At 72.3% G+C, this 57671-nt stretch carries 48 protein-coding genes (2 of these 48 only partly in view); 23 read left to right on the top strand and 25 right to left on the bottom strand.

Going from position 1 to position 57671, the window contains the following annotated elements:
• Nucleotides 1–922 carry the 3' portion of an ABC transporter permease gene (locus tag FY030_RS10730; RefSeq protein ID WP_158061500.1) on the top strand. It extends 377 nt beyond the left edge of the window, so the window shows 922 of its 1299 coding nt (coding positions 378–1299); the start codon falls outside the window, past its left edge; it ends in the stop codon at nucleotides 920–922.
• Nucleotides 923–937: 15 nt separating this feature from the next.
• Nucleotides 938–1333 carry a cytidine deaminase gene (locus tag FY030_RS10725; RefSeq protein ID WP_158061499.1) on the top strand — a complete coding sequence of 132 codons (396 nt, stop codon included), beginning with the start codon at nucleotides 938–940 and terminating at the stop codon, nucleotides 1331–1333.
• 41 nt (nucleotides 1334–1374) lie between these two features.
• On the opposite strand, the gene FY030_RS10720 is transcribed toward FY030_RS10725, so the two are convergent.
• Entirely contained in the window at nucleotides 1375–2064 is a 690-nt protein-coding gene (locus tag FY030_RS10720; RefSeq protein ID WP_158061498.1) for a hypothetical protein, read from the bottom strand.
• Nucleotides 2065–2101: 37 nt separating this feature from the next.
• Between FY030_RS10720 and FY030_RS10715 the strand changes: the two genes are divergently transcribed.
• Nucleotides 2102–2899 carry a hypothetical protein gene (locus FY030_RS10715; RefSeq protein ID WP_158061497.1) on the top strand — a complete coding sequence of 266 codons (798 nt, stop codon included), beginning with the start codon at nucleotides 2102–2104 and terminating at the stop codon, nucleotides 2897–2899.
• Nucleotides 2892–4181, top strand: coding sequence for a thymidine phosphorylase (locus tag FY030_RS10710; RefSeq protein ID WP_158061496.1), 1290 nt, complete (start codon nucleotides 2892–2894; stop codon nucleotides 4179–4181). The genes FY030_RS10715 and FY030_RS10710 overlap by 8 nt, the downstream gene beginning before the upstream one ends.
• Nucleotides 4182–4403: 222 nt before the next feature.
• Here the strand turns inward: FY030_RS10710 and deoC are convergent, their stop codons facing one another.
• Nucleotides 4404–5183: a deoxyribose-phosphate aldolase gene (gene deoC, locus FY030_RS10705; protein WP_158061495.1), complete on the bottom strand. Its 780-nt coding sequence runs from the start codon at nucleotides 5181–5183 to the stop codon at nucleotides 4404–4406.
• A gap of 12 nt (nucleotides 5184–5195) precedes the next feature.
• Here deoC and FY030_RS10700 point away from each other — a divergent pair, with 12 nt between their 5' ends.
• Together FY030_RS10700 and FY030_RS10695 are read left to right on the top strand one after the other, a co-directional pair.
• Nucleotides 5196–5564, top strand: coding sequence for a cupin domain-containing protein (locus tag FY030_RS10700; protein WP_238348235.1), 369 nt, complete (start codon nucleotides 5196–5198; stop codon nucleotides 5562–5564).
• Nucleotides 5557–6735 carry an adenosine deaminase gene (locus tag FY030_RS10695; RefSeq protein ID WP_158061494.1) on the top strand — a complete coding sequence of 393 codons (1179 nt, stop codon included), beginning with the start codon at nucleotides 5557–5559 and terminating at the stop codon, nucleotides 6733–6735. Before FY030_RS10700 ends, FY030_RS10695 begins: the two co-directional genes overlap by 8 nt.
• Before the next feature lie 45 nt (nucleotides 6736–6780).
• On the opposite strand, the gene FY030_RS10690 is transcribed toward FY030_RS10695, so the two are convergent.
• Nucleotides 6781–7584: an RDD family protein gene (locus tag FY030_RS10690; RefSeq protein ID WP_158061493.1), complete on the bottom strand. Its 804-nt coding sequence runs from the start codon at nucleotides 7582–7584 to the stop codon at nucleotides 6781–6783.
• A gap of 56 nt (nucleotides 7585–7640) precedes the next feature.
• On the opposite strand from FY030_RS10690, the gene FY030_RS10685 reads away from it, so the two are divergent.
• On the top strand, nucleotides 7641–8636 hold the full coding sequence (locus FY030_RS10685; RefSeq protein ID WP_158061492.1) for a stage II sporulation protein M: 996 nt from the start codon (nucleotides 7641–7643) through the stop codon (nucleotides 8634–8636).
• Between the two features lie 30 nt (nucleotides 8637–8666).
• On the opposite strand, the gene FY030_RS10680 is transcribed toward FY030_RS10685, so the two are convergent.
• The 9 genes from FY030_RS10680 to FY030_RS10640 are packed head-to-tail and all read right to left on the bottom strand — an operon-like array spanning nucleotide 8667 to nucleotide 17996.
• On the bottom strand, nucleotides 8667–9989 hold the full coding sequence (locus tag FY030_RS10680; RefSeq protein WP_158061491.1) for a DUF58 domain-containing protein: 1323 nt from the start codon (nucleotides 9987–9989) through the stop codon (nucleotides 8667–8669).
• A gap of 32 nt (nucleotides 9990–10021) precedes the next feature.
• On the bottom strand, nucleotides 10022–11050 hold the full coding sequence (locus FY030_RS10675; protein ID WP_158061490.1) for an AAA family ATPase: 1029 nt from the start codon (nucleotides 11048–11050) through the stop codon (nucleotides 10022–10024).
• Between the two features lie 31 nt (nucleotides 11051–11081).
• The gene (locus tag FY030_RS10670; RefSeq protein ID WP_158061489.1) at nucleotides 11082–12308 is read right to left on the bottom strand and encodes a DUF4350 domain-containing protein; all 1227 of its coding nucleotides are present in this window, start codon (nucleotides 12306–12308) and stop codon (nucleotides 11082–11084) included.
• On the bottom strand, nucleotides 12305–12982 hold the full coding sequence (locus FY030_RS10665) for a DUF4129 domain-containing protein (RefSeq protein ID WP_158061488.1): 678 nt from the start codon (nucleotides 12980–12982) through the stop codon (nucleotides 12305–12307). The genes FY030_RS10670 and FY030_RS10665 overlap by 4 nt, the downstream gene beginning before the upstream one ends.
• Entirely contained in the window at nucleotides 12945–14120 is a 1176-nt protein-coding gene (locus FY030_RS10660; protein ID WP_158061487.1) for a DUF7847 domain-containing protein, read from the bottom strand. The genes FY030_RS10665 and FY030_RS10660 overlap by 38 nt, the downstream gene beginning before the upstream one ends.
• Nucleotides 14117–14755, bottom strand: a complete 639-nt coding sequence (locus tag FY030_RS10655; RefSeq protein WP_158061486.1) for a uridine kinase family protein — start codon at nucleotides 14753–14755, stop codon at nucleotides 14117–14119. Before FY030_RS10655 ends, FY030_RS10660 begins: the two co-directional genes overlap by 4 nt.
• Nucleotides 14752–15444, bottom strand: a complete 693-nt coding sequence (locus tag FY030_RS10650; protein WP_158061485.1) for a hypothetical protein — start codon at nucleotides 15442–15444, stop codon at nucleotides 14752–14754. Before FY030_RS10650 ends, FY030_RS10655 begins: the two co-directional genes overlap by 4 nt.
• Nucleotides 15441–17135 (bottom strand): phospho-sugar mutase, encoded by a 1695-nt coding sequence (locus tag FY030_RS10645; RefSeq protein WP_158061484.1) that lies wholly within the window; start codon nucleotides 17133–17135, stop codon nucleotides 15441–15443. The genes FY030_RS10650 and FY030_RS10645 overlap by 4 nt, the downstream gene beginning before the upstream one ends.
• A 12-nt stretch (nucleotides 17136–17147) precedes the next feature.
• Nucleotides 17148–17996, bottom strand: coding sequence for a purine-nucleoside phosphorylase (locus FY030_RS10640; protein WP_158061483.1), 849 nt, complete (start codon nucleotides 17994–17996; stop codon nucleotides 17148–17150).
• Between the two features lie 32 nt (nucleotides 17997–18028).
• Between FY030_RS10640 and FY030_RS10635 the strand changes: the two genes are divergently transcribed.
• The gene (locus FY030_RS10635) at nucleotides 18029–19495 is read left to right on the top strand and encodes an NAD(P)H-quinone dehydrogenase (protein ID WP_192498573.1); all 1467 of its coding nucleotides are present in this window, start codon (nucleotides 18029–18031) and stop codon (nucleotides 19493–19495) included.
• A gap of 128 nt (nucleotides 19496–19623) precedes the next feature.
• On the opposite strand, the gene FY030_RS10630 is transcribed toward FY030_RS10635, so the two are convergent.
• Complete coding sequence (locus tag FY030_RS10630; protein WP_158061481.1) at nucleotides 19624–21399, bottom strand: acetyl/propionyl/methylcrotonyl-CoA carboxylase subunit alpha; 1776 nt, start codon at nucleotides 21397–21399, stop codon at nucleotides 19624–19626.
• A 69-nt stretch (nucleotides 21400–21468) separates the two neighbouring features.
• Nucleotides 21469–21888, bottom strand: coding sequence for a MerR family transcriptional regulator (locus FY030_RS10625; protein ID WP_192498572.1), 420 nt, complete (start codon nucleotides 21886–21888; stop codon nucleotides 21469–21471).
• A gap of 99 nt (nucleotides 21889–21987) precedes the next feature.
• Between FY030_RS10625 and FY030_RS10620 the strand changes: the two genes are divergently transcribed.
• Together FY030_RS10620 and FY030_RS10615 are read left to right on the top strand one after the other, a co-directional pair.
• Complete coding sequence (locus tag FY030_RS10620; RefSeq protein ID WP_158061479.1) at nucleotides 21988–23169, top strand: acyl-CoA dehydrogenase family protein; 1182 nt, start codon at nucleotides 21988–21990, stop codon at nucleotides 23167–23169.
• A gap of 21 nt (nucleotides 23170–23190) precedes the next feature.
• Nucleotides 23191–24771 (top strand): acyl-CoA carboxylase subunit beta, encoded by a 1581-nt coding sequence (locus FY030_RS10615; RefSeq protein ID WP_158061478.1) that lies wholly within the window; start codon nucleotides 23191–23193, stop codon nucleotides 24769–24771.
• A gap of 204 nt (nucleotides 24772–24975) precedes the next feature.
• On the opposite strand, the gene FY030_RS10610 is transcribed toward FY030_RS10615, so the two are convergent.
• Genes FY030_RS10610 through FY030_RS10595 form a run of 4 tightly spaced genes read right to left on the bottom strand, consistent with a single transcriptional unit; the run spans nucleotide 24976 to nucleotide 30040 of the window.
• A complete protein-coding gene (locus FY030_RS10610; protein WP_238348660.1) occupies nucleotides 24976–26262 on the bottom strand; it encodes a threonine/serine exporter family protein in 1287 nt (428 codons plus the stop codon).
• A gap of 28 nt (nucleotides 26263–26290) precedes the next feature.
• The gene (locus tag FY030_RS10605; protein WP_158061476.1) at nucleotides 26291–28252 is read right to left on the bottom strand and encodes a S9 family peptidase; all 1962 of its coding nucleotides are present in this window, start codon (nucleotides 28250–28252) and stop codon (nucleotides 26291–26293) included.
• A gap of 19 nt (nucleotides 28253–28271) precedes the next feature.
• Nucleotides 28272–29222 carry a dihydrofolate reductase gene (locus FY030_RS10600; protein WP_158061475.1) on the bottom strand — a complete coding sequence of 317 codons (951 nt, stop codon included), beginning with the start codon at nucleotides 29220–29222 and terminating at the stop codon, nucleotides 28272–28274.
• Entirely contained in the window at nucleotides 29219–30040 is an 822-nt protein-coding gene (locus FY030_RS10595) for a thymidylate synthase (RefSeq protein WP_158061474.1), read from the bottom strand. Before FY030_RS10595 ends, FY030_RS10600 begins: the two co-directional genes overlap by 4 nt.
• Before the next feature lie 105 nt (nucleotides 30041–30145).
• Between FY030_RS10595 and FY030_RS10590 the strand changes: the two genes are divergently transcribed.
• Complete coding sequence (locus FY030_RS10590; protein WP_158061473.1) at nucleotides 30146–31831, top strand: ribonuclease J; 1686 nt, start codon at nucleotides 30146–30148, stop codon at nucleotides 31829–31831.
• Between the two features lie 15 nt (nucleotides 31832–31846).
• On the opposite strand, the gene FY030_RS10585 is transcribed toward FY030_RS10590, so the two are convergent.
• Nucleotides 31847–32287: a 2TM domain-containing protein gene (locus tag FY030_RS10585; RefSeq protein WP_158061472.1), complete on the bottom strand. Its 441-nt coding sequence runs from the start codon at nucleotides 32285–32287 to the stop codon at nucleotides 31847–31849.
• 404 nt (nucleotides 32288–32691) lie between these two features.
• Between FY030_RS10585 and FY030_RS10580 the strand changes: the two genes are divergently transcribed.
• The 5 genes from FY030_RS10580 to FY030_RS10560 are packed head-to-tail and all read left to right on the top strand — an operon-like array spanning nucleotide 32692 to nucleotide 38561.
• Nucleotides 32692–35418, top strand: a complete 2727-nt coding sequence (locus tag FY030_RS10580) for a DNA translocase FtsK 4TM domain-containing protein (protein WP_192498794.1) — start codon at nucleotides 32692–32694, stop codon at nucleotides 35416–35418.
• A 34-nt stretch (nucleotides 35419–35452) separates the two neighbouring features.
• Nucleotides 35453–37051 carry a 30S ribosomal protein S12 methylthiotransferase RimO gene (rimO, locus tag FY030_RS10575; protein ID WP_158061471.1) on the top strand — a complete coding sequence of 533 codons (1599 nt, stop codon included), beginning with the start codon at nucleotides 35453–35455 and terminating at the stop codon, nucleotides 37049–37051.
• Complete coding sequence (pgsA, locus tag FY030_RS10570) at nucleotides 37048–37650, top strand: CDP-diacylglycerol--glycerol-3-phosphate 3-phosphatidyltransferase (RefSeq protein WP_158061470.1); 603 nt, start codon at nucleotides 37048–37050, stop codon at nucleotides 37648–37650. The genes rimO and pgsA overlap by 4 nt, the downstream gene beginning before the upstream one ends.
• A gap of 13 nt (nucleotides 37651–37663) precedes the next feature.
• A complete protein-coding gene (locus tag FY030_RS10565; RefSeq protein ID WP_158061469.1) occupies nucleotides 37664–38200 on the top strand; it encodes a CinA family protein in 537 nt (178 codons plus the stop codon).
• A 19-nt stretch (nucleotides 38201–38219) separates the two neighbouring features.
• Nucleotides 38220–38561: a helix-turn-helix domain-containing protein gene (locus FY030_RS10560; RefSeq protein WP_158061468.1), complete on the top strand. Its 342-nt coding sequence runs from the start codon at nucleotides 38220–38222 to the stop codon at nucleotides 38559–38561.
• A gap of 40 nt (nucleotides 38562–38601) precedes the next feature.
• Here FY030_RS10560 and FY030_RS10555 read toward each other — a convergent pair whose 3' ends face one another.
• Genes FY030_RS10555 through FY030_RS10545 form a run of 3 tightly spaced genes read right to left on the bottom strand, consistent with a single transcriptional unit; the run spans nucleotide 38602 to nucleotide 40924 of the window.
• Nucleotides 38602–39405: a DNA-formamidopyrimidine glycosylase family protein gene (locus tag FY030_RS10555; protein WP_158061467.1), complete on the bottom strand. Its 804-nt coding sequence runs from the start codon at nucleotides 39403–39405 to the stop codon at nucleotides 38602–38604.
• Nucleotides 39406–39409: 4 nt separating this feature from the next.
• Nucleotides 39410–40012 (bottom strand): peroxidase-related enzyme, encoded by a 603-nt coding sequence (locus tag FY030_RS10550; RefSeq protein ID WP_158061466.1) that lies wholly within the window; start codon nucleotides 40010–40012, stop codon nucleotides 39410–39412.
• 9 nt (nucleotides 40013–40021) lie between these two features.
• The gene (locus FY030_RS10545) at nucleotides 40022–40924 is read right to left on the bottom strand and encodes an ROK family protein (protein WP_158061465.1); all 903 of its coding nucleotides are present in this window, start codon (nucleotides 40922–40924) and stop codon (nucleotides 40022–40024) included.
• Between the two features lie 119 nt (nucleotides 40925–41043).
• Between FY030_RS10545 and FY030_RS10540 the strand changes: the two genes are divergently transcribed.
• The 4 genes from FY030_RS10540 to FY030_RS10525 all read left to right on the top strand — a co-directional run bounded on the left by FY030_RS10540 (nucleotide 41044) and on the right by FY030_RS10525 (nucleotide 45381).
• Nucleotides 41044–41940, top strand: coding sequence for a carbohydrate ABC transporter permease (locus FY030_RS10540; protein WP_238348234.1), 897 nt, complete (start codon nucleotides 41044–41046; stop codon nucleotides 41938–41940).
• Nucleotides 41937–42788: a carbohydrate ABC transporter permease gene (locus tag FY030_RS10535; protein ID WP_238348233.1), complete on the top strand. Its 852-nt coding sequence runs from the start codon at nucleotides 41937–41939 to the stop codon at nucleotides 42786–42788. The genes FY030_RS10540 and FY030_RS10535 overlap by 4 nt, the downstream gene beginning before the upstream one ends.
• 169 nt (nucleotides 42789–42957) lie before the next feature.
• The gene (locus FY030_RS10530; protein ID WP_158061464.1) at nucleotides 42958–44274 is read left to right on the top strand and encodes an ABC transporter substrate-binding protein; all 1317 of its coding nucleotides are present in this window, start codon (nucleotides 42958–42960) and stop codon (nucleotides 44272–44274) included.
• 3 nt (nucleotides 44275–44277) lie between these two features.
• A complete protein-coding gene (locus FY030_RS10525; RefSeq protein WP_158061463.1) occupies nucleotides 44278–45381 on the top strand; it encodes an ABC transporter ATP-binding protein in 1104 nt (367 codons plus the stop codon).
• 62 nt (nucleotides 45382–45443) lie between these two features.
• Here FY030_RS10525 and FY030_RS10520 read toward each other — a convergent pair whose 3' ends face one another.
• Both FY030_RS10520 and FY030_RS10515 read right to left on the bottom strand, forming a co-directional pair.
• Entirely contained in the window at nucleotides 45444–50336 is a 4893-nt protein-coding gene (locus FY030_RS10520) for an Lhr family ATP-dependent helicase (RefSeq protein ID WP_192498570.1), read from the bottom strand.
• Nucleotides 50337–50470: 134 nt separating this feature from the next.
• Entirely contained in the window at nucleotides 50471–50668 is a 198-nt protein-coding gene (locus FY030_RS10515) for a hypothetical protein (protein ID WP_158061461.1), read from the bottom strand.
• 128 nt (nucleotides 50669–50796) lie between these two features.
• Between FY030_RS10515 and FY030_RS10510 the strand changes: the two genes are divergently transcribed.
• Complete coding sequence (locus FY030_RS10510; RefSeq protein WP_158061460.1) at nucleotides 50797–52800, top strand: ABC transporter transmembrane domain-containing protein; 2004 nt, start codon at nucleotides 50797–50799, stop codon at nucleotides 52798–52800.
• A complete protein-coding gene (locus tag FY030_RS10505) occupies nucleotides 52797–54746 on the top strand; it encodes an ABC transporter ATP-binding protein (protein WP_158061459.1) in 1950 nt (649 codons plus the stop codon). Before FY030_RS10510 ends, FY030_RS10505 begins: the two co-directional genes overlap by 4 nt.
• A 47-nt stretch (nucleotides 54747–54793) precedes the next feature.
• Here FY030_RS10505 and FY030_RS10500 read toward each other — a convergent pair whose 3' ends face one another.
• The gene (locus FY030_RS10500; protein WP_158061458.1) at nucleotides 54794–56686 is read right to left on the bottom strand and encodes a carboxyl transferase domain-containing protein; all 1893 of its coding nucleotides are present in this window, start codon (nucleotides 56684–56686) and stop codon (nucleotides 54794–54796) included.
• A gap of 115 nt (nucleotides 56687–56801) precedes the next feature.
• Between FY030_RS10500 and FY030_RS10495 the strand changes: the two genes are divergently transcribed.
• Nucleotides 56802–57671 carry the 5' portion of an AEC family transporter gene (locus tag FY030_RS10495; protein ID WP_238348232.1) on the top strand. It continues 51 nt past the right edge of the window, so only the first 870 of its 921 coding nucleotides appear in the window; the start codon lies at nucleotides 56802–56804; its stop codon lies off the right edge, out of view.

The following is a 57671-nucleotide window of genomic DNA, read 5'->3' as shown; positions in this document are numbered from 1 at the left end:
GGTCATCCCGATGGTCTCGTTGCTCGGGGGTGCGCTGGCACTGTCGGTGCCGCTGGTCTTCGGGGCAATGTCCGGTGTCATCTGCGAACGCTCGGGCATCATCAACATCGCGATCGAAGGCCAGCTGCTCTTCGGTGCCTTCGCCGCCGCCGTGGTCGCCTCGATGACGGGCACCGGGTATGCCGGCCTGCTCGCCGCCCCGATCGCCGGCGGCCTGGTCGGAGCGGCGCTGGCCTGGTTCGCAGTGATGTACCGCGTCAACCAGATCATCGTCGGCGTCGTCTTGAACACGCTCGTCATCGGTCTCACCGGCTTCTTTTTCTCCACCGTCCTGGCGGACAACCGCGCCCTGTTCAACACCCGGATGCCGCTGGACCGTCTCCGGGTGCCGGTGCTGGCGGAGATCCCCATCCTGGGCCCGGTGCTGTTCAACCAGACCATCCTGGTCTACCTGATGTACGCCCTGGTGGTCATCCTGAACATCATGCTCTTCCGCAGTCGCTGGGGCCTGCGCACCCGCGCGGTAGGTGAGCACCCCAAGGCGGCGGACACGGTCGGCATCAAGGTCAACCCGCGGCGGGTGTGGAACACCATCCTGGGTGGCGCGGTCGCCGGCCTGGGCGGCGCCTTCTTCACCGTCGGCTCCGGCCTGGCCTTCGGCCGGGAGATGTCGGCCGGCAACGGCTTCATCGCCTTGGCCGCGATGATCCTGGGCAGATGGAGCCCCTGGGGCGCTGTGGCCGCTGCCGTGCTCTTCGGCTTCTCCAAGAACCTGGGCAACATGATGTCCAGCATCGGCAGCACCATCCCCTCCGAGCTGCTGCTCATGCTGCCCTACATCATCACCATCCTGGCCGTGGCCGGGTTCGTCGGCCGGGTCCGCCCGCCGGCAGCCTCGGGCACCGCCTACACCAAGAGCTGACGAGAAAGGTAGGCCATGAACGCCGCCATCGACTGGGACCGCCTCCGCGACGCTGCCCGCGAGATCATGCGCCGGGCCTACGTGCCCTACTCGCGCTACCCGGTCGGCGTGGCCGGCCTGGTCGACGACGGCCGCGTCGTCGCCGGCTGCAACGTGGAGAACGCCTCCTACGGGCTAGGCCTGTGCGCCGAGTGCGGGATGGTCTCCGAGCTGGCGGCGACCGGTGGTGGGCGGCTGGTCGCGGTGTGGTGCGTGGACGGCAAGGGCGCCACGCTCATGCCGTGCGGCCGCTGCCGCCAGCTGTTGTGGGAGCACGGCGGTCCGGGGTGCCTGCTGCAGACCCCCGAGGGCATCCTGCCGATGGAGCAGGTCCTGCCGCAGGCGTTCGGGGCCGAGCACCTGGAGCCCTGAGAACCGAAGGGACCGCTCGGGTCCCGGTCAGGTGCCGCCGATCAGTCGTCGCCCTCGGTGGCCATGACCTCCGGCGACTCTGACGTGAGCAGGCTGGTCCGGGGCAGGCCGGCCTTCAGTGCGAGCCTGCCGGCCTCGGGGCTGCGGGCGACGTAGAGCGCCCGGCCCCGCACACCCTTGACCCGCTGCTGCAGATTCTTCACGGTGCCCGCGTCGACCACCACCTGTCCCTGCTCAGGCGGCAGGAAGGTGTCCTCACCGAAGGTCCCGCCCATGTCCTTGCGGGCCACCCTGGTCACGTCCACGGGCCGCTGGCCCATCGCCTCCGCCAGGGTCTGCAGGATATGCGGGTCCGCGGGCTCCCCACCGTCGGCGGGCCGGCCGACCACCAGCTGTCCGTCACGCTCGGCGACCGTTTGCAGAACGAACTTGGCTGTGCGGTCCCGCGTCATGACCGAGTACGCCAGGGCCAGGTGACCCTCGACGTGGGCTTGGGCGGCGACGACCAGGGCCTGCGGGTCCAGCCCGACCGCCATGGGCAGGGCGCAGTTGAGGGTGATCGACATCCGGGGCGTGCTGACGCTGGCCACTACACGCTGGTGGCGCACCGCGATGAGGGTGGGAAACATCGGCTCGGGCTCCTGCGGGCGCTCCCCCTCGGCCGCGCGGGCACGGCGCAGCAGCTCGACGGTGGGTGGGACGACGAGAGCCATGATGTCTGCGATCTGCACGGGCCACAGGATGTCACAACCTGGGTAGGGTGGTCCGGTGCGCACCGTTCCTTCGCTGCCCTGGTGGGGCTGGGCCCTCATCGCGTTCTTCGTGCTGAACGTGTTGCTGGACATGAACGTGGGCATCTTCGTGCCGATCATTCTGGGGTGGGTGGCTGCGGGGGTGCTGGGTCAGCGCCGCAGCAGCGAGCAGAACACCAGCATGCAGAACAGACCGGACCATCCGCTGCCACCGCCCACTCAGTCGGACGAGCCCATCCCCGGGTGGACGGGCGGGTCCGGTCTGGATGCCACGGCCCCGCCGCCGATCGGCCCGGCGGGCGAGGCCCCCATGGACTCCCCGTCGCAGCACCGTCCTGGCCACTCGCCCTGGGTGCACCGCCCAGGGGAGGCGCCCGGAGCAGGGGCGACGCCGGCGACAGGGACGCCCGGGCCGGGAATGCCCAAGATCGAGGTGCCCCAGTACCCCGACGCAAACACTCCGCCCCCTGCATACCCCTCCGCGGGCACTAGCACGTCCACCGACCCTGTTGTCTCACTCGGCCAGCTGCACCTGAGCCGGTGCGCACGCGACCTGCACACCGCCGCCACCGCCGGATCAGCTCAGGACGTCAGCCGGGTGCTTGAGGAGGTCAAAGAGCAGGCCGAGCGGCTGCTGGGCCAGCTCAGCGGGGCCGGGGCGCTGCCCGGGTCGGGCCGGCGCGAGTTCGAGTCGGGGCTGCGGCGCCTGCAGCGGGACGTCGCTGCCGCGCGCGGGGAGGACCCGCCGGGGCCCAAGGCCGCCCGGGTTGTACGGGCAGCCGGGGCCATGGGCCAGACTGGGCGCTATGAGTGAGTCCTTCGACGCTGTCGACATCATCCGCACCAAGCGGGACAAGGGGGAGTTGCCCAGCGCGGAGATCGCCTGGGTCATCGACGCCTACACCCGAGAGCAGGTGGCCGACGAGCAGATGTCCGCCCTGGCGATGGCGATCCTGCTCAACGGCATGACCCGACGGGAGATCAGCGACTGGACCGGGGCGATGATCGACTCCGGCGAGCGGATGGACTTCTCCTCGTTGTCCCGGCCCACCGCGGACAAGCACTCGACCGGGGGCGTAGGCGACAAGATCACCCTGCCGCTGGCCCCCCTCGTCGCGGCCTGCGGGGTGGCCGTGCCGCAGCTGAGCGGACGGGGGCTCGGCCACACCGGGGGCACCCTGGACAAGCTGGAGGCCATCCCCGGCTGGCGGGCCGACCTGTCGAATGCCGACATGCTGCGCCAGCTCGAGGACATCGGCGCGGTGATCTGCGCCGCCGGTGCCGGCCTGGCTCCGGCGGACAAGCGGCTCTACGCCCTGCGCGACGTCACTGGCACGGTCGAGGCCATCCCGCTGATCGCCTCCTCGATCATGAGCAAGAAGATCGCCGAGGGCACCGGCGCGCTGGTGCTGGACGTCAAGGTCGGCTCCGGTGCGTTCATGAAGACTCTGGAGGACGCCCGCGAGCTGGCCGAGACGATGGTCGCGCTCGGGCAGGACGCCGGGGTGCACACCGTGGCGCTGTTGACCGACATGTCCACCCCGTTGGGGCTGACCGCAGGCAACGGGCTGGAGGTCCGGGAGTCGGTCGAGGTGCTGGCCGGCGGCGGCCCGCAGGACGTCGTCGAGCTCACGCTCGCACTGGCCAGGGAGATGCTCGAGGGTGCCGGCGTGACGGACGTCGACCCCGCCGAGGCGCTGCAGGACGGGCGCGCAATGGACGTGTGGCGCCGGATGATCGCCGCCCAGGGCGGTGACCCCGACGCCGATCTGCCCACAGCGAAGGAGACCCACCAGGTGCTCGCCGACACCGATGGGGTCCTGGGCCGGCTGGATGCGATGGCGGTCGGTGTCTCCGCGTGGCGCCTGGGCGCCGGCCGGGCCCGCAAGGAGGATCCCGTTCAGGCTGCCGCGGGCATCGAGCTGCACGCCAAGCCGGGTGACGAGGTCACCCAGGGGCAGCCGCTGATGACCCTGCACACCAACACCCCGGAGCGCTTCGACCGGGCGGTCGCCGCTCTTGAGGGCGCCTGGGACATCGGCGGGGCCGACCAGGTGCAGGCCGCCGGGTCGATCGTCATCGACCGGATCGCCTGACCCGCCACGTCCCGCGGGCGACACGGTCTGTCCCCCACCGGCGACACGGTCTGTCCCCTACCGGCGACACGGTCTGTCCCCTACCGGCGACACGGTCTGTTCCCTACCGGCGACACGGTCTGTCCCCTACCGGCGACACGGTCTGTTCCCTACCGGCGACACGGTCTGCACCCAGGTGCAGGGCGTGTCGCCGGTTGCGGGTGTCGGGAGGGGAGGGCCGCGTCAGTAGCCCTGGGCGCCGGTGTCGGCGTCGGTGTCGGCGCCGGCGCCGCCCGGCTGAGGGACGACCAGGGTGCCGGCCTGCTCGCGCTCGCGGGCGCCGGCCAGCAGAGCCTGCGTTGAGGAGGTGCCGATGCGGGTGACTCCCTCGGCCACCATCGCCAGCAGGGTGTCGATGTCGCGGACGCCTCCGGAGGCCTTGACCTGCACGGCGTCGGAGATAGTGGCCCGCATCAGGCGCACGTCCGGCAGGGTGGCCCCGCCGCCGGCGAAGCCGGTGGAGGTCTTGACGAAGTCGGCGCCGGCCTCCTCACTGACCCGGCACGCGGCGGCCTTCTGCTCCTCGTCCAGCAGCGCGGTCTCGAGGATCACCTTGACCAGAGCACCGGCGGCGTGCCCTACCTGGACCACGGCGGCGATGTCCTGCTTGACCGCCTCAAGGTCGCCGCCGCGCAGGCGGCCGATGTTGAGCACCATGTCCAGCTCGGTCGCGCCGTCGGCGATCGCCTGGTTCGACTCGGCGATCTTGGCGGCCGTCGACGTGGTGCCGTGCGGGAAGCCGATGACCGTGCACACCCGGGTCGGGGACCCGTCGACCGCGGCCAGCGCCAGCCGGACGTCGGAGGGGCGCACGCAGACCGACCAGATCCGGTCCTGAGCGAGCTCCCGGCCCGCGGCCTCCACCTCGGCTGGGGTGAGCTCAGGCTTGAGCAGGGCGTGGTCGATGAGGTCGGCGACGTCCTGGACGGTCAGTGCGGTCCCGGGGGTGAGCGTGTGCGGCATACCCCCCACTCTATGATCAGCACCATGCCGACGATGCTGCAGCCGGTCCGCGTGCCCGGCGCCGGTGAGAAGCTCATCCAGGAGTATGCCGGGGCGGCCAGCACCGGCCACGGGGCGGTGTCGGTCGCGCGGATGACCGCCCCCCCGGGGTGGGACGAGCCGGGGCAACGTCCGGAGTTCGACGAGGTCACCTACGTCCTGGCAGGGGAGATGCTGGTCCAGGACGAGCACGATGAGGTCACCCGCATCGGGGCCGGCGAGTGTGTGCTGGTCCGCGCGGGGGAGTGGGTGCGCTATTTCGTGGGCGACACGGGCGCCGACTACCTGGCCGTCTGCTCGCCCGCCTTCACCTCCGAGAGCGCCCGGCGCGACCATGCCTGAGACCCCGCCCCGGGCCCGCGCCCTCGAGACGGACACGATCCGCCGGTTGCCCAAGGTCTTGCTGCACGACCACCTCGACGGCGGCGTGCGGCCAGGGACGGTCCTGGAGCTGTCGCACGAGCAGGGGTATGCCGCGCTGCCCGCCGAGGATGTCGACGCCCTGTCGGCCTGGTTCGCCCAGGCCGCCGACAGTGGGTCGCTGGCCCGCTACCTGGAGACGTTCGCGCACACGGTCGGCGTCACCCAGACCGCGGCGGCCCTGACGCGGGTCGCGCGCGAGTGCGTGCTGGACCTGGCCGCCGACGGCGTCGTGTATGCCGAGGTACGCTACGCGCCCGAGCAGCACCTGGAGGGTGGGCTGAGCCTGGACGAGGTGGTTCGGGCGGTCAACCAGGGCTTGCGCGAGGGCGAGGAGGAGATGACCGCCCTGGCCGGCCCGGACCGGGGTCAGGCGGCGCCGGCCGGACCGATCCGGGTGCGCGCGATTCTCACCGCCATGCGGCACGCCGCCCGCAGTCGGGAGATCGCCGAGCTCGCCGTCCGTCACCGGGAGGCGGAGGTCTGTGGCTTCGACATCGCCGGGGCCGAGGACGGCTTCCCGCCCACGCGGCACCTGGCCGCGTTCGAGTTCCTGCGCCAGGAGAACTCCCACTTCACCATTCACGCCGGTGAGGCCTTCGGCCTGCCGAGCATCTGGGAGGCCGTGCAGCTGTGCGGGGCAGAGCGGCTCGGGCACGGGATCCGCATCGTCGATGACATCACGGTCGACGGGCGCCCGGTCACCGACGACCTCGCCTCGGCGATCGCCCGCTCCCGCACCGAGCCCGAGGCGTTCGCGCTCGGTCCGCTCGCGGGCTACGTGCGCGACCGGCGCATCGCGCTGGAGATGTGCCCCAGCAGCAACGTCCAGACCGGCGCGGCGCCCTCGATCGAGAAGCACGCGATCACCCTGCTCACCCAGCTGATGTTCCGGGTCACCCTCAACACCGACAACCGGCTGATGAGCGCCACCTCGATGAGCCGCGAGGCCCAGCTGCTCGTGGACCGGGCCGGCTGGACCTGGACCGACCTGCGCCGGGTCACGGTCAACGCGATGAAGTCAGCCTTCCTGCCCTTCGACGAGCGGCTGCGGATCATCGAGGACGTGCTCAAGCCCGCCTACGACGACTGACCGACGAGGTGGCCCGGAGGAAGCGCGACCTCTGCCTCAGGAGGATCAGGCTGGCGGGAGCACCCTGTCCCGGAGGGCGTCGGCGCGGGCCAGCCGCTCCTCGTCGCGGCGGCGGCGCTCGGCCAGCACGCTGGCCATGACCTCCTCCGGGTGCGCGCTCGGGGGCGGTGCGGGGGCCACCCGCTCCAGCAGCGCGGCATACAGCTCCGAGCCGGTCTGGGCCCGGGCCTGCGGCGACAGGGATGCAGCCCGGCCCACGAACTGCCGGGTGGCGACCACGAGGGCGTCGGGCAGCACCCCGATGTCCGCGCCGACGACCCAGTCGGCGAGGCGTGGGGAGACCTGGGGTGGCTCGGTCATCTGGAGCCGCACCCGGTCCCGCACGACGTAGGTGCCGGCGAGCAGGTCACCCAGGCGGCGGGCCTTCTCGTTGGTCATCGCGACGATGAGGGCCAGGCTGCCCAGGGTCAGCCAGAGCTCGACGGTGCCGACCAGGGCACGGATCGTGGCGTGCCGCAGGCCGATCGGGCCGGTGTCGTCGCGGACGGTGCGCAGCCCCAGGACCAGCTTGCCGACGGTCCGGCCGCGGGTGAGCGTCTCCAACGCGAGGGGGATCCCGGCCATCACCAGGACCATCACCACGATGAGGAAGGCCTGGCCCAGCGCCGCATCGGCGAGGAAAATGTCGAGCGGGACCAGGAAGACGACCGCAAGGACCAGCAACGCGATCACCAGTAGGTCCAGCAGCCCGGAGGCGACGCGCAGCGGCAGGCCGGCCGGCGGCAGCTCGACCTCGACCGCCTCGCCGGTGACGAAGCGCTCGGCCTCGAAGATGCCCCGGGTCGCCATAGGTCCAGCCTACGGCGAGGGCCGGGCTGGACCGACGCACCGCATACAGTGTCCCCGTGGACCTGGACGCGCTGGTGGGACGGCGACAGGGCGCGTGGGCCCGGCTCGACGCTCTGTCCCGGCGGCGTCGGCTGACGGGGGCCGAGGCCGATGAGCTGCTGGATGGTTACCAGCGTGCGGCGACCGACCTGTCCGTGGTGCGCTCCAGCGCCCCGGACGCCACCGTCGTCTCCCACCTGTCCGCGCTGGTGGCCCGTGCCCGGGCGCGGGCCGCGCGGGTGCCGACCGCGAGCTGGGCCGGGGTCGGCCGGTTCTTCGCCGAGGACTTCCCTGCGGCGCTGTACCGGCTGCGCTGGTGGTGGGGGATCACCGCCGTCGTCAACGTCGTGGTCGGCCTGGTGCTGGGCTGGTGGCTGGTGCGCAACCCGGTCGTGGAGCAGTCACTGCTGTCGATGGAGGAGGTGCAGACGCTGGTCAACGTCGAGTTCGAGAGCTACTACTCCGAGCACGCCGCGAGCAGCTTCTCCACGCTGGTGTGGGTGAACAACGCCTGGGTCGCAGCGCGGTGCATCGGGATGGGCGTGCTGGGCTTCCCGGTGGTCTGGGTCCTCTGGCAGAACATCGCCAACGTGGCGGTCGTCGGTGCGCTGATGCACCGGCACGGCCGGGCCGAGGTGTTCTGGGGGATGATCACCCCGCACGGGCTGCTGGAGCTGATGGCGATCTTCGTCGCCGCCGGGGTGGGGCTGCGGCTGTTCTGGGCCTGGGTGGCGCCTGGCCCCCGGACCCGGCTGGCCAACCTGGCCCGGGAGGGCCGGACCGCGGCAGGGGTGGCGATCGGGCTGGTCTTCGTGTTGCTCCTGTCCGGCGTGATCGAGGGCTTCGTCACCCCCTCCCCGCTGCCGACGTGGGCGCGCGTGGGGATCGGCGTGGTCGCGCTGCTCGCGTTCTTCGCCTACGTCTTCACTCTGGGCCGGAGGGCCGTGCTGCGCGGCGCTACCGGCGACGTGGGGGAGGACCTGCAGGCAGCCTCCGCGCCGACGGCGGGGTGAGTTGCCGGCGTCTCGGATCAGCTCTGTGGCTCAGAGCAGGCCCTGGGCCTTGAGCGCCAGGTAGTGGTCGACCAACCCCACGGGCAGCTCCTCGGGCGGCTCGTGCACGACGGTGACCCCGAGCCGGGCCAGGCCGGTGGCCGTCCGCTGGCGGAGGGAGTCGGTGCGCTCGGCCGCGGCCGCGTCATAGACCGCCTCCACGCCGGAGAGGTCCTCCCGTAGCGACCGCAGGCCGGGGTCGGCGACCGATGCCAGCACCACCCGGTGATGGGCGGTCAACGAGGGCAGCACCGGCAGCAGACCCTCCTCGACCGCGGCCGGCTCCAGGCTGGTCAGCAGCACGACCAGCGCCCGGCGGCGGGTGGTGCCGGTGATCGCACCGGCCAGCATGGGCCAGTCCGCCTCGAGCAGCACCGGCTCCAGCGGCGCCATCGCGGTGACCATCCGGTGCAGGAGCGAGCTCGTCCCGGTGCTCGAGCCGGTGCCTGCGCCGCCGGCGCCGACGCGGGCGCGGACCACTCGGTCGCCAGCGATGAGGTCCACCCGGTCACCGGCTCGGGAGGCCACGGCGGTGAGCAGCAGGGCCGCGTCCATCGCCGCGTCCAGCCGCGGCTCGTCGCCCACGCGCGCCGCGCTGGTCCGCGAGGTGTCCAGCACGAGGATGACCCGCCGGTCTCGCTCGGGCTGCCAGGTCCGCACCACCGCGTGCTGCCGCCGCGCCGTCGCCCGCCAGTCGATCGAGCGCACGTCGTCGCCGTCGACGTAGTCCCGCAGCGAGTCGAACTCCGTGCCCTGCCCTCGCGTGCGCACTGCGGAGCGGCCGTCGAGCTGGCGCAACTGGGCCAGCTTGCTCTCCAGGTGCCGCCTGGAGCGGAAGGGCGGCAGGGAGCGCACCGCGCCGGGAATCTGGACGGTCACCTGCCGTCCGGCCAGCCCCAGCGGCCCGTGGGTCCGGACCGTCACCCCGGTCGCGGGGCGGTCGCCGCGGCGGATCGGGCGCAGCGACGTCGTGACCCTGCGCCGTTCCCCGGCGGGCAGGTCGAGGGTATGCCGTGCCCCTTCCGCCCCCGCGGAGGGCACCCAGGCGTCGCGCACCCGCCCCCGCAGCCGGCGCGCCCCGGTGTTGGTCAGGCTCAGGACGGTCTGCGTCTGCTCCTGCAGCCGGACCTGGGGGACCGGGTCGCGGGTCAGCTGGATCGCCCGGGGCGAGGGTGCGGCCAGGATGTCCACCAGCACCAGGACCGCCACCCCGAGCAGCCACAGCGCTGCCACGCTGCCGGCCCGGCCGGGCAGCAGCGCGGTGGGCACCAGCCCCACCAGGATCAGGCCGGCGACGGGTCCGCGGATGATCATGGACGTCGGGGTCGTCTGGGTCGGTGCGGCGGTCAGCGGGGGACCGGGACGGAGGCCAGCACCGAGTCCAGCACCGCGTCGGTGCTGACCCCCTCAAGCTCGGCCTCGGGCCGCAGCTGGACGCGGTGGGCCAGGGTGGGCCGGGCCAGCGCCTTGACGTCGTCGGGGGTGACGAAGTCGCGGCCGGCCAGCCACGCCCAGGCCCGCGCGCTGTTCATCAGCGCGGTGGCGCCGCGAGGGCTGACGCCCAGCTGCAGGGAGGGGGCTGAGCGGGTCGCGCGGGCGAGGTCGACGACATACCCGATCACCTCGGGGGCGAGCTGCACCTGCCGGACCGCGGCGCTGCCCGCAGCCAGGTGCGCCGGCGAGGCGACGGCCCGCACCCCGGCGGCGGCCAGGTCGCGCGGGTCGAAGCCGTGCGCGTGCCGCTGCAGCACCTCGACCTCGTCCTCGCGGGGCGGCAGCGGCAGCGTCAGCTTGAGCAGGAAGCGGTCCAGCTGGGCCTCGGGCAGGGGGTAGGTGCCCTCGTACTCGACCGGGTTCTGGGTCGCGGCGACCAGGAAGGGCGTGGGCAGGGGGCGCGTGCTGCCGTCCACGGTGACCTGCCGCTCCTCCATCGCCTCCAGCAGCGCGGACTGGGTCTTGGGCGGGGTGCGGTTGATCTCGTCGGCCAGCAGCAGGTGGGTGAAGACCGGGCCGGGTCGGAAGGTGAAGTCGCTGCGGCCGCTGTCGAAGACCATGGAGCCGGTGACGTCACCGGGCATGAGGTCGGGGGTGAACTGCACGCGCTTGGTGTCGACGGACAGCGCTGCGGCGAGGGCCCGGACGAGCAGGGTCTTGGCCACGCCCGGCACGCCCTCGAGGAGCACGTGCCCGCGGGCGAGGAGGGCGACCACCAGGCCCGAGACGGCCTGCTCCTGCCCCACGACGGCCTTGCCGACCTCCTCGCGCACCGCGTGCAGGGCCACCCTGGCCTCCTCGGGGGACACCGAGGCCCCGCCGTGCCGTGCTGTGCCCTCCTGGGCCTGCTGGTCGCGCTGGGCCTGCTGGTCGTCCGTCATCTGCGTCCTCTCACCCGGTATGTCGCCGCTGTCACCCTAATGTCCCCCGCGTGGCGGTCCTGACCTGCTCCTCCAGCTCGTGCAGCGCCCGGGCCCCGGTAACGAGGGCGTCGTCGGTGGTGACGGGCCCGGCCTGCGCCAGGAGCGCGGCGACCTCGGTGGCGGAGCGACCGGTCGCCTCCGCGACGGCGGCGACGAGCCGGTCCTGGTCGCTGGCCGGCGGCAGCCCCAACAACGGGGCGAGCCGCCGCCGCGTCCCGGCCCGGATGGCCGCGAGGGCGTGCTCCCGGTCGCGGGCCTGGCGGTAGAGCCGGCCCCGGCTGCGGGTGGTCTCCCCGGCGGGGACCACGGCGGGCAGCGGTTCGACGACAACCGGTCCCAGGCGCCGGCCCTGCCACAGGGCCAGGGCCAGCACCGCCGCGCCCAGCAGCCACACCCACGAGGTGAGGTGGCGCGGCAGCACGTCCCACAACCCGGCGGGGGCGTCGAGCCCGGCGTCACCGGGCTGGGGCAGCACCCACACCAGGCGCTCGCTGCCGCCCAGCAGCCGCAGGGCCAGGGCGGCGTTGGACTCCTCGGTGATCCGGGCGTTGGTCCAGGCGGTGCTCGTCGTCGCCACCACGGTCTCGGGCCGCTGCGCCGTCGCCGGCCAGGTGAGGAGGGCACCCTCCCGGGCACCGCCCAGATTGTGCCCGGCCCCCGGGGGGAAGCACGCCTCGACCTGGCCCCGCTCGGCACCGCCGGCCGCCAGCTGGGCATCGGTGGTGGACAGGACGTCCTCCCTGTGCACCTCGTCGGTCGTGCAGTCCGCGGCCAGCGGGCCGCGGGCGATCCAGTCGACGTCGACGTCCAGCCCCAGCTGAGGGGCCTGCTCGGGTGAGGGCACGAGCACGACGAGGCGGTCGACCGGTGCCAGCGTCTCAAGCAGCGCTGCCCCACCGTCCGGGCCGAGGTATGCCGTGTGCGGCAGCAGGACCGTGGTCTCGGGACCCACGGGTGCCGAACCCTCCATCAGGCGGGAGGAGCCCTCGACGACATCCACCTGCACACCCTGGGTCTGCAGGACCTGCGCCAGAGCGGCTCCGCCGTCCCGGCCGCGGTTCGCCGGCTCCAGCAGCCCGGTTGAGGTGGGCGTGGACAGCAGCCCACCCACCACCGCGGCCAGGATCAGCAGCAGGACCCATGGCCCCCACCGGCGCAACCCCCGCAGGGCCCTCCTCGGCGGGGCCGATGCCCGGGTCTCTACCGTCTGCGTCACGTCGTCGCCGCCAGGGCCGGACGGGCGGAGTGCAGCCGGGCGTCGAGGTCGACGACCTGGCGGGCCTGCTCCGCGGTGGCGCGCTGGTCGCCGTACCGGACCGCGTCGAAGGCGTCGGCCGCGGCGAGCAGCTCGGCACGGGCGTCGGGGAAGACTGGGGCGAGCCCGGTCGCGAGCTCGTGGGCCGTGCGGCCGGGACGGTCGTCCAGCAGGGTGCGCTCGACGGCGCCCGCGGCGACGGCTCGGTAGGCCTCCAGGACGGCCCGGTCAAGGTGACCGGCCGTCAGAGCCGCGGCGGCTTCCTTCCGGTGCTCCGCCGCCGCACGCAGCGGGCCCTCCAGGACCGCACCCGGGGTGCCGTGACGAGTCAGGCGGGCGGTGCGCCACCGGTCCCGTGTGGCGAAGGCGAGCACGGCCAGCACGGCGACCAGCACCAGTGCCAGCAGCACCCAGGTCACCCAACCGGGCAAGGGGCCGACGCCGCCGAGCCCGGAGAACAGGTCGGTGAACCAGCGCCAGGCCCGGGCCACCCAGGACTCCTGCAGCTGGTAGTCCCCGCGCGCCAGCTCTTCCTGGAGCAGTCGGCGCGCCTCGTCGCCGTCGGGAAGCAGGGGTGGTCCGGTGCGCACGTGGACCTCAGCGGGCCCGGCGAGCGGCGCGGTCGTGCGCTGCACGCACCAGGACGACGTCGAGGCCCTCGCGGCGCATCCGCTGGTCGAGGTAGAGCAGGGCCGCCACGCCTGCGGTGAACGGGGTGACCAGCGCGCCGACCACCAGCTGGAAGGTGTGGTCCAGGACCAGTGCCGAGGTGGACAGCGGCGACAGGTCGATGCCGCCGGTGGCCAGCGCCCACAGACTCGCCCCCAGCAGCGGCAACTGCACCAGGAAGGTGACCAGGCTGGTGACCAGCCCGGCCAGCAGGCTGATCCCCACCACCCGCCAGCCCTGCCGGCCCCGGGTCAGGGACCAGGCGCGGACGATCGCGCGCCAGGGGCCCAGCCGCTCGAGCACCACGGCCGCGGGGGCCAGGGTGAGCCGGCCGGACACCCAGACGCCTAGGACGATGGCACCCAGGATGACCAGGATCACCAGGATGATCCCGAGCACCGCCATGCCGCCTCCCGTCTGGGCGATCGCCATGACCAGCAGGACCACGGCGAGGACGAGCGCGGCGGTGCCGATGAGCACCAGCAGGCCCATGAGCAGCATCGCGCCGATCAGGGCGGGCAGCCGACCGCGCACCGCACGCCAGGTTGCTCCTAGCCCGGCCCGGTCGCCCAGCACGGCCTCGCCGACGACGTGCACGATCATCCCGGTCAGCGCGTAGGACGCCAGCAGGCTGAAGCCGAGGTTGACGGTGAGGGTGAGCAGCTCGACATCCGCGGGCGCCACCGAGGTCAGCAGCCGGACCATCGCCAGCGAGCCGAGCAGGGAGGGGACCAGGAGCGCGGTCATCACGACCAGGCCCATGCCGATGGTCGCCTCGGGGTTGCGCCGCATCGTCTGCAGCGCGCCACCGAAGATGTCGCTCAGCAGCAGCGGCCGCAGGGGGACCACTCCGGGCCGGTGCAGGCGCGCCACCTCCTCGGGCGGGAGCTGCTGCCATCCCGGGCCGCCGGCTGCGGGCGGCTGCTGCCAGCCACCCGGCGGGCCCTGGCCGGGGGTATGCGGCGGCTGCCACGGCGGGGCCGGGTGCGGGGGCTGCTGCGGCTCCGGCGCCTGCGGTGCACCTGCGGCGGGCGGGGACGACATACCTCCGGGCGCTGTCCAGGGCCGCGGTGACTGCTCGGAGCCGTGCTCGGGGTTGCTCATCGTTCGGCCTCCGGCCGGTCGGGGGTCGTCAGGCCAGCCTCGGCCAGCAGGGCCAGGATCCTGCGTTCGGCCTCCCGGGCGGTCATCGGCTCGGCGCCCAGCGCCTGCTGCGCGGCGATGATCTGGGGCTCGGCACGGCGCAGCCGGTTGCCGCGTCGCCACAGGGTCAGCGGTGGCTTGCGTCGCTCGGCCAGGTCGCGCACCAGGCGGCGGCCGAAAGTGAGCCAGGGCCGGTTGCGCACGCAGGCCGCGGCCGCGAGCAGTCCGCGCTCGCGCAGACCGGCAACGGTGTGCGCTGCGAAGATGCCCTCGGCGACGACGAAGGGGTGGCCGTCCAGGAGCGCCTGCTGCCGGCCCACGACGGAGGAGGTGCTGATGTCATAGACGGGCACCTCGGCGCGGCCCTCGCGACACAGCCGGGTCATCGCGTCCAGGGCCGCCTCCAGGTCCCAGGAGCGCACGTCGTCCCAGTCGACCAGCGCCGGCTGGCTCATCGGCAGACCGGGGTCGACGGCCTCGCGGTAGAAGTCGTCCAGCTGCAGCACCGGCCAGGAGTGGTGCTCGTGCAGGCGGCGGGCCAACCGGGACTTGCCGGCACCGCTGGGCCCCGTGAGCACGATGACGCGGGCGCTCACCCCAGCACCGCCAGGACGATGAGCAGGAGCGAGACGCCCAGCACGATGATCGCCGCCCACGCCGGTCGCTTTTCGGCCTGCACCTGGTGGTGCGTGCCGCCGAGTCGACCGCCGTCGAGCTGACCGCCGTCGAGCTGACCGCCGTCGAGCTGACCGCCGTCGAGCTGACCGCCGCCGAGCCGCCAGCGTTGCAGGGCCCGTTGCGCCGCGTCGGCGACGCCCTGGGCGGTGCGGCCCGCCGACCCGCGTCGGCGCGTGGTGGTCTCCGCGAAGTCGTCGGTCTGCCCGCGCCGGACCCGCTCCCGCTTGACGGGGATCGCCCACGCGCTGTGCTTGCGGCCCTGGGTGTCGTGCAGCTCCAGCGCCCACTGGTGGGTGATCTCCTCGACCGCGGCGAAGGGCACGACGCTGTCGGTGACGATGTTGGCAATGTGCACGCCGTCACTGTGCAACCGCACGTGCGGCCGCAGGAACAGCACCCAGGCCACGGCCGCGATCCCCACGATGAGGGCGGCGGGGTAGATGAGGCCCTCGTCGCGGCCCTGGCTGACGTCCCACAGGGTCAGCGTGGCCAGCAACGCGGCACCGGTGACCATCACCCAGCCCAGGACGGTGGAGGGCAGCGTGCGGTAGACACCCAGGAGCTCGCCGGTGAGGCCGGGCGAGGAGCTGGGGGAGGAGCGTGTCATACGGCTGTGAGCCCCTCCATGCTGGCGCGGACCGCGGCCAGCCGGCGGTCGGCCTCGGCGCGAGCCGCGGGCAGGCCGTCCGGGCCGGCGACCGGGACGATGGCCTCGAGGTAGACCTTGAGCTTGGGCTCGGTGCCGCTCGGCCGGACGATGACCCGGGTGTCGTCGGCGAGGTAGAAGCGCACCCCCTCCGTGGGCGGCAGGCCGCCCTCGCCCAGAGCGAGGTCGTCCATGCGGGACACGGGGGTGCCGCCCAGCTCGTCCGGGGTGTCCTGGCGCAGGCGGGTCATCACGGGAGGGATCAGCCCCAGGTGGCTGACCCGCACCGAGAAGGCGTCGGTCTGGTGCACACCGTGGTCCAGCGCCAGCTCATCGAGCATGTCGGTGAGCGTGCGGCCCTGCGCCTTGAGGGTCGCGGCCAGCTCGGCCACGAGCAGAGCGGCGGTGACGCCGTCCTTGTCAGGGACCGTGGCGGGGTCGACGCAGTAGCCGAGTGCCTCCTCGTAGCCGTAGGCCAGCCCCGGGACCCGGCCGATCCACTTGAACCCGGTCAGCGTCTCCTCACCCCGCAGGCCCGCCGACTCCGCGACGGCGCCGAGGAGTCGGGAGGAGACGATCGAGCGGGCCAGGACGGGCCGCTCGGTGGTGGCCAGCCCGCGGTCCACGACGTGCCGGCCCAGCAGGGCGCCCACCTCGTCACCGCGCAGCATCCGCCAGCCGCCGCCCTCGCGGACGGCCAGGGCGCACCGGTCGGCATCCGGGTCGTTGGCGATGACCAGGTCCGGCTGCACCCGCTGCGCCAGCGCCAGGGCCGCGTCGATGGCCCCCGGCTCCTCGGGGTTGGGGAAGGCGACGGTGGGGAACTCGGGGTCGGGCTCGGCCTGCTCCGCCACCTGATGCGGCGCGGGGAAGCCGGCCCGATGGAAGGCCTGCCGGACCACGTCGGAGCCGACGCCGTGCAGTGCGGTGTGCACCACCTGCAGCTGGCGTGGGCTGGCCGGGTCCAGGACCGCGACGGCCGCGTCGAGATAGGCGTCCAGGATCTCCTCGCCCAGGGGCTCCCACCCCTCGCCGGTCATCGCGACCTGGCTCACGCTGCGGATGCGGGCGATCTGGGCCGCGATGTCGACATCGGCGGGAGGCACGATCTGCGAGCCGTCGCCCAGGTAGACCTTGTAGCCGTTGTCCTGCGGCGGGTTGTGGCTGGCGGTGACCATCACGCCCGCGTCCGCCCCGAGGTGCTGGATCGCGAAGGCCAGCACCGGCGTCGGCAGGGGCCGGGGCAGCATCAGCGCCCGCCCGCCGGCTGCGGTGACGACGGCCGCGGTGTCCTGGGCGAAGACGTCGGAGTTGTGCCGGGCGTCGAAGCCGATGACCACGATGGGGCCCCGTTCCTCGCCGGCCAGGCCCAGCTGCTGGCGCAAGTATGCGGTCAGGCCGGCGGCGGTGCGGATGACGACCGCGCGGTTCATCCGGTTCGGGCCGGCCCCCAGCGCGCCCCGCAGCCCGGCCGTGCCGAACTCCAGGAAGCCGATGAAGCGGTCGGCCAGCTCGAGCCAGGCCTCCTCGTCCCCCTCACCGGCCCGGTCGACCAGGACCGTGAGCTCATCACGGGTCCGCGGGTCGGGGTCGTCCCCCACCCAGGTGCGGGCCCGGTGGAGGAGCTGCTCGCGGTTCGGCTGATCCGTCATACCTGCCCCTCCTCAGATGCGCTCGACGATGCGGGCCAGCAGGTCGCCGCAGCGCTGCGCCGCGGCCTGGCCGGCCTCGATGACCTCCTGGTGGTCCAGGGGCGTGGCGCTGATGCCGGCTGCTGGGTTGGTCACCAGGGAGATGCCCAGGACCTCCATCCCCGACGCGCGGGCGGCGATCGCCTCCAGGGTGGTCGACATCCCCACCAGGTCCCCGCCGATGACCTTCGCCATCGCCACCTCGGCCGGCGTCTCGTAGTGCGGGCCCCGGAACTGGACGTAGACACCCTCCTGCAGGCTCGGGTCGACCTCCCGGGCCAGGTCGCGCAGGCGCGGGCTGTAGAGATCGGTGAGGTCGACGAAGTTGGCGCCCTCGATAGGTGAGTCGGCGGTCAGGTTGATGTGGTCGCGGATCAGCACCGGCGTGCCGGGCGCCCACTCGGGGCGCAGCCCCCCGCACCCGTTGGTCAGCACCACCGTCCGGCAGCCCGCGGCCGCGGCGGTCCGGATGGCATGCACGACGGCCCGCACGCCACGGCCCTCGTAGTAGTGGGTGCGGGTCCCGTAGACCAGGACCCGCCGGCCGTCCGGCAGCGGGATGGAGCGGATCGTCCCGCTGTGGCCGGCGACGGCCGCCGCGGTGAACCCAGGCACCTCGGTGTTGTCCATCTCGGTGCTCGAGGCCGGGTCACCGAGCCCGGCCAGGGCCTCGGCGGCCGGCTTCCACCCGCTGCCCAGGACGAGGGCGATGTCGTGCCGCTCAGCGCCCGTCCGGTCAGCGATGACGGCGGCGGCCGCCCGCGCCACCTCGCGGGGGTCGGTCGATGGGTCGGCGAGGTCGAGATCTGCACCAGTGGTCACCGGGACAGACTACCGATGGTTGGATAGGAGCCGTGAGTGCAGCAGGCAAGTCCGTGGTCATCATCGGTGGCGGTCCCGGCGGCTACGAGGCTGCCCTCGTGGCGGCCCAGCTCGGGGCAGGAGTCACCGTCGTGGAGCGCTCGGGGATCGGTGGCGCGGCCGTGCTCACCGACTGCGTGCCGAGCAAGGCGCTGATCGCGACCGCCGACTTCATGGACCGGTTCACCGCGGCGGGGCGGATCGGGGTCCACTTCGACGGTGCAGGCGTCCCCGAGGACCAGGGGGTCACGGCACACATCTCCCACGTCAACCGCCGCATCATGAGCCTGGCGCAGGCGCAGAGCCGGGACATCTCCGAGCGGCTGGAGTCCGCCGGCGTCGACGTCGTCCAGGGTGCCGGGCGGCTCCTGGGCAGCGGCCGGGTCGAGGTCATCGAGGGCGTCGGCGCGGTGGAGTCGGGGCAGGAGCCCTCACCGCACGAGGCGGACCGTCGGGAGGCGACCGGCAGCCGCGTGCTCGAGGGTGACCTGGTGCTCATCGCCACCGGCGCCCGGCCCCGGATCATGGACACTGCGGTCCCGGACGGCGAGCGGATCCTGACCTGGCAGCACATCTGGGACCTCACCGAGCTGCCCGAGCACCTGATCGTCATCGGCTCCGGCGTGACCGGTGCCGAGCTGGCGCACGCCTACCTTGGGCTCGGGTGCGCCGTCACCCTGATCTCATCCCGAGACCGGGTCCTGCCGGGGGAGGACGCGGACGCCGCCAATGTGGTCGAGGAGGTCTTTCGTCGCCGGGGGATGACGGTGCTCAACCGCTCCCGGGCCGGCGGGGTGCGCCGTGAGGACGACACCGTCGTCGTCACCCTGGAGGATGGCCGCGAGGTGCGTGGCAGCCACGCACTCCTGGCCGTCGGTTCCCTGCCCAACACCACCGACATGGGGCTGGAGCAGGCTGGCGTCCGGCTCGCGCCCTCCGGCCACATCGAGGTCGACCGGGTCTCCCGGACCAGCCTGCCCGGCGTGTATGCCGCCGGTGACTGCACGGGGGTACTGCCGCTGGCCTCGGTGGCCGCCATGCAGGGCCGGGTCGCGGTGGCCCACGCGCTGGGCGACGCCGTCGCGCCGTTGTCCCTGCGCCGGGTGAGCTCCAACATCTTCACCGACCCGGAGATCGCCACGGTCGGCGTGAGCCAGGCCGACATCGACGAGGGCCGGGTCGACGCGCGGGGCGTGATGCTGCCGCTGACCAAGAACCCGCGGGCCAAGATGCAGAACGTCCAGGACGGTTTCGTCAAGCTCTTCGCCAAGACGGGGTCGAGCACCATCGTCGGCGGCGTTGTCGTCGGCCCCCGCGCCAGCGAGCTGATCTTCCCCATCGCCCTGGCCGTGGCCAACCGGCTCAACGTCGACCAGTTCGCCGCCACCTACACGGTCTACCCCTCGCTGTCCGGCTCGCTGTCCGAAGCTGCCCGCCAGCTGCACGAGATCGCCGACTGAGCACGCCAAAAGGCCCTATCGGCCACTCCAGACGTCGCCACTGAACACGCGACAAGGCCCCACCGAGCACGGCTGGCGTGTTCCGTGGGGCCCGTTGACGTGTTCTGTCGCGGTGTCAGTGGGTTGGGTCAGTCCTGGAGCTCGCAGATGACCGCGCCGTTAGCCACGGTCTCGCCGACGGCGGCGGACAGGCCGGTGACGGTGCCGGCCTTGTGCGCCTTGATCGGCTGCTCCATCTTCATCGCCTCGAGCACGACGACCACGTCGCCCTCGGCGACCGTGGCGCCCTCCTCGACGGCGATCTTGACGATGGTGCCCTGCATGGGCGCAGTGACAGAGTCACCAGAGGCGGCGGCCGCGCCACCGCCCCGGCGGGAGCGCTTGGGGGCCTTCTTGCGGCCGGCCGCCGCGCCGCCACCCCCGCCGAGCGCCAGCCCGGCCGGCAGGGAGACCTCCAGGCGCTGGCCGCCGACCTCCACGACCACCTGCTGACGCTCCCCATCCTCGCCCGGGTCCTCCGCGGTCGGACCCGAGTAGGCCTCGATCGTGTTCTCGAAGTCGGTCTCGATCCACCGGGTGTGCACCGAGAAAGGTGCGGAGGGCTCCGATGGCGCGAAGGCCGGGTCAGAGACCACCGCCCGGTGGAAGGTGAGCGCGGTCGGCATACCCTCCACCTCGAACTCGGCTAGGGCGCGGCGGGCCCGCTCGATCGCCTGCGGCCGGTCCCGGCCGGTGACGATGAGCTTGGCCAGCATGGAGTCGAAGGCGCCGGCGACCACGTCGCCCTGCTCGACCCCGGAGTCCAGGCGCACGCCCGGGCCCGACGGCGGGCGGAAGACCAAGGCGGTCCCTGGCGCGGGCAAGAAGTCGCGGCCCGGGTCCTCGGCGTTGATGCGGAACTCGATCGAGTGCGCGTGCGGCTCGGGATCGTCATAACCGAGCTCCGCACCGTCGGCGATGCGGAACTGCTCGCGCACCAGGTCGATGCCGGTGACCTCCTCGGTCACCGGGTGCTCGACCTGCAGACGGGTGTTGACCTCCAGGAAGGAGATGTCACCCTCCGGCCCGACGAGAAACTCGCAGGTGCCGGCCCCGACGTAACCGGCCGCCTTCATGATCGCCTTGCTCGCGCGCAGCAGCTCGTCGTGCTGCTCCTCCGTCAGGAACGGCGCGGGCGCCTCCTCGACCAGCTTCTGGTTGCGCCGCTGCAGGGAGCAGTCGCGGGTCGAGACGACCACCACGTTGCCGTGCTGGTCGGCCAGGCACTGGGTCTCCACGTGCCGGGGACGGTCCAGGAAGCGCTCCACGAAGCACTCGCCGCGCCCGAAGGCGGTGACCGCCTCGCGCACCGCGGAGTCGAACAGGTCGGGGATCTCCTCGATCGTGCGGGCCACCTTCAGCCCGCGGCCGCCACCGCCGTAGGCCGCCTTGATGGCAACCGGCAGACCGTGCTCCTGGGCGAAGGCGACGACCTCATCCGGGCCCTCGACGGGGTCCTTGGTGCCGGGGACCAGCGGAGCGTTGGCCGCGAGCGCGATGTGCCGCGCCTTGACCTTGTCACCCAGGGAGTCGATGGCCTCGGGCCCGGGACCGATCCAGGTCAGGCCGGCGTCCGTCACGGCCTGGGCGAAGGAGGCGTTCTCGGCCAGGAAGCCGTAGCCGGGGTGGACCGCGTCGGCCCCCGACTGCCGGGCAATGTCCAGCAGCTTCTCCTGCACGAGGTAGGACTCGCCCGGGGTCGTCCCGCCCAGGGAGTAGGCCTCGTCGGCCAGCTTGACGTGCAGCGCGTCCCGGTCGGGCTCGGCATACACGGCAACGGACCCGATCCCTGCGTCCTTGCAGGCTCGGGCGATGCGGACGGCGATCTCGCCGCGGTTGGCGATGAGGACCTTGCTGATCGGCATAGCGCACACCCTAGACCCAGGCTGTCAGCACCTCGGCGACGAGGTCCCGGGGAGAACGCCCGCGTCGCGTCAGCCGATCCGCGCCAGGTCTTCGGTGCAGCGCTTCTCCAGCTCATCGAGCTCGCGCAGGCTGTCCTCGATGTCCCGCCGGCGCCGCTCCAGGTCCGCGCGACGGTCGTCGATCTGGGAGAGCAGGTAGGTGAGCTGGCCCACCTCACCCGGCTGGTCGTCATACATGTCCAGGATCGTGGCCACCTCCTCCAGCGGGAAGCCCAGACGGCGACCGCGCAGGATCAGCGCCAGCCGGGTCCGCTCGCGGCGGTGGTAGATCCGGCGCTGGCCGTCCCGCTCGGGGGAGAGCAGCCCAAGGTGCTCGTAGTGGCGCAGCGCACGGTGGGTGACGTCGAAGTCGTCGGCCATCTGGGCGATCGTCCACGTGATCGAGTCAGTCACGGTTGTCCTTGCGTCAAGGTGCGGGGGCGGCTCCATCGTGCTTGACCTTCGCGTCAACGTCAAGCACGATGGGCGCGTGCCAGGGCCGGCACGCCACGATCACCCACTATCACCCCTGAGAGGGGCCGGACGAGCATGTTCGAGCTGAGCCAGGATCACGAGGACTTCCGCCGGTTGGTGCGCGAGTTCGCCGAGGCCGAGATCGCGCCGCACGTGGAGCAGTGGGACCGCGACGGGCATTTCCCCGCCCACCTCGTGCCGCAGATGGGCGAGCTGGGCCTGTTCGGCCTGGAGGCGCCGGAGGAGTTCGGCGGGGCCGGGATGGGGCACGAAGGTTTCTCCTACCTGTGCGTGGCCATCGAAGAGCTGGGGCGCGTCGACCAGTCGATGGGGATCACCCTGGAGGCCGGCGTCGGGCTGGGCATCAACCCGATCCAGACCTACGGCAGCCAGGAGCAGAAGGAGCAGTGGCTGCCTGACCTGGTCCAGGGCCGAGCCCTGGCCGGCTTCGGGCTCACCGAGCCGGAGGCCGGCTCCGACGCCGGCGCGAGCCGGACCCGGGCCCGGCTCGAGAACGGCCAGTGGGTCATCGACGGCGCCAAGGCCTTTATCACCAACTCCGGCACCGAGATCACCTCGGTGGTCACGGTCACCGCGCGCACCGGCGAACTGCCGGATGGCCGGCCCGAGATCAGCGCGATCATCGTGCCCAATGGCACCGAGGGGTTCACCGTCGAGCCGGCCTACCGCAAGCTCGGCTGGCACATCTCTGACACCCACGGCCTGACCTTCGAGGGTGTCCGGGTGCCCGAGGCCAATCTGCTGGGTGAGCGGGGCCAGGGCTTCCGGCAGTTCCTCAAGACCCTGGACGATGGCCGGATCGCGATCGCCGCGCTCGCCGTGGGCTGCTGCCAGCGCATGCTGGAGGAGTCCACCCGCTACAGCCAGGAGCGGCTGGCCTTCGGCAAGCCCATCGGTGTCAACCAGGGCGTCTCCTTCCAGGTCGCCGACCTCGCGGTGATGACCGAGGCCGCGCGCACCCTGACCTACAAGGCCGCCTGGCTGCGCGAGCAACAGGCGCTCGGCAAGCGCTCGGTCGCCGAGGTCAAGCAGGCCGCCGCGATCGCCAAGCTCTACGCCACCGAGGCCGCGGTCAGCTCGACCCGCATCGCCACGCAGGTCTTCGGTGGTAACGGCTTCATGGAGGAGTACCCCGTCGCCCGCTTCTACCGCGACGCCAAGATCCTGGAGATCGGCGAAGGCACCTCCGAGGTGCAGCGGATGCTCATCGCCCGTGGCCTCGGCCTGCCTGCCTGAGCGGCCAGAGGCCCTGACACGATGAGCGGTATGAGCAGCACGGCCGCCTCTCCCAACCCGCACCCCGACCCCAGGGTTGCCGACCTGCGGGACCGGCTGGGGACGGCATACCGGGCCTCGGCGGAGCCGACCGAGCGCGCCAGGGCCAAGCTGGACAGCCAGGGCAAGCTCTACGTCCGTGACCGGATCGCGCTGCTCTTCGACGAGGGCACTTTCGTCGAGGACGGCCGCTACGCCAACGCCACCGCGGAGGGCCTGCCCGCCGACGGCGTGGTCACCGGGCGCGGCGAGGTCGACGGGCGCGCGGCGGTCGTCGTGGCCAACGACCCGACGGTCAAGGCCGGCTCGTGGGGCGCCCGGACGGTGGAGAAGATCATCCGCGCCACCGAGGCCGCGCTGCGCGAGGAGCTGCCGGTCTTCTGGTTCGTCGACTCGGCCGGGGCCCGGATCACCGACCAGGTCGACCTCTTCCCGGGACGCCGCGGCGCCGGGAGGATCTTCCACAACCAGGTGGCGCTGTCGGGCAAGGTGCCGCAGATCTGCTGCCTGTTCGGCCCGAGTGCGGCCGGTGGTGCCTACATCCCCAGCTTCACCGACCTGATCATCATGGTCGAGGGCAACGCCTCGATGTACCTTGGCAGCCCCCGGATGGCTGAGATGGTCGTCGGGGAGAAGGTGTCGCTGGAGGAGATGGGCGGGGCCCGGATGCACTGCACGGTCTCGGGCGTGGGTGACCTGCTGGCGACCGATGACGTCGAGGCGATCGAGCTGGCCCGGCACTTCTTCTCCTACCTGCCCGAGACCTGGCACGACCCGGTGCCGCACTACGCTGCCGAGCCACCCGCGGTGCCGCTGGACCGGCAGACCGTGCCCGAGGCCGAGTCGGTGCCCTTCGACGTCCACGACGTCATCGAGGGCCTGGTGGACGACGACAGCTTCTTTGAGATCAAGCCGCTCTTCGCTGCCGAGCTGGTGGTCGGGCTGGGCCGGATCGCCGGCCAGACCGTGGGCATCCTGGCCAACAACTCCGCGGTCAAGGGCGGGGTGCTGTTCACCGACTCCGCCGACAAGGCGACCCGGTTCATCTGGCTGTGCGACGCCTACGGGATCCCGCTGCTCTACCTGGCCGACGTGCCCGGCTTCATGATCGGCTCAGAGGTCGAGCGCGGCGGGATCATCCGGCATGGCGCCAAGATGGTCTCCGCGGTCTCCGAGGCGACCGTGCCCCAGCTGTGCGTCGTGGTCCGCAAGGCCTACGGCGCAGGCCTGTACGCCATGGGCGGCCCCGGTTTCGGGCCGGAGGCGACGATCGCGCTGCCCACTGCCCGGATCGCGGTCATGGGGCCCGAGGCGGCGGTGAACGCCGTCTACGCCAACAAGATCGCCGAGATCTCCGATGAGGGGGAGCGCGAGCGGTTCGTCCAGGCCCGCCGGGCGGAGTATCTGGAGGACGTCGACCTGGAGCGGCTGGCCGCCGACCTCGTCATCGACGCCGTCGTGGAGCCCGAGGAGCTGCGCGAGGAGATCATCCGCCGGTTCCGGTATGCCGCGCGCCGCGACCGGCACTTCTCCTCCCGACACCGCGGCATACCCCCGGTCTGAGCAGCGCTCACCCGCCCCGTCCGCCAAGCGCGTGAGATAGACCAGGTTGCGCACCACAGACGAGGTCGTCGACGCTGCCTGTGGTGCACAACCTTGTCTGTCCCGGGTCCGTCCGGGTCGGTCCTGGCCGGGTACACCTAGGACTGTCCTGGTCGGTCCTGGGCTCGGCGTCGTAACGACCACCCATCCTGCCCGCGGGCGTGGTCAGCCGCGGCGCAGCCGCCGCAGCAGGTGCAGCAGCCCCACCCGGCGGGCGGCCCGCCGCAGCGGGAAGGCGAGGCTGGCGCCGACGACGATGCCCAGCGCGATCGCGGCAATGACCAGGGTCACCGCGACGACGGCGGAGAAGGCCACGGCCGGGCCGGCGTCGAGCTGGGTGACCGAGATGAGGCCGAACGATCCGGGCACCAGCAGCCAGAAGCTGGGCAGGAAGACCACGGAGCGGGGCAGCTGGGGTCGCACGAACTCCACCACCGTGGCGGCCAGGATCGCGACCACCGCCCCCAGGAACGCCCCGGCCCAGCGCGCGTCGGACAAGGTCTGGCCCAGGAGCTGCCCGAGATAGGTCGCCACGGCGGTCACCATCACCCAGGGGACCAGGGCGAGCCGCAGGGACTCCATGAGTGAGATCGCCAGGGTGACGACGGCGACGCCGAGTAGCGGGGCCCACCAGCCGAGCTCCACGGGGCGGGTCGGGTCGAGCAGCTCGCCGGGCACGTCGAGCAGCGCCGTGGCGGCGCCGACGCCCAGCGCGAAGAGCAGCAGCTGGACCGTCCCGTGGCCGAGCCGCGAGGTGCCGGCGACCATCGAACCCGCGGCCAGCTCGACCAGGCCGGTGACGATGGTCGCACCCGGGAGCAGCACGGCGATCGGGGCGACCAGCGTCCACAGCGGCGCCGTGACCAGGCCGGCCGAGGCGGCCGAGAAGGCGACCAGCGCGGTGCTGAAGGCCGCGAGCAGCGGGGTGAGGGTCGAGATCGTGCGGTGGCGGCCGGACAGGATCATCAGCACGACGGTGACCGGCGCGAGGAGTGCGGCGAACGCCACCGACGGCCACGCCGGGGCCAGGACGAGGGCGATGCCCACCCCGGAGAGCACCCCTCCGGCCAGCAGGCCGGGGACCTTGTAGCGGTGCGGCTGGGCACGCAGCGTGGCCAGCGAGGCCAGGGCCTCCTCGGGGGTCAGCCGCCCGGCGCGCAGGCCGGCCAGCAGGGCCGTGCCGTCGGCCAGCTGCTCCAGCCGCAGACCGCCCTCGACGCCCTCGAAGGTGGCGGGCTGTCCCGCGGAGAGGGTGACCCAGACCCCGCGGGGCAGGCAGGCGACCTGAGCACGAGGATGCCCGAGGGTGGTGGCCAGGGTGCGCAGGTCCTGCTCCACCTCGTGGGTGGGGATGCCGCCGGCGAGCAGCCCGGCGCCGAGCCAGGCCAGCAGCCTGCGGTCTCGCTCCTGAAGGGTCTGCGGCGCGGCGCCTGCCGTCCCGCCACCTGTCATCACGCCACCCATTGTCGGGGCGGCCCGGTCAGCGCAGGTACTCGGCCCACCAGTCCAGGATGTGCTCGAAGCGCTGCACCCGGTGGCGGGGCTGCCCGGCCCGGCTCAGCTCGTGCCCCTCACCGGGGAAGACGAGCAGCTTGGTCGGCACCCCGTTGCGACGCAGCCGGGCGTAGAGCCGCTGGCCCTGCTCCAGGGGACAGCGGAAGTCGCGCTCGGAGTGCATGACGAGCGTGGGCGTGCGGATCTGGTCGGCCCAGGTCAGCGGTGACTGCTCCTGCGCGAGCTCCCCGACGTACTCGTCGCCGAAGAACCAGCCGATGTCGGAGGTCCCGGCGAAGGAGTCCCAGGCGTTGACCGCACGCTCGCTGATGGCTGCGGTGAACCGGTCGCTGTGGGCCACCAGCCAGGTGGTCATCAGCCCGCCGTAGGAGCCGCCCTGCACGCCGACCCGGGAGCCGTCCAGCTCGGGCAGGGTCAGCGCGTGGTCGAGCAGCGCCATCAGGTCGGCAACATCGACCGTGCCGATCGCTTCCTTGACCGCCCGCCCGTGCGTGGCGCCGTAGCCCGACCCGCCGCGCGGGTTGCCCATCACCACGGCATACCCGGCGCCGGCGAGCACCTGCGCCTCGTCGAAGAGATTGCCGGAGTACTGCGTGTACGGCCCGCCGTGGATCATCAGCACGACCGGGTGACCCCCCTTGCGGGACGCCTTGGTCGTCGGCCGGAACAGCCAGCCGTGCACCGGGTAGCCATCCTCGGCGCTCGTCTCCAGCTCCTCCGGCTCGATCGGTGCCGCCGTGCCGGTCAGGTGCGGGGCGGCCAGGTCACCGACCTGGGTGAGGCGCTCGCCGACGCGACCGACGAACAGCTCGGAGTATGAGGTGCGCGTGCCGGCCACCGCCACCACGACTCCGCCCCCGACGGCCAGGGCGGACACGGAGACGTTGCCGTCCAGCAGGGTTGCGCCGGTGTCGACGTCCCGGATGACCGTGTCGCCACGGTGCTCGAAGGCCGCGACGAGGGTCCCCCCGGCGCCCAGGGCCGGTGCGCAGGCCAGGTGGTCCTCCTCCGGGTCGGTCAGCCCGTGGCCCTCCTGCGCCGTGCCGGTCGTGGGGAGCCGGTGCAGGACGGTGTTGCGGGCCACGAAGTCCTGACCGCCGGGCCCGAGGTCGTTGGCGCCGTAGACGACGGCACCGTCCGCGGCGACGTGCACGCTGCTGACCGACCCGGTGCCGGAGGTGTGCCGTCGAAAACCCTTGCCCCGCAGGTCCACCGAGCACAGGTCGCTGATCAGGGTGTCCGGCCGCCAGGCGCCCCGCTCGTCCCGGGAGGCGATGAAGCCGACCCGCTGCCCGCCGTCGAGGAAGGCCGGCTGCCGGTCATCCCCCTCACCGCTGGTCAGCTGCCGGCTCTCGGGGAGCTCGTCAGCGTCCTCTGCGTCGGGCGCGGGCAGCTCGTCGAGGTCGACCAGAAAGATCTTGCTCGGCCGGTCCAGCACATAGCCCAGGCCGTCGGCGAGGTAGGTGCTGTGCTCGATGAGCCGCGGCGCCTCCTGGTCGGGTTTGACCGACTCATCGGTGCCGTAGCGACCCTCCTCGGGGACCCGCGCGGCATAGGCGATCTGGCCCCCGTCGGGGGACCACGCGAAGGCGACCACACCCAGCTTGGTGTCGGTGAGGAGACGGGCGTCGCCGCCCTCGTTCGCTATGACGTGCAGCTGGGCCGGTCCGTCCTCGCTCGCGCGCAGGAACGCCAGGCGCGACCCGTCGGGGGAGTAGGCCGGGCTGCTGTCCCGGGTGCTGTGCGTGAAGCGCTCCAGCTCGCCGTCGGTCGCCCCGTCGGCGGAGAGACGCTGGCGCCACAGGCTGCTGCGGTAGCGGTTCTCCTCAGCATCGGGCCGGCTCATCGCCAGCACGACGTCGCGGCACTCGGGGTGGACCGTGGGGGAGGACAGGAGTCGGATGCGGGTCAGGTCGCTGGGCTGCACCCTCCGACCTTACGACCCGTCAGCGCCGTTCCCAGGTGACCCACGCCGTCACCGGAGGCTCACCCGGGGTGCGGGACACCTCCTGCCACAGGTCGGGGTCGACGGTCGGGAACCGGGTCTGGCCCTGCGGCTCCAGGTCGACCTGGGTCAGGAGCAGGCGGTGGGCGTGCCCGATCGTCTGGGCGTAGATCTGCCCACCACCGGCGACGAAGACCTCCCCGTCCCCGGCGATCGTCAGCGCCTCGCACAGGGAGTGGGCCACCTCGGCACCCGGGGCGGACCAGCCAGGCTGCCGGGTGACCACGATGGTGCTTCTCCCTGGCAGGGCCCGGCCGATGGAGTCCCAGGTGCCCCGGCCCATCACCAGGACACCGTCCATCGTGGTGCTTTTGAAGAAGCGCAGGTCCTCGGGCAGGTGCCAGGGCATCTCTCTGCCGTCGCCGATGACGCCGTTGCGGCCGACCGCGGCGATCAACGTCAGCCGTTGCTCAAAGCCGAAGGCGTGGAAGGTCCCGCGCTCGCCGGCGGCCACCGACTGCAGCGCCGCGCGCTCGTGCGGGACCACCCGTTCGGGGAGCTCGTCCAGCGGCCACCAGCGCAGCTCGCCCGCCTTGCCCTCCTCCTGGATGGTCGGCTCGCCGGTCCAGGCCGTCGCGGTGACGAAGATGTCGATCCGTTCCTCGAGCTCTGGGTGGTCGGACGGCACCACGCAGGTGCGTTGCACGGTCGCGGCCAGGTCGAGGTCCTCGGGCAGGACCTCGATCCCGAGCTCCTCCCGGGCCTCGCGCGCTGCACCCTGGAGCGCGGTCTCGCCCTGCTCGACGTGACCGGCCGCGCCGCAGGCCCACCAGCCGTCCATGTAGGCCGTGCCCCGCCGCAGCTGCAGCAGCACCTCGCGCCGGCCCGCCTCGGGCTCCCGGAGCAGGACGAGGTAGGCGGCCGGGACGAGCGCGAACCGGTCCTGCGTCATACCGCGATCGGTGCCTTGATCGTCGGTGCGGCGACGTAGTCTCGCACCTCGATGTCCGCCAGCTCGAAGGCGTCGATCTCGGTCACGTCCGGGTTGAGCCACAGGGTGGGCAGGGGCCCGGGTGTGCGGGTGAGCTGCTCCTGCGCCTGCTCCAGGTGGTTGAGGTAGAGGTGGGCATCACCCAGGGTGTGCACGAACTCCTTGGGGCGCAGGTCGACGACCTGCCCGACGAGGTGGGTCAGCAGGGCGTAGCTGACGATGTTGAAGGGCACCCCGAGGAAGGTGTCCGCGCTGCGCTGGTAGAGCTGGCAGGACAGCCAGCCCCGCTGGTCCGGGTCGTCCGCAGCGGCGGGGGAGACGTAGAACTGGAAGAGCGTGTGGCAGGGGGGCAGCGCCATGTCCTCCACGTCGGCGACGTTCCAGGCCGAGACGATGTGGCGGCGCGAGTCGGGGTTGGTGCGCAGGCCTTCGACGAGGCGCTGGATCTGGTCGATGGTGCCGCCGTCGGGGTCGGGCCAGGAGCGCCACTGGTGGCCGTAGACGGGGCCCAGGTCGCCGTTCTCGTCGGCCCACTCGTCCCAGATGCTGATGCCGTTCTCGTGCAGCCAGCCGATGTTGGTGTCGCCGCGCAGAAACCACAGCAGCTCGCCGATGACCGAGCGCATGTGCAGGCGCTTGGTGGTCAGAGCCGGGAACCCCGCGGTGAGGTCGAAGCGCATCTGGTGACCGAAGACCGACAGGGTCCCGGTCCCGGTGCGGTCGCTCTTGCGCACACCCTCGGTGCGGATCCGTGCCAGGAGGTCGAGGTAGGCCTGCATGCTCGCCAGCCTAGTGGGGCTGCGCGCAGCCGCACCCAGGCCGCCCGGTGTCCTCGTGCGGCGAGCAGGGGGACGGGGGAGGGCCCCCCAGTAAACTCACCGGCCATGAGTCACCCGCACCCCGAGCTGAGCCCTCCTGCCCCCTTGGTCGACGGCGGCGTGCGCGTCATCCCCCTGGGCGGGCTGGGTGAGGTCGGGCGCAACATGGCCGTCCTCGAGCACCGGGGCAAGCTGCTCGTCATCGACTGCGGCGTGCTCTTTCCCGAGGAGCACCACCCGGGCGTGGATCTCATCCTGCCCGACTTCGGCCCCATCGAGGACCGGCTCGACGACATCGTGGCGGTCGTGCTCACCCACGGCCACGAGGACCACATCGGGGCAGTGCCCTACCTGCTGCGGCTGCGGGAGGACATCCCCCTGGTCGGCTCGCAGCTCACCCTGGCCCTGGTTGAGGCCAAGCTCAAGGAGCACCGGATCAAGCCTCTGACCCTGGGGGTCAAAGAGGGGGGTCGGGAGGTGTTCGGCCCCTTCGACTGTGAGTTCGTGGCGGTGAACCACTCCATCCCCGACGCCCTGGCGGTCTTCGTGCGCACCTCGGGCGGCACCGTCCTGCACACGGGCGACTTCAAGATGGACCAGCTGCCGCTGGACGGCCGGATCACCGACCTGCGTGCCTTCGCCCGGCTGGGGGAGGAGGGGGTCGACCTGTTCATGACCGACTCCACCAACGCGCACATCCCTGGCTTCACCACGCCGGAGCGCAACATCACCCCGGCGATCGAGCGCGTCTTCCATGACGCGCGCCGCAGGATCATCGTGGCCTGCTTCGCCTCCCATGTGCACCGCGTGCAGCAGGTGCTGGACGCTGCGGTCGAGTCCGGCCGCAAAGTCGCGATGGTGGGGCGCTCGATGATCCGCAACATGGGCATCGCCGCCGACCTGGGCTACCTGCACATCCCCGACGGGGTGCTGGTCGACCTGGGCCGGCTGACCCAGCTGCCCGAGGACCGGCAGGTGCTCATCTGCACCGGGTCCCAGGGCGAGCCGATGGCCGCGCTGTCGCGGATGGCCAACGGCGACCACAAGATCGACGTCGGCCAGGACGACACGGTCCTGATGGCCTCCTCGCTCATCCCGGGCAACGAGAATGCCGTCTACCGGGTCATCAACGGGCTGACCCGGCGGGGCGCGAAGGTCGTGCACAAGGAGAACGCCCTCGTGCACGTCTCGGGCCACGCCAGCGCCGGCGAGCTGCTCTACTGCTACAACATCGTCCGGCCGCGCAACGTCATGCCGGTGCATGGTGAGTGGCGGCACATGGTCGCCAACGGTGACCTCGCGGTGGCGACCGGCGTGCCGCAGGAGAACGTGGTGCTGGCTGAGGACGGTGTGGTCGTCGACCTCGTCGACGGGCAGGCCCGGATCGCCGGCGCGGTCGACGTCGGCTACGTCTACGTCGACGGCTCGACCGTAGGCGCCGCGGACGAGACCATGCTCAAGGATCGCCGCATCCTGCGGGACGAGGGCTTCGTCACCGTGATCGTGGTCCGCGACGCATCCTCCGGCGCGATCGCCGCCGGCCCGGAGATCCAGACCCGTGGCTTCGCCGACGGGCAGGAACCCTTCGAGAAGGTGCGGCCGCGCCTGGTCGAGGCGTTGCAGGAGGCTGAGCGCAACGGCGTCCAGGACACCTACCAGCTGCAGCAGGTGATCCGCCGGACGATCGGCTCCTTCGTCGGCAACAAGCTGCGGCGGCGGCCGATGATCATCCCCATCGTCATCGACGCCTGAGCTGCTCGCCGAGGCTCACTCCTCCAACCGGCCTCGCGGCTGACGGCGCCGCAGCCGCTGGATCTCGTCGTTGATCTCCTCCTCGGTGGGGTCCTTGTCCCAACCCAGGCTGACGCCATGGATGGCCACGCCCAGACCCCAACCCATCATCGGGAAGATCGGCCAGAAGAAGCCGCTGAAGCCGGTGCTGAACGCCCAGATCCCGGTCAGCAGCAGCATGACCAGCAGGTAGATGGTCAGATGCCCCCGGAAGTCAGCCTTGGCCTCCAGCGACTCCAGCGCCCGCTGCCGATCGGTGAGGGCTGCGTCCTGCCCGCGGTCCAGGCCATCGGACTGGTCCACCCGGTCCGGGCGCTCTAGGGCGTCCGGACGGCCCAGCCTGTCCTGCGGTCCCTCCCCGCCCTGCTCGGGTCGGTACGGCGGGATGGGCGGCGGGGTCCCCTGGTCCTCGTTCACGTGACTTACCGTAGTGAGGCTGGCGCCGGAGCACCACCACCTTTAGAGGATGGATCGAGCGCGACCACCTTCCCGGTAGACAGCACCCCGGTGCGGCCCATCGGGCCCCGCGGGGCCTGGCCCGGATGCCCACCCCGCGGCGTGGGGCGACTGTGGCAGGCGTGACTGTTGGGTACGGTGCCATGGTGGCCAAGACTGCATCCTCGACGACCAGCGCCCGCGCGGGCGGCGCCAAGGGCGCCTCGACGCGCCCGGCGAGCCGCTCCGGCAGCACCCGGTCGACCAGCACGCGGGGTGGCAGCACCGGCCGTGGGGGCGCGAGCACCCCCGCGGACAACGGCCCCTCCCTGCCCGGGCGGGTCTTCCGGGGGGTCGCCGGCGCCGCCGGTGGCACCGTGCGGGCGATGACCGACTCGGCCCGCGACCTCGAGCCCGAGCACCGCCGCGACGGTGCCGGTTTCCTCCTGCTTGCCCTGACGATCGTGGTGGCGCTGCGGGAGTGGTGGCACCTGGACGGCGTGTTTGGCGACGCGGTGCACGCCGTCACGGCCGGCACCTTGGGCCGGGTCGCGCTCGTCCTGCCGGTCGTGCTGATCTTCTTCGCCCTACGGCTCTTCCGGCGACCCACCGACCAGCAGGCCACCAACCGGATGTCGATCGGCACCATCGCCCTGCTGCTGTCCGCCTCCGGCATCACCCACCTGGCCGTCGGGGCGCCCGACTACAGCGAGGGGCTGGCGGTCATGCAGTCCTCCGGCGGGGTCCTGGGCTTCATCCTGTCCTCGATGATCTCGGCCGCGATCACCCCCATCGGGGCCTACGCCGTGCTCTCGCTGCTGGGGGTGTTCGGCTTCCTGGTCCTCACCCGCACCCCGGTCCATCGCATCCCTGACCGCCTGCGGGAGGTCGAGCAGCAACTCTTCGACTCGGCCCGCTTCGATGAGATCGACCCAGTGACCGGTGAGGTGCTTCCGCGCACCCGCCGCTCCCGCCGCCGGGCGGGCGAGCTCGACGCAGAGCGGGCCGGTGACGTCGCCTTCGATCAGGCAGCGGTGGTAGAGCGGGGCCAGGGTGGGCGCTCGCTGCGGGCCCGACCGCGGCCCCAGGCTGGTCCCGAGGATGTCCCTGAGCAGCCGCCCGAGGCCCCGAAAGCCAGCCGGCGCAGCGCGACGGCGGGCAAGGGGGCGACCGCGCACACGCCGGCGCGCGCGGCCCAGGGAGCAACCCCGGCCCGGCCGGAGGCACCCGGGGAGACGACCGAGGAGATCGTCGGACTGCGCCCGGGGCAGAAGCGCCCCCAGCCGCCCACCGCGGTGCAGAAGGCCAAGGCCAAGGCGCCCCTGGAGCCGCCACCCACCACCCAGCTGCCGCAGCGGGTGGAGCAGCTGCAGCTCGCCGGGGACGTCACCTACACCCTGCCCGACTCCTCGGTCCTCAAACCCGGAAGCCCACATAAGGAGCGCTCGGAGGCCAACGACAAAGTGGTCGACGCGCTCACCGGCGTCCTTGAGGACTTCAACGTCGACGCCCAGGTCACCGACTTCACCCGTGGCCCCACCGTCACCCGCTACGAGGTCGAGCTGGGACCGGGCGTGAAGGTGGAGCGGATCACCGCGCTCTCCAAGAACATTGCCTATGCCGTGGCCTCGGCCGACGTGCGTATCCTCTCCCCGATCCCGGGCAAGTCCGCCGTCGGCGTGGAGATCCCCAACACCGACCGGGAGAACGTCAACCTCGGTGACGTGCTGCGCAGCCAGGCGGCCCGCAACAACACCCATCCGATGGTGATGGGCGTCGGCAAGGACGTCGAGGGTGGCTACGTCATCGCCAACCTGGCCAAGATGCCGCACCTGCTCGTCGCCGGTGCGACCGGCTCGGGCAAGTCCAGCTTCGTCAACTCGATGATCACCTCGATCCTCATGCGCTCCACGCCGGACGAGGTCCGGTTGATCCTCGTCGACCCCAAGCGGGTCGAGCTGACCGCCTACGAGGGCATCCCGCACCTGATCACGCCGATCATCACCAACCCCAAGAAGGCCGCCGAGGCGCTGAGCTGGGTGGTCAAGGAGATGGACACCCGCTACGACGACCTGGCGGCCTTCGGCTACAAGCACATCGACGACTTCAACAAGGCGATCCGCTCGGGCAAGATCACCCCGCCCCCCGGTTCGCAGCGGGTCCTGCAGCCCTACCCCTACCTGCTGGTCGTCATCGACGAGCTGGCCGACCTGATGATGGTGGCCCCCCGAGACGTGGAGGAGTCGGTGGTGCGCATCACCCAGCTGGCCCGGGCCGCCGGCATCCATCTGGTGCTGGCCACCCAGCGCCCCTCGGTCGACGTGGTCACCGGCCTGATCAAGGCCAACGTGCCCTCCCGGATGGCCTTCGCCACGTCCTCGCTGGCCGACAGTCGGGTGGTCCTGGACCAGCCGGGCGCAGAGAAGCTCATTGGCCAGGGCGACGCGCTCTTCCTGCCCATGGGCGCCTCCAAGCCGCTGCGCGTCCAGGGTGCCTGGGTCAGCGAGTCCGAGGTGCACGACGTCGTCGCGCACGTCACCGGCCAGCTCAAGCCCACCTATGTCGAGGAGGTCCTGGCGACCCCGGCCAAGAAGCAGACCGACGAGGACATCGGCGACGACCTCGACCTGCTGCTGCAGGCGACCGAGCAGGTGATCACCACCCAGTTCGGGTCCACCTCGATGCTGCAGCGCAAGCTGCGCGTCGGCTTCGCCAAGGCGGGCCGCCTCATGGACCTGATGGAGTCCCGCGGCATCGTCGGGCCCTCCGAGGGCTCCAAGGCGCGCGACGTGCTGGTCAAGCCGGACGACCTGGAGGAGACCCTGGCACTGCTCCAGGGCCACGACCCCGCACCGCGCCCGGAGCCGGAGATCGACACCGCGCCCTTCGACGCCAACCCGACCGAGGTGGCGCGCGAGGAGGGCGACCTGGACGACGAGCTGGACACAGCCGACGACACCGACCCGACCGCCGCCCAGCCCCGGGTCGGCCACACCCGCGACGCCCGCTACGACGGCGACCCCGTCGGCGGGACCTACGTCGAGGACGAGGGCGAGGCTGAGTCCGAGGACGCCTGGGAGCTCACCGACCGCGGTGGCCGCGAGCGCTACTGACGTTCGTTGCCGTCGCCGGTCGTAGACTGACGGCATGTCCCACCCCCGTTCCGTTGCCGTCGTCACCCTGGGCTGCACGCGGAACGAGGTGGACTCCGAAGAGCTGGCCGGCCGCCTGGCCGCCGAGGGTTGGACCCTCGTCGCGGACGCCGCCGAGGCCGACGTGGCGGTGGTCAACACCTGCGGCTTCGTCGAGCAGGCCAAGAAGGACTCGGTCGACGCCCTGCTGGAGGCCAGCGACCTCAAGCGCACCGGCCGCACCCAGAAAGTGGTTGCCGTCGGCTGTATGGCCGAGCGGTATGGCGCGCAGCTGGCCGAGGAGCTGCCGGAGGCCGACGCCGTGCTCGGTTTCGACACCTACTCGGACATGTCCAGCCACCTGCAACGGATCCTGGCTGGGGAGCGCCCCGCCTCGCACGCGCCCCGCGACCGGCGACGCCTGCTGCCCGTCTCGCCCGTGGCACGGCATACCGCCAGCACCGCGGTGGCCCTGCCCGGCCACCAGCAGGCCACCCCCGCACCCGCCGCCACGTCCGACACCCCCACGGAGTTCTCCAGCGACACCGAGCCCGCCACCCCCCTGGAGCAGGTCACGCCGGCGACCGGGCCGCGCGTCGTGCGGGCCCGGCTGGACGGCCGGCCGTGGGCGCCGCTCAAACTCGCCTCCGGCTGCGACCGGCGGTGCGCGTTCTGCGCGATCCCGATGTTCCGCGGCGCATTCGTCTCCCGGCCGCCGCAGGACGTGCTGACGGAGGCGCAGTGGCTCGCGGAGCGGGGGGTCAAGGAGGTCTTCCTGGTCAGCGAGAACACCACCTCCTACGGCAAGGACCTGGGCGACCTGCGGCTCGTGGACGGTCTGATCGCCGAGCTCGCCGCCCTGGAGGGGATCGCGCGGGTGCGGGTGTCCTACCTGCAGCCCGCCGAGATCCGGCCCGACCTGCTCGACGCGATGGCCAGCACCCCCGGCGTCGCGCCTTACTTCGACATCTCCTTCCAGCACGCCTCCGGTCCCCTGCTGCGCCGGATGCGCCGCTTCGGCGACCGCGAGTCCTTCCTGGCCCTGCTGGAGCAGGTGCGGGCGCGAGTGCCCGAGGCCGGCATCCGGACCAACGTCATCGTCGGCTTCCCGGGGGAGAGCGAGGAGGACCTCACCGAGCTCACCGCCTTCCTGGAGGAGGCCCGGCTCGATGTCGTCGGCGTCTTCGGCTACTCCGACGAGGATGGCACCGAGGCGGAGAGCTACGACGACAAGATTGACGAGGCGACGATCCTTGAGCGCGTCGCGCGAGTGAGCGCCCTCGTCGAGGAGCTCACTGCGCAGCGGGCCGAGGACCGGATCGGCACCCTGGTGGAGGTGCTCGTCGAGGACGTCGACGAGGACGACGGGCGGCTCGTCGGCCGTGCCGGCCAGCAGGGCCCGGACGTGGACGGCGTCACCTACCTGGAGGACGAGCAGGGAGGTATGCCGACCCTGGCCGTCGGCTCCCTCGTCACCGCCAGGGTGGTGGCGACCGAGGGGGTCGACCTCGTCGCCGTGCCGCTCGCGCAGGCTGGGCAGGGCAGGCCCGGCGGCGGGCAAGGGGCAAGCGAGCCCGTGGGCCCGCCCCCGGCCGCGGGGGAGCCGGCGGCATGATCCACGACCCGGACGGCCCCGACCTCGCGACCGCGCCAGAGGCGCCACTGGCGTCCGCGTGGAACGTCCCGAACGCGCTGACCGTGCTGCGCATCCTGATGGTGCCGGTCTTCGGCTGGCTGCTGATGTCGCAGGGTGGTGAGGACACCACGCTGCGGTGGTGGGCGCTGGCGGTCTTCCTGGTCGCCATCGGCACCGACTGGGTCGACGGCTACCTGGCCCGCAGGCAGGGGCTGATCACCGCCTTCGGCAAACTCATGGATCCGATCGCCGACAAGGCGCTGATCGGCACCGCCCTCGTCGGACTGTCCGTCATCGACCTGCTGCCGTGGTGGGTGACCGTCGTCATCCTGGCGCGCGAGGTGGGCATCACGCTCATGCGCTTCGTCGTCATCCGGCGTGGGGTCATCCCGGCGAGCAAGGGCGGCAAGCTCAAGACGGTGCTGCAGGCGGTCGGGATCTCGATCCTGATCGTGCCGGTGCTGGGCTGGTTCGGCCAGCTCGGCCTGTGGGTGATGTATGCCGCGCTCGTAGTCACCGTCATCACCGGCATCGACTACGTGCGCCAGGCGCTCGCGCCGCGCGAGCGCGCGACCTGAGGGGCGCGGCGCGATGACTGCGGCGCCGCTGCCGGGCCGGGTGCTGGCCGCCCTGCAGGACCACGGGCACACCATCGCCGTCGCCGAGTCGCTCACCGGTGGTCTCGTGGCGGCGGCCCTCACCGACGTTCCCGGAGCCAGTGCGACCGTACGGGGCGGGGTCGTCGCCTACGTCGACGAGGTCAAGGCCGGGGTGCTCGGAATCCCGGGCCGGGTGCTGGAGGAGGACGGCGCGGTGTCCCGCGCGTGCGCCGTGGCGATGGCGCAGGGGGTCCGGGACCTGCTGGGGGCGGACTGGGGCCTGGCCACGACCGGAGTCGCCGGCCCGGGGCCCTCGGGCGGCAAGGCCGCCGGGTCCGTCCACATCGCCGTGGCCGGGGAACAGCGAAGCGCCCACCGGGCGTTGACCCTACGTGGCACGCGGACCCAGGTCCGTGCCGACGCCGTCACCGCTGTCCTCGAGCTGCTGCTGGAGGTCCTCGTCCCGCACCTGTCGGGCGGGCGGGGTACGGTAGAAGACCATTCCCGGCAGCCGCTGCCCGGGTCGTGACCCAAGAGGAGGGAAGACGATGGTGCTGCTTCGCCGAGAGCTGGGGGACGCCCTGCGTGAGACCCGCCAGACGCAGGGCCGCACGCTGCGCGAGGTGAGCGCGTCGGCCTCCTGTTCCCTGGGCTACCTGTCCGAGATCGAGCGTGGTGAGAAGGAAGCCTCCTCCGAGCTGCTCGCCTCGATCTGCCGGGCGCTGGACGTGCCCCTGTCCGACATGCTCTCCGACGTCGCCGACCGGGTCAGCCTCGCCGAGGCCGCCGAGCAGCAGATGACCTCGGTGCTGACCGACGGGCTGGCTAAGCCGCTGCGACACCGCAAGGTGGTCGACCCGCAGGGTCGGACCGTCATCTCGGCGGCCTAAGGTCTGTGGCAGCTGTCCTTCAGGGCAAGTTCGCTGCGCTCTAGGCCTGCTCCGGACCGCCCTGGCATCCCGGGCAATAGCTGAACACCCGCTCCTGCGGTGCCCGGCCCACCGACCCCTGGTCCACCCTCGCCCCGCACCGGTGGCACGGCATGCCGCGGCGCCCGAACACCCAGGTCTCCTCACCGACGCCGCTGCGTCCCGTGGTGGCGGTCCGCCCGGTCCGGCAGGACTGCACCATCACACTGCGGGTCGTGCTGAGCAGCTCGGTCAGCGCCTCCGCGCCCACCGCCCCCACCGGCCGCCAGGGGTTGATCCGGTGCAGGAAGAGCGGCTCGCTGGCCCAGATGGTGCCGATGCCAGCCAGGTTGCGCTGGTCCAACAACGCCTCTGCGACCGGGACTCCCGGTTGCTCCAGCAGGTTGCTGACCGCCTGGGTCACCTCGAAGCCGGGGTCCAGCAGGTCCGGGCCCAGGTGCCCCACGACCTGTTCCTCGTCCTGGGTCCGCACCAGGTCAAGCATCCCCAGCCGGTCACCGATCGCCACCCGCTGCGTCGTCCAGAGCAGGGCGCGCGTGGTGTGCCGACGGCCGGCGGCATACCGTGCGCCGACGCCCTGCACCCTCCATGAGCCGTCCATCCGCAGGTGGCTGTGCAGGGTCAGCCCACCCTCGAGCCGGTGCAGCAGGTGCTTGCCGCGGGGGACCACCTCGACGGTTCGGCGCCCGGACAGGTCACGGGTGGCCAGTTGCGGCACCCGCAGGTCCGACCCCTGCAGCACCTGGCCCGCCAGCTCCGTGTGCAGCCGTCGGGCCGTGCGCCAGACCGCGTCGCCCTCCGGCACCGGATCAGTGCTCCGGCGGTGGACCCGATGCTCGGTCCTGGGAGTGGTACTCCACGTTCGGCACCATGGCCAGGGCGGTCGCGACCCGGTTGGTCATGTTGAACATGCCGACGACCTGCACCGCCTCCAGGATCTGGTGCTCGTCCAGACCAACCTCGCGCAGCGGCTCCAGGTCCTCCGGGGTCACCTCGCCGGGGGCCAGAGTCAGCTTTTCCGCGTAGGCGGCGAGCGCCGCCTCCCTGTGGGACAGCTCCGCCTGACGCCAGTTGACTGCCACCAGGTCGGCCGTGACGGGGTCACCGGTGTAGTGCCGCAGGGCCGCACCGTGCGACACCGCGCAGTAGGTGCAGCGGTTCAGCCCGCTGACCACGACCGCGAGCAGCTCGCGCTCGGCGTTGGTCAGATACCCCTCCTTGTTGACCAGCAGGTTGAAGTAGCTCCACCACGCCTGGAACTGCTCGCCGTTGTACGCCTGCGCCACGAAGACGTTGGGCACGAAGCCGAACACCTCCCGGGACTTCTCCCAGAGACGGCGAACCCCCTCCGGCACCTCGTCCGGGCTGGGCAGCGGCAGGGCGGAGATCGAGGGGTCGAGCCGCGTGGTCATGCGCTCACCCTAGTCGCGGCTGAGGCTGCGACGCTGCTGCGGCGTGGGCGCCGAGCAGGGCGGGAAGCCCACGCCCAGCGAGGTGCCGATGGTGATCACCGCGGTATGCCGTTGCCCCGCCCGACCCATGGCCGCCGCCTGGCCGTCGTTGACGAGCAGGCGGACGGGCAGCCCCAGCTCCTGGGAGAGCAGCTCAGCAGCGGGCTGGCCCAAGTGGGCCAGGGTGCCCCACGTCGGGTCGTCGTCCAGCTGCCCGTCGACGACGTAGTTGGCCACCGCCAGGCGTGCCTCGACGGGCGCGGGGTCGCGGACGGCTAGTTCCTCGGACCGGACGTGTGCGGCCGCCTCCCGCACCAGCCCCAGCAGCGTGGCCGGGTCCGGCCAGGTGCCGAGGTCGAACGGCGTCCAGGGCACCCGGAACCGGGTGACCGGCCCGAGGTCGCCGACCTCGGTGGCGACGGCGGCCTTGACCGCGGTGTGCCCCAGGTCGAGCACCAGCGTGGGCGCATCGACCGGTGGCCGAGCGGTCAGGCCACGCAGGGAAGCCGAGGCCGGGTCCGTCTCGACCTCGACCGGCACCGCGGGCAGGCCCAACTGACCGGGGGCCCGGAAGCGGGAGCGCACCAGGTCGCCCCGGCCTCCTGCGAGCACGCCTCCGCACAGCACGATCTGTTCCAGCTGCCCCCATCGGGCCCAGTCATCCTCGCCCCAGTCCGGTCGGGCGGCCCGGTCCTGCGGGGTGGGCTCGACCAGGGTGGCGACGAGGCGTTCGAGGGCGCACAGCCACTGCCCGTCGTCCAGCGGGGAGGCAGCGCCAAGGGCGCGGCCGGCGGGGGCACCGTGCCAGGGCGCGCCGGGCGAGAGCAGGACGGTCCGGTTCAGCCCGGTGCGGCGGGTCGGTTGGAACGACATACCCCCATCCTGACACCGGCCAGGACCTGACCTCGTTCACCCGACCGGCAGCAGGTGCCCGTCTGTTCCTTACCGCCCGGACCCGCCCCGTTCACCTGGGTCTAGCAAGGTCCCGCCTCGTGACTCGCACCGAAGAGCGTCCCGGGCGCGGCCGGGAGATGCTGCTGGCGGCAGCGCTGCTGCTGCCCAACGTCGTGCTCCTCGTCGTGTGGACCTACCGGCCCCTGGTCGACAACATCCGGCTCAGCTTCTACCGCTGGAACCTCGGCAGCCCGCGCTCAAGCTTCATCGGCTGGGACAACTACGTCGAGTTCTTCACCAGCGAAGGCAGCCGCACGGTGCTGTGGAACACCCTGGTCTTCACCGGGGTCGCGGTGGTGGGATCCATGGTGCTGGGGCTGGTGCTGGCGCTGCTTCTGGACCAGCGGCTCTTCGGGCGGGGACCGGTGCGCTCGCTCGTCTTCGCCCCGTTCGTCCTCTCCGGGGCTGCCGTCGGCGTGGCCTTCCAATTCATCTTCACCCCGACCTTCGGTCTGGTCCCGGACCTGCTGCGGACTGTGGGCATCACGCCGCCCAACTTCTACCAGTCCGCTGGCTGGGCACTGTTCATGGTGACGGTGACCTACGTCTGGAAGAACCTGGGCTACACCTTCGTCATCTACCTAGCCGCGCTGCAGGCCCGCCGCCGCGACCTGGACGAGGCCGCCGAGATCGACGCCGCCTCCTCCTGGACCCGGTTCCGGCACGTGGTCTGGCCCCAGCTCAGGGGCGCCACCTTCTTCCTGCTCATCACCGTGATGCTCAACAGCTTCCAGGTCTTCGACGTCATCCACACCATGACCCGGGGCGGGCCGTTCGGCAACGGGACGACCACGATGGTCTACCAGATCTACCAGGAGACCTTCGTCAACCTCCGGGCCGGGTATGGCGCGACCGTCGCCACCGTGATGTTCGTCGGCCTGCTCGTCGTCACCCTCGGGCAGGTGTGGCTCATGGAGCGGGGGCGAGAGCGGTGAGCGAGGTTCTCGCCCCGCACGAGCGGCGCGGCCGGGTCGGCGTCGCGGGTGGCTACCTGGCGATGCTCGTGGTGGTCGTCGTGGTCGCCCTGCCCCTCTACTGGATCCTCGCCGCCTCCCTCAAGGAGCGCAGCGACATCTACACGGTGCCGGTCACCTGGGTCCCCGACCCCATCACCGTGCAGAACTACGACGGGGTCAACCAGGGCGTACCCTTCCTCAGCTACCTGCGTAACTCGGTCTTCATCACCACCACGCTCACCGTCGTGCAGGTGGTGATCGGCGTGCTGTCGGCGTTCGCGCTGTCCTTCCTGCGCTTCCCCGGTCGCACCCTGGCCCTACTGTTCATCATCGCCGCCCTCATGGTGCCCAGCCAGATCACCTGGATCAGCAACTACGCGCTGGTGGCCGAGTTGGGTTGGCGCAACACCTTCCAGGGGATCATGATCCCGCTGGCCGGCGTCGCCTTCGGCACCTTCCTCATGCGCAACCACTTCGTCTCCCTGCCCGGGGAGATCATCGAGGCGGCCGAGATGGACCACGCCCGCCCGTTCACCCTGCTGTGGCGGGTGGTGCTGCCGATGTCCTGGCCGACGGTCATCGCGTTCACCCTCATCACGGTCGTCAACGAGTGGAACCAGTACCTGTGGCCCCTGCTCATCGCCGACGACGCCTCCACCGCCCCCCTGCCGGTGGGTCTGACCCAGCTGCAGGACCAGGAGGGCTTCACCAACTGGGGACCGGTCCTGGCCGGGACTGTGCTGACCATGCTGCCGATCCTCGCCGTCTTCCTGCTCCTGCAGCGCCACATGATCAAGGGCCTGACGGCCGGCGCGGTCAAGGGCTGAGCCGATGACCGCTCCCTGTCCCACCGCATACCCCTCCCGCGTCCCACCTCCTGCCCGTCCGTACCGCAACTACCCGTCATCGGCCATACCCACCCGCCACGGCGGATCACACCCACCCGCCACCCAGATGTGCGCCCCGCACCTCGGCACCGCTTCGAAGGAGACACCCATGAACCGCCCCATCACGTCCCTGCTCGGTCTGTCCCTGACCGCCACCCTGCTCGCCGCCTGCGCCGGCGGCTCCGCTGACGACGACGGCACCACGGACGGCGGTGGCGGCGGCGCGGCGAGCGATGAGGAGGTCACCAGCCTCACCTTCTGGTCCAACCACCCCGGCAGCTCCAAAGAGGTCGAGGAGCAGCTCATCGCCGCCTACGAGGAGGAGACCGGGATCAGCATCAACCTGGTCACGGCGGGCGCGAACTACGAGGAGGTCGCCAACCGGTTCAACGCCGCCCAGGCCGGTAGCGACGTGCCCGACATCGTCATCGCCTCCGACGTGACCTGGTTCCCGATGATGCTCAACGATGCGATCGCCCCGCTCGATGACCTGTGGGAGGCCCAGGGGAGTGACACCGACAGCTACGTCGACGCCCTGCGCGAGGACTACCTCTACGACGACCAGCACTTCGCGGTGCCCTACGCCCGCTCGACGCCGCTGTTCTACTACAACAAGGAGATGTGGCAGGCCGCCGGCCTGCCTGACCGCGGGCCGGAGACCTGGGACGAGTTCGCCGAGTGGGCCGATGACCTGCGGGAGGCTAACTCGGAGATGCCGGCGCTCGTCCTGCCCGACGGCTCCAACTATCTCGACTGGCACTTCCAGGGCATGATCTGGACCTTTGACGGCGCCTACTCGCACGAGTGGGACACCGAGGCGATGACCTCCGAGGGGTCCATCGCCGCTGGCGAATTCCTCCAGGGCCAGGTCGAGTCGGGCAACTTCGTCATCGCCACCGACCCGAACAGCGACTTTGCCGCCGGCCAAGCGGCCGCCCTGCTGCAGTCGACGGGGTCGCTGGGCGGACTGACCGAGGCGGCCACCTTTGAGTTCGGCACAGCTTTCCTGCCCGGCCCGCAGCCCGGGGTGACCACCGGCGGGGCCGGCCTGGCGGTCTCCAGCAAGATCTCCGAGGCCCGCAAGGCCGCTGCAGTGGACTTCCTTGACTGGTACACCAGCACCCCCAACACGGTGACCTTCAGCCAGTCCACCGGCTATGTCCCCGTCCGCAAGGACGCCGTCGACACGGACGAGGTGCAGGCCTACCTGGAGGAGAACCCTAACTTCCGGACCGCCGTGGAGCAGCTGCCGAACACGCAGTCGCAGGACTACGCCCGCGTCTTCGTCCCCGGTGGCGGTGCCCGCATCGGGGCCGCGCTGGACCGCATCACCACCGGTGGGGAGGACGTCACCGAGGTGTTCACCCAGCTGGCGGAGGACACCCAGCAGGTCGTGGAGCGGGACGTCGAGCCCGAGCTGCGCTGAGCCGTGGCGACGGTCAGCTACGAGGCGGCGAGTCGGACCTTCCCCGCCGCCGAACGTCCCGCGGTGGACGCGCTGGACCTGCACATCGACGACGGCGAGTTCGTGGTCGTCGTCGGGCCATCCGGGTGCGGGAAGTCCACCTCCCTGCGCATGCTCGCCGGGCTGGAGCCGGCGACGTCGGGGCGCATCCTCATCGACGGTGAGGACGTGACCCGGGTGCGGGCCCGGGACCGGGACGTGGCCATGGTCTTCCAGAGCTACGCGCTCTACCCCAACATGACGGCCGCGGAGAACATGGCCTTCGCCCTGCGCAATGTGGGCATCCCGCGGGCCCAGATCCGAGAACGGGTGGCGGAGGCAGCCCGCATCCTGCAGCTGGAGGACCTGTTGGACCGCAAACCGTCCCGCATGTCGGGCGGCCAGCGGCAGCGGGTCGCGATGGGCCGGGCCATCGTGCGGCAGCCGAAGGTCTTCTGCATGGACGAGCCGTTGTCCAACCTGGACGCCAAGCTGCGGGTCTCCACCCGTGGGCAGATCGCCGAGCTGCAGCGGCGGCTCGGGACCACCACCGTCTACGTCACCCACGACCAGACCGAGGCGATGACCATGGGTGATCGCGTCTGCGTGCTGCGCGACGGGGTCCTACAGCAGGTGGGCTCACCGACCGAGCTGTACGAGCGGCCGGTCAACGCCTTCGTGGCCGGCTTCATCGGCTCGCCCGCGATCAACTTCCTCGACGGCGTCCAGGTGCACGAGCGGCGGGCCCTGCTGGCTCCGGGCCTGCGGATCCCGCTGCGTCCGGCCCAGGTGGCCTCACCGGTGACGGTCGGGCTGCGTCCTGAGGGCCTCGACATCGTCGGTGCCGGCACGGCTCCCGGCGGCGATGAGCTGTCGGTCGTCGTGGACCGGCTGGAGCGGCTGGGCTCGGAGACCTTCGTCTTCGGCACGCCCGAGGTCGCCGACGGGGTGACCGTCCGCGGTGGTCACCTGGTGGTGCGCCTGGACAAGCGTGTGCAGGTCCGTCAGGGCGAGCGCCTGCGGCTGCGGGTGCACCCCGAGGAGGAGCTGGTCTTCGACGCCGACGGGGTCCGGGTGCCGCACGACTGACCGCGGTCGGGCCGGCCCCCTCCGGGCCGCTCGGAGGTGGCGTCGGTCCTCCCCGGTCACCCTCACCGGCGCAGGCGCAGCCCCTGGGGTGCGGTGTGGAAGCCGGCGTCGACCAGGGCCCGGGCCAGGGGATCGGTGGAGGCGAGGGCCCCCACCCCGTCGATCTTGCCGATCGTCAAAGCGCTGAGGGTCTGCCCGCGGACGGCGCCGACGAGGGCCTGGGCGACGGCGCCCCAGGTCTCGTCGGGGTCCAGGTGCTCGGGGACGCCGAAGGTCAGCGCGCTGCGCCCGCCCCGCTCGAGATAGAGCACGAGGGCGCCGTCCACCAGCACCACCATCGCACCGGCCTTGCGCCCGGGCCGGTGCGTGGTCTCGTCCTCGCGCTCTGGCCACGGCACGGCCGCGCCATAGGGGTTGGCCGGGTCAGTGGCGGCCACCAGCACCACCTCCGGCTCGCGCCCGGCCTGCAGCAGGTCCCCGGTCAGGGCCCGGAGGCGGTCAATGGCCCCTGCTGTGCCGAACTGCGCCGCCCCCAGGCCCTCCACCACATACCCGCGGCGGACGCGACCGGCCTCCTCGGCCGTGGCCAGCACGCGGTACACCCCGGCATACCCGCCCGGGATCCCTTCGGCGACGACCGAGCCGCGCGTCAGGACGCCGTAGCGGTCGAGCAGCTGCTCGGCGGTGGCCAGCGCCCGGACCGTCGGATCCTCCTCGACCGGTGGCAGGAGCGACCAGCGACCCACCCCGGTCGGTGGTCCCGACCGGGCCGGCAGCGCCGGGCGGGAGGAGCGGGAGGCCAGGGCGACGGAGGTGCGGGACCAGCGGCCGGGCCGCTGGGGCGCGCGCCGCACCTTGTGCGCCGTCCGCCCGCCGGCGAGCAGGGCCCGGACCGGGGCGAAGGTGTCAGCGCTGATCCGGCCCGCCCAGACCAGGTCCCACAATGTCCCCACCAGACCGGTGTCGTCACTGCTGCCCAGGCCATCGGCGAGCGCGCGGAAGAAGTAGGCGGCGCCCGGGGTCCGCTGCAGCAGATCAAGCAGCTCCACCCCGGCCGGTGGCTCCTGCGGCGGGGTCATCGTCAGGTGCGCGGTCTCGGTTAGGTGCAGCGAGACCCAGCCGTCGTCACCCGGCAGCGTGCCGTGGCCCTGCCAGAGCACCTCACCGGAGGTCATCAGCTCGTCGAGCAGGCCAGGGGAGTAGCCCTGCACCCGGGACGGCAGCACCAGGGTCTCGACCGCCGAGGCCGGCATTCGGGCACCGGCCAGCTGCTCCACCGCCCGCAGCAGGCCGTCGGCCCCGCGCAGCTCGCCGACCGACTGCCAGCGGGGCAGGAAGCGGGCGTAGGTCTGCTGGGTGACCGGCTCGACCTCCTGGCGCAGCGCCGCCAGCGAGCGGCGACGCAGCAGGCGCAGGACCTCGGCGTCGCAGACGTCGTCGCTGCTGGTGCCGTGCGGCACCAGAGCGCCCTGCACCATGCGGCCCGAGGAGACCAGGCGGCGCACGGCATCGCGCACCACTGCCGCGCCGAGGCCGAGCCGGGCAGCCAGGTCGGGGATGGTGAACGGGGTGTGGGTGCGGGCGTAGCGGACCACCAGGTCACCGAGCGGGTCCTGCACCCCCTCGAGGAAGACCGCCGGCACCCCGACCGGTATGGCCGCGCCCAGTGCGTCGCGCAGCCGGCCCGCGTCCGCAGCGTCGGCCCAGCGTGGCTCGCCCGCGACCCGCACCTGGATCACTCGTCGGGACTGGTCGAGGGCACCCAGCCAGGCCTCGACCTGGGGGCGGTGGTCCTCCTGGGTGCGCTCGAGGATCTCCGGGGTCGACAACGTCCCCAGCAGCCGCAGCAGGTCCAGCACCTCCTCGGCGTCCCGCGCGGCACGTTCAGGGGTCAGCCGCTGCAGCTCGGCGTGGGTGCGTGCCACCACCTCGGGGTCGAGCAGGTCGCGCAGTGCCGCGCCCTCGCCCCGGCCCAGCAGCTCGCCCAGCAACGAGGGGTCCAGGGACAGGGCTGCGGCCCGCCGCTCGGCCAGCGGGGAGTCGCCTTCGTAGAGGAACTGGGCGATGTAACCCATCAGCAGTGACCGCGCGAACGGGGAGGGGCTGGAGCTGGCGACCGAGACCACCCGGACCTCGCGGGTGGCCACCCGCCGCATCAGGCCGACAAGAGCGTCCACGTCATAGACGTCCTGGACGCACTCACGGACCGCCTCAAGCACAACCGGAAAGGTCGGGTAGCGCACGGCGACCTCCAGCAGCTGCGCAGAACGCTGCCGCTGCTGCCACAACGGCTGCCGCCGGCCGGGGTTGCGGCGGGGCAGGAGCAGCGCCCTGGCCGCGCACTCGCGGAAGCGGGCGGCAAACAGCGCCGAGCCGCCGATCTCCTGGGTCACCAGGTCGGCGACCTCCTCCGGGTCGAGGGTGAGCAGCGCGGCAATCTCCGCGTCCAGGTGCTGGGCCCCTGCCGGACCGTCTGCCCGGGTGTCGTCCTCGTCCCAGGCGCCCAGGTCCGGCAGGCGCAGCACGATCCCGTCGTCGGCGGCCAGGGCCTGCACGTCCGTGCCGTAGCGCTCCCGGAGCCGGGCCGCCAGGCACAACGCCCAGGGCGCGTGCACCGGGGTGCCCCACGGGGAGTGGACGACCACCCGCCAGTCGCCGATCTCGTCGCGGAAGCGCTCCACCAGGATCGTCCGGTCATCGGGCAGGTGGCCGGTCGCCTCACGCTGGTCGGTCAGGTAGGTGATGAGGTTCTGCGCCGCCCAGGCGTCCAGACCCCGCTCCTGAAGTCGAGCGACCGCGACATCGTCCCGTGCCTGAGCGTGCCCGGCCGTCTCCCGCAGGAAGGCGCCTACCGCGGCACCCAGCTCCGCGGGCCGGCCCTGAGCCTCGCCCTTCCAGAACGGAAGCCGGCCGATCTGTCCTGGTGCCGGCGTGACCAGCACCTGGTCGTGGGTGATGTCCTCGATCCGCCAGCTGGTGGTGCCCAGGGTGAAGACGTCACCGACCCGCGACTCGTAGACCATCTCCTCGTCGAGCTCGCCCACGCGGCGGCCGGGGCCGTCGCCCGTGGCGAGCATCACGGCGTACAGGCCCCGGTCGGGGATCGTGCCGCCCGAGGTGACCGCGAGCAGCTGGGCGCCGCGACGGGCCGCGAGGGTGTTGGTGACCCGGTCCCACACCACCCGGGGGCGCAGGTCGGCGAAGTCCTCTCCGGGGTAGCGTCCGGCCAGCATGTCCAGGACCGCCTCGAAGAGGGGGCGGGGCAGGGCCGCGTAGGAGGCCGAGCGGCGCACCACGTCGAAGAGCTCATCGACCGCCCAGTCCTCCATCGCCACCATCGCCACCACCTGCTGGGCGAGGACGTCCAGTGGGTTGGCCGGCACCCGGAGGGACTCGATCATCCCCGCGCGCATCCGCTCGACCACGACCGCGGTCTGCACGAGATCGGCCCGGTGGGTGGGGAAGAACACCCCATGGCTGACCGCCCCGACCTGGTGACCTGCGCGGCCGACCCGCTGCAGGCCTGAGGCGACGCTCGGGGGGCTGGCCACCTGCACGACGAGGTCCACCGCGCCCATGTCGATGCCGAGCTCCAGGCTGCTGGTGGCGACCACGGCCGGCAGCGCACCCGTCTTGAGGGCGTCCTCGATGACGGCCCGCTGTTCCTTGCTCACCGAGCCGTGGTGGGCCCGGGCCATGGCCGGCGCTGCGCCCCGGCTGGTGCCCGCCTGGCCCATCACCTGAGCCGGCGTCCCGGCCGCCTCATCTCCTGCGGCCCCGCCCTCACGCTGCTCCTGCCACTCCTCGTTCAGCCGAGCGGTGAACCGCTCGGCCACCCGGCGGGAGTTGGTGAAGACGAGGGTCGAGGAGTGCTCCTCGATGAGCCCGGCGACCCGACGCTCCACGTGGGGCCAGATCGAGACCCGCTCCTCCGGGTCCGGCGCGGGGGCCCACACGGCGTCGGTGACCTCGCCGTCGCCGCCCAGGTCGGGCAGGACCGGCCCTGGACCGGTCAGCCACGCATCCCCGGCACCCGCATCCTCGGCACCCGCATCCTCGGCACCCGCCTGCTCGGCACCCGCCTGCTTGGCACCCGCCTGCTCGGCACTGTCCTGGCCGGCAGTGACCGGGTCATCGCCGGCCGTGCGGCGGCGGGCCGGGGAGGCGCCCGGCATCTCTGGCCGCTCGGTGGCGCCCGGGTCAGCCATGTCGGGCACGGGCACGACGACCTCGAGGTCCCACCTCTTGGTCGAGGGGGGGTGCACCGTGGTCACCGGTCGGCCCCCGCCCAGGTAGCGGGCGACCTCCTCGACCGGCCGCACCGTCGCCGACAGCCCGATCCGTTGCGCCGGTCGCTCCAGCAGCGCGTCCAGCCGGTCCAGGGTCACCGCCAGGTGCGTCCCCCGCTTGGTCCCCGCCACGGCGTGGACCTCGTCGATGATGACCGACTCGACGCCGCTGAGCGCCTGCCTGGCCTGGGACGTGAGCAGCAGGAAGAGTGATTCCGGAGTGGTGATGAGGATCTCGGCGCCGTCCTTGGCAAAGGCTCGGCGCTCCACCGCCGGGGTGTCCCCCGATCGGACGGCGACCGAGACGGCGGGGGAGGGCGAGCCCAGGCGGGCCGCCGCGTGCCGGATACCGACGAGGGGGGAGCGCAGGTTGCGCTCCACGTCGACGGCCAGTGCCTTGAGGGGGGAGACGTAGAGCACCCGGCAACGTGCTCGTGGGTCCTGCGCGGGCCGGGGGGTGGCGATGATGCGGTCGATGGCCCACAGGAAGGCCGACAACGTCTTGCCCGACCCGGTCGGGGCCACGACCAGGGTGTGCTGGCCCCGGCTGATCGCCTCCCATGCCCCCACCTGGGCGGCGGTGGGCCCCGGGAACGAGGCGTCGAACCAGGCCCGCGTGGCCGGGGAGAACCGACCGATGACGTCGGCAGGGTCGTGGCTGGTCACCGGCTCAGCCTGCCACGGCCCACCGACACGGGGCGGTCCGGAGCGCAGGACAGCCCGGTGCGCCGGTCAGGGAGTTGCCTTGGGTGAAGGCCTGCGGGCGGTGGGTCAGCAGCGGGGCTGCCGCCGCGTGTGTGTCAGCCGTCGGAGCGCTGCGGGACCCGGCTACGGCGCACCCGGGTGTCGACGAGGTTGCCGTGGTTGCCGGTGACGGGCGGCATCACCGGCCGTTCCATCTGCCTGATCTCGTGGTGCTGGGTCCGGTGCGGAGGCCGCCAGAGCTTGAGGAAGACCAGCGGCTTCTGCCACCAGGCGAGGTCCTGACGAGTGCGCACGATTCCTCCAGGTGCATGACGAGCAGCGGACGAGCCTCAGTGTCTCACCCTGGGTCCGGAACGGGGAAGCGCGGTCGGCCAAAACCCGTGGTGCGCACTCGGCGAGTGGGCGTACGCTGCAGCACGCCATGCGCGACTTCCCACCCACCATCACCGCCTGGACCCAAGGCTCCTCGAGCGTGCCCGACACCCGGTCCCCGCTGCGTTTCCTGGTCGGGCTGCTTGCCCAGCAGTGGGGTCTGGTGGTGGCTGGCTGTGTGGTGAGCCTGCTGTGGATGCTGCCGTCCGCACTGACCCCGTGGGTGCTCGGCCGGGCGATTGACGAGGGGATCGTGCCCCACGACGGCGGCCGGACCTGGCTCTGGGCCGGCGTGCTGCTCCTCATCACCATCGTCGGCGCCGCCAGCGGGGTGTTCTACCACACGGTGGTCGTCCGCTCCTGGCTCATCGCGGCGTACGGTCAGACCGGGCTGGTGACGAACAAGGCGGTGCGCCTGGGCCACGTGCTGCCGCGCCGTGCCCCCACGGGGGAGGTGCTGTCGGTCAACGGCAGCGACGGCGAGCAGTTCGGCCACTTCGTCGAGATCTTCTCCCGGCTGGTCGGCAACCTCGTCGCGTATGCCGTGGTCGCGGTCATCGTGCTGTCCATCTCGGTCCCGCTCGGGCTGGTCGTGCTGCTGGTGGCCCCGCTGCTGGTGGCGGTCTCCGGCGTCCTGCTGCGGCCCATGTCGGCCGCCCAGACCCGGCAACGTTCCCGGGACTCCGAGCTCACCTCGATGGCCACCGACATCGTCGCGGGCCTGCGGATCCTGCGCGGCATCGGCGGGGAGCGGATCTTCGGCGACAACTACGCCCGGCAGTCCCAGCGGGTGCGCCGGGCCGGGGTCCAGGCCGGTGGCTGGGCCGCCTTCGTCGAGGCCGTCGGCGTGCTCCTCTCCGGCTTGTTCGTGGTAGCCCTGCTGGCGATGGGGGTGGACCGGGTCCGGACCGGGGAGCTGCAGGTGGGCCAGCTGGTCACCTTCCTGGGCTACGCCCTGTTCCTGGTCCAGCCGATCCGCGTCGTCTTCGTCTCCTTTCAGCAGATCACCCAGTCCTTCGTCTCCGCCCGCAAGACGATCGGCGTCCTGGGCACCCCCGACCCTTGGCCGGAGCGGCCACCGCTGGGCGACCGGGAGCTGGTCGGGCTCGCCGAGGGCGAGCTCATTGACGAGGCCTCCGGGCTGCGGGTGCGCCCCGGCCGGCTGACCATGGTGGTCAGCGCCGTGCCCGACGACAGCGCTGCCCTCGCCGACCGCCTCGGTCGCTACCTGCCCGCTGGCGACGGCGGGGAGGGTGGGGACGGCGCCGGTGACGAGGACGACGAGGTGACCGGGCGCGCTGCGCGCAAGGCCCTGGCGGCGCGGATCGCCACCCGGGCGGCGTTGGCCGCGCAGGACTCGGCCCAGGCCCAGGGACGCTGGGGCGTGACCCTGTCCGGCACCGACCTGGCCGACCTGCCGCTGGCACAGACGCGCGCACTGGTCCTGGTCAGCGATAGCGTCGCGCAGGTCTTCGCCGGCACCCTGCAGGAGGCCGTCGACCCGCATGGGCGCCTCACCCGGCAACAGGCCGAGGCCGCGCTGCACGCCGCCGCGGCCGAGGACGTCTACGACATCGTGCCCGGCGGCTGGCAGGGCCGGCTCGACGAGCGCGGCCGCGGCCTGTCCGGGGGCCAACGGCAGCGTCTGGTGCTCGCCCGGGCGCTCGCCTCGGATGCGCCGGTCCTGGTCCTGGTCGAGCCCACCTCTGCCGTGGACGCTCACACCGAGGCCCGGATCGCCCAGCGCCTGCCCGTCCATCGGGAAGGCCGGACGACGGTGGTGATGAGCGCCTCACCGCTGCTGCTGCACCACGCCGACGACGTCGCCCTGCTCGAGGACGGACGCGTCGTGGCGACCGGCACCCACGAGGAGCTCGTCACCCGCCACGCGGGCTACCGGTCGGTCGTGCTGCGCGGTGATGCGGTCGAGGACGAGCCAGCCCTGTCTGTCCAGTCCGGCGCGCCTGGGCCCGGGCACCAGGACCCCGACCCGCGCCCCATACCCGCACCCGAACCCAGAGAGCGGCTGCACACCGAGGAGGTGACCCGATGACCCCGACGCTGCACGAGACCTTCCAGGACGACTCCGCTCGCACCTGGCGCGCCGGCGGGGAGCGCCCCGACGCCGTCCCCGAGGAGCTGCGGCCTCCGGCGCCGGGCAGCGTGCCCCTACGCGAGCGACACCGGCTGCTCTGGGCCCGGCACGCGCTGCGCCGCGCCCGGGCAGAGGACTACGTCTCGACCTCGATGAACCCCGAGCACGGGCTCCCGGTCGCCTCCCCGCGCACCGTCGTGGACTACCTGGGCGGCTTGCTGCGCCGCCGCGCCGTCCTCGTCGTGGTGGTCGTCTTCGCCAATGCGCTCGCCGCGGCCGCAGGGCTCGCGGTGCCGCTGCTGCTCGGGCGGCTGGTCGACGAGGTAGTGGAGGCGCGCGGGGTGCCGGCCTCCGGCACCGTCACCACCTTCGTCCTCGTCGTCACCGGCGTGCTCACCGCCCAGGCTGTGCTGACCTACCTGGCCAAGTGGCTGGCCTCCGTGCTCGGCCAGGGCGTGCTCGCCGAGGCGCGCGAGCACGTCGTCCGCTCCGTCCTGCGGCTGCCTCTGGGCACGGTCGAGGCGGCCAGCACCGGCGATCTCGTCACGCGGGTCACCCGCGACGTCGGCTCGATGAGCCGCGCCGTGCGCTGGGCGTTGCCCGAGTTCATCATCGGCATCGTCACCGTGCTGCTGACCTGTGTCGCCATGGCCGTCAACTCCTGGGCGCTCGCGCTGCCCACGCTGGTGACCGCCTCGCTGTCGATGCTGCAGGTGCGCCGCTACCTGCAGCGCGCGCCGGCTGCCTATCTGCTCGAGGGAGCCACCTACTCGCAGATCAACAGCAGCCTCACCGAGACCGTCGAGGGACTGCGCACGGTCGAGGCGCACGGGCTGCAGGAGCGACGCCGCCGCGCGGTGGCACGCGACATCGAGGTTTCGGCGCAGGCCGAGCGCTACGGGCTGTTCCTGCGCAACATCCTCTTCGCGGTGATGGACATGGCGTTCTCGCTGCCGCGGGTCGTCACGCTTGCCCTGGGTGCGGTGCTCTACACCCAGGACGTTGTCACCCTCGGCCAGATCACCGCAGCCATGCTCTACATCGAGACCTTCTACGGGCCCTTCGACCGGCTGGTCGGCACCATCGACGAGCTGCAGGTCGGCATTGCCTCCACCACCCGGCTCCTCGGGATCGCGGAGGTCCCGCCGGACCGTACCCCTGGGCTCGCGGAGCCCGCCGGGTCCGACCTGGTCGGCCAGGGCCTGCGCTACGCCTACCGCGAGGGCCATGACGTGCTGCACGACGTCGACCTGGTCCTGGAGCCGGGGGAGCGGCTGGCCGTGGTCGGGCCGTCGGGCTCCGGCAAGTCCACGCTGGGCCGCCTGCTCTCCGGCATCCACGCCCCACGCACCGGCACGGTGACCGTCGGCGGCGTCGAGCTCACGGCGCTCCCGTTGGAGCGGCTGCGGACCGAAGTCGCGCTAGTGACCCAGGAGCACCACGTCTTCCGGGGCAGCGTGCGAGACAACGTCGAGCTGGCGCGGGAGGGCGCGGGTGAGGCCGAGGTATGGCGTGCCCTGGCGACGGTGGACGCCGCACCGTGGGTGCGGGCCCTGCCGCGGGGTCTGGACACCGTCCTGGGCTCGGGCCACCACACCCTGACGCCGGCGCAGGCCCAGCAGATCGCCCTGGCCCGGCTGATCCTGGCCGACCCCCACACCCTGGTGCTGGACGAGGCGACCTCGCTCATCGACCCCCGCACGGCCCGTCACCTGGAGGGGTCGATGAGCGCCCTGCTCACTGGGCGCACCGTCGTGGCAATCGCCCACCGGCTGCATACCGCGCACGACGCGGACCGGATCGCCGTGGTTCAGGACGGGCAGATCGTGGAGCTGGGCAGCCACGAGGAGCTCCTCGCCGCGGAGGGTGAGTACGCCGCGCTGTGGGGGGCCTGGACCAGCTGACTGGCTGGCGCCTCGGCCGGGTCGGACGACTCGGCCGGGTCAGTCGGTCAGTCGGTGGACAGCTCCTCGGCCGGGGCCAGGTCGGTGATGGCCACCGGCTGCTCGGTGGCCAGCCGGCCCAGGGTCCGGGGCCGCAGCCGCTCGTCGGCCTTCTGGCGCAGCCGACGCGGGGACAGGCCCTGCTGCTGGTTGTAGCCCTCGACGATCGCCCGCCGCAGGGACTGCGCGGTGACGAACGGGCTGTCGTCGTCCTCGACGATGGTGTCAACCAGACCCTGGGCCTTGAGGTCCTCGGCGGAGGCCTTCATCGTCTCCAAGGTCATCCCGACCTGCTCGACGCTGGGGTTGGCCTCGGCATACAGGATCGTGGCCGTGGAGCGCGGCTCGGAGACGAAGCCGAGCGCCGAGTCCAGCATGATCGTCTCGCGCCCGAACGGCGTGGTGGCCAGGCCACCGCCGGAGCCCATGGCCCCCGAGATCACCGAGACCGTGGGGTAGGGGTGTGAGGCCGCCTTCTTGATGCTCTGCGCGATGGCGCGGGACTGGCCGCGGCGCTCGGCGGCCATCGTGGGCAGCGCCCCCAGGGTGTCGGTGAAGAAGACGATCGGCAGCTGCCACCGCTCGGCCGCCTCCATCATGCGCACGGCGTACTCGAAGTCCTCGGGCGAGGGATTGGCCGGGGCCTTGCCGACGTAGCCGGAGGAGATGCGGTAGGAGGGCTGGTCGCCGATGACCATGAAGGTGTGCCCGCCGAGGATGCCCAGGGCCGCGATGATGTTGGGGTACTTCTTCTCGTCCTCGAACTGCACGTGGTTGTAGAAGGGCACCGCGGAGTCGAAGACGTGCCGGAGGAAGAACTCGGTGTCGAGGCGCCCGGAGCCGGCCGCAATCTCGTTGTAGCGGGCCATCAGGGCGTCCCGGTGCACCTCGACCCCCCGGTCGCGCCGGTCCCTCGCCAGCAGGAGGGTCTGCTCGACCTGCTGGCGGTCCCATAGGGCGGGGGAGAAGCCCTCCGGCCCGCGCGTGAGCTCACGCTCGGGCTGCCCTGCCCGGTCTGCGTGCGGAGGCTGACCCGACACGATCCGGCCGTTGCCCCGGCCTGCGGCGAGGACCCGGCCGAGCAGCTCGATCAGCTCATCCACCCCCTTCACCAGCACGTCTACGTTGCGGTCGAGATAGTTGGCCTCGGCCGACTGCATCCCCTTGGGCACGGCTTTGCCCTCGAAAGTCTCGATGACCCGCGCCCCGGCGAAGCCGTAGTCCGTGCCCTCCAGGGCGATGATCAGGTCGGCTGCCGGGACCGCGCTGGCCGACATGCCGCCCCAGACCTGACCGGCAAGCACGGAGATGTGGGGGCGGTTGGTGGTGTGCTGGAACTTGTTGGCCGCGGCTGCCATCCGCTGCATCTGGATCAGGCCGAGCACGTTCTCGTGCTGGCGCACCCCCGAGGAGGCGCCCATGCTCACCAGCGGCAGCTTCTCCCGCTCGGCCAACTCCGCGGCCTGGACGAACTTCTCCCCGGCCACCTCCCCGAGCGAGCCGGCGAAGAAGGCCCAGTCCACGACATACACGACCGCCCGCTCGCCGGCGAAGTGCCCGATGCCGAACTTGGCCGACTCGGTGGTCCCCGACTTGGCCTCAGCATTGAGCAGCTTGTCCTTGTAGCGCTCGATCCGGTCCCCGACCCGCCGCTGCAGCCCGACCAGGTCATCGACCACGCGCAGGTGGCCGTAGCGCTCCTGCAGCTCGACCTTGTCCACGAACGACGTGACTGCCTGGGTGGCGTTAAGCTTGGGGCGGGTCTCGTAGAGCGAGTTCACCGTCCGGGGCCTGACCGGGCGTCGGTCCAGCATCTCCCGGGTCAGGCCGCCGTCGCCGGTGATGTAGTCGGCATCGAGCTCGAGTGGGGTGCTCTCGTCGGGGTGGCGGGGTTCGGTCATGGCCTGTGCATGCTAGCAGCGCCGGGCCCCACGCCCCGGGCTGATCCTGCGCCCTCAGCACCCGTGCTGGGCGCCCCCGCACCGCCGGGGCAGGCCTTGCGGATAATGGTGCCCCGTGGTCGCCGTCCTCGAGGGTTTCGGGCTCATCGGGGTCGTCGTGGCCGTCGGCTGGCTCCTGGCCCATACCCGGCTGCTGGGCGCCGAGGCCCAGCGGATGCTGGCCGTGCTGACCTTCCGCGTCGGTTCCCCGTGCCTGCTCTTCCTGGTTGTCGCCGACGCCGACGTGCAGGTGATCTTCTCCGGCTTCCTGGTCGCCACCGTCGCGGCCGTGGTGGTCACGGGAACGGTCTACCTGCTGCTCGCGCGGCTCCTGTGGCGGCGCACCTGGACCCACTCGGTGATGGGCGGGATGGGGGTGACCTACGTCAACTCCAACAACCTGGGCCTGCCGATCGCTATCTACGTCCTGGGCGACCCCGCCTGGGCGGCGCCCATCCTGCTGCTCCAGCTGCTCGCGCTGCAACCGGTGTGGCTGGCCGCGCTGGACGCCAGCGGTGGCGACCGCATCTCGCTGGCCCGGCTGCTGCGCTCGCCCTTCACCAACCCGCTGACCATCGGCTCGCTGCTGGGCCTGGCCGTCGCGCTGACCGGCATCACCCTGCCGTCGGTGGTGCTGGACCCCGTGGAGCTCATCGCCGGTCTGGCAATCCCGTGCATGCTGATCGCCTTCGGCATTTCGCTGCGCCTCTCCCCACTGCCGGGCCGGGGCGGGACCGCGACCGAGCTGCTCGTCGCTGCCGGGCTCAAACTGGTGTTGATGCCGGCCGTCGCCGTCCTGGTGGCCGGCCCGGTGCTGGGGTTGGACCCCCACGCCGTTCTGGCTGCGGGCGTGATGGCCGCCCTGCCGACGGCGCAGAACGTCTTCGTGCTGGCCGTGGCCTACGGCCGCGGCGAGCAACTGGCCCGCGACGTGGTCTTCACCACC

Source organism: Ornithinimicrobium pratense (assembly GCF_008843165.1).
Classification (GTDB): Bacteria; Actinomycetota; Actinomycetes; order Actinomycetales; family Dermatophilaceae; genus Ornithinicoccus; species Ornithinicoccus pratensis.
The sequence above is the reverse complement of the archived record's forward strand: the minus strand, read 5'-3'. Positions and strand labels throughout refer to the sequence as shown.

Coding starts and splice junctions, on each gene's coding strand:
- FY030_RS10725 (WP_158061499.1), top strand. CDS start 938: ATGAACGCCGCCATCGACTGGGACCGCCTCCGCGACGCTGCCCGCGAG.
- FY030_RS10710 (WP_158061496.1), top strand. CDS start 2,892: ATGAGTGAGTCCTTCGACGCTGTCGACATCATCCGCACCAAGCGGGAC.
- deoC (WP_158061495.1), bottom strand. CDS start 5,183: ATGCCGCACACGCTCACCCCCGGGACCGCACTGACCGTCCAGGACGTC.
- FY030_RS10700 (WP_238348235.1), top strand. CDS start 5,196: ATGATCAGCACCATGCCGACGATGCTGCAGCCGGTCCGCGTGCCCGGC.
- FY030_RS10695 (WP_158061494.1), top strand. CDS start 5,557: ATGCCTGAGACCCCGCCCCGGGCCCGCGCCCTCGAGACGGACACGATC.
- FY030_RS10690 (WP_158061493.1), bottom strand. CDS start 7,584: ATGGCGACCCGGGGCATCTTCGAGGCCGAGCGCTTCGTCACCGGCGAG.
- FY030_RS10680 (WP_158061491.1), bottom strand. CDS start 9,989: ATGATCATCCGCGGACCCGTCGCCGGCCTGATCCTGGTGGGGCTGGTG.
- FY030_RS10675 (WP_158061490.1), bottom strand. CDS start 11,050: ATGACGGACGACCAGCAGGCCCAGCGCGACCAGCAGGCCCAGGAGGGC.
- FY030_RS10660 (WP_158061487.1), bottom strand. CDS start 14,120: ATGAGCAACCCCGAGCACGGCTCCGAGCAGTCACCGCGGCCCTGGACA.
- FY030_RS10650 (WP_158061485.1), bottom strand. CDS start 15,444: ATGACACGCTCCTCCCCCAGCTCCTCGCCCGGCCTCACCGGCGAGCTC.
- FY030_RS10645 (WP_158061484.1), bottom strand. CDS start 17,135: ATGACGGATCAGCCGAACCGCGAGCAGCTCCTCCACCGGGCCCGCACC.
- FY030_RS10630 (WP_158061481.1), bottom strand. CDS start 21,399: ATGCCGATCAGCAAGGTCCTCATCGCCAACCGCGGCGAGATCGCCGTC.
- FY030_RS10625 (WP_192498572.1), bottom strand. CDS start 21,888: ATGGAGCCGCCCCCGCACCTTGACGCAAGGACAACCGTGACTGACTCG.
- FY030_RS10620 (WP_158061479.1), top strand. CDS start 21,988: ATGTTCGAGCTGAGCCAGGATCACGAGGACTTCCGCCGGTTGGTGCGC.
- FY030_RS10615 (WP_158061478.1), top strand. CDS start 23,191: ATGAGCGGTATGAGCAGCACGGCCGCCTCTCCCAACCCGCACCCCGAC.
- FY030_RS10610 (WP_238348660.1), bottom strand. CDS start 26,262: ATGACAGGTGGCGGGACGGCAGGCGCCGCGCCGCAGACCCTTCAGGAG.
- FY030_RS10600 (WP_158061475.1), bottom strand. CDS start 29,222: ATGACGCAGGACCGGTTCGCGCTCGTCCCGGCCGCCTACCTCGTCCTG.
- FY030_RS10595 (WP_158061474.1), bottom strand. CDS start 30,040: ATGCAGGCCTACCTCGACCTCCTGGCACGGATCCGCACCGAGGGTGTG.
- FY030_RS10590 (WP_158061473.1), top strand. CDS start 30,146: ATGAGTCACCCGCACCCCGAGCTGAGCCCTCCTGCCCCCTTGGTCGAC.
- FY030_RS10580 (WP_192498794.1), top strand. CDS start 32,692: ATGACCGACTCGGCCCGCGACCTCGAGCCCGAGCACCGCCGCGACGGT.
- rimO (WP_158061471.1), top strand. CDS start 35,453: ATGTCCCACCCCCGTTCCGTTGCCGTCGTCACCCTGGGCTGCACGCGG.
- pgsA (WP_158061470.1), top strand. CDS start 37,048: ATGATCCACGACCCGGACGGCCCCGACCTCGCGACCGCGCCAGAGGCG.
- FY030_RS10565 (WP_158061469.1), top strand. CDS start 37,664: ATGACTGCGGCGCCGCTGCCGGGCCGGGTGCTGGCCGCCCTGCAGGAC.
- FY030_RS10560 (WP_158061468.1), top strand. CDS start 38,220: ATGGTGCTGCTTCGCCGAGAGCTGGGGGACGCCCTGCGTGAGACCCGC.
- FY030_RS10550 (WP_158061466.1), bottom strand. CDS start 40,012: ATGACCACGCGGCTCGACCCCTCGATCTCCGCCCTGCCGCTGCCCAGC.
- FY030_RS10545 (WP_158061465.1), bottom strand. CDS start 40,924: ATGTCGTTCCAACCGACCCGCCGCACCGGGCTGAACCGGACCGTCCTG.
- FY030_RS10530 (WP_158061464.1), top strand. CDS start 42,958: ATGAACCGCCCCATCACGTCCCTGCTCGGTCTGTCCCTGACCGCCACC.
- FY030_RS10510 (WP_158061460.1), top strand. CDS start 50,797: ATGCGCGACTTCCCACCCACCATCACCGCCTGGACCCAAGGCTCCTCG.
- FY030_RS10505 (WP_158061459.1), top strand. CDS start 52,797: ATGACCCCGACGCTGCACGAGACCTTCCAGGACGACTCCGCTCGCACC.
- FY030_RS10500 (WP_158061458.1), bottom strand. CDS start 56,686: ATGACCGAACCCCGCCACCCCGACGAGAGCACCCCACTCGAGCTCGAT.